The following is a 56821-nucleotide window of genomic DNA, read 5'->3' on the forward strand; positions in this document are numbered from 1 at the left end:
TTCGAATCCTAGCGCCCCAGCCAGTTGATTTATCGATACTGCTGCCCCGCCTCAGATCTGCGCCGGCGGGAGCGGCAAGATGGTGCCCGTTGTCTTGGGCTCCCTGGCGTGGCTCTCATCCGATAGCAGCTTGACGGCGGCATGCCAGTAGTCATCGGCCTTGCCTTCAGGGCAGCCGTCGCGCTCCCACAGCTGATAGGCGACAATGCGGATCTCGTTCTGGTCGAGTTCGGCCATGATATCTCTCCTTGGGCGATAGCGTTGACGGATCACTGGACGGCTGCAAGCTGGCCATTCAGCGCGTTGGCTGCTGCCTGTAGCCGCGTGAAAGTAGTGGCCCGGCATAGCGCTCAACGACAGGGCAGGGCGATTGTTCCATCCCCCGTCGTGGCGCAGTCGCTGCGGAGGGGCTTCAGAACGGGCTGGCGGGGGGAACCATCGCGTGGCTATGGCGTTCGCCAATGATAGTCCCCACCCCAGGAGCGTCAGCATGCCATCATCAAACCATCCATTCGGCTATTGGGGAACAATAGCGCTGGCTGTGGTGATGGTGCTGTTCGGCGTGCCGATTCTGCTTGGCGGCCTCTATCTCATTACCCTGGGCGGCTCCTGGTACTATGCGCTGGCCGGCCTCGGCCTGCTCGCTTCGGCCTGGTTCCTGTTCCGTCATGAGATGATGGGCGTATGGATCTACCTCGCCACCTATCTCGGCACATTGGTCTGGGCGCTGTGGGAAGCCGGGCTCGACGGCTGGGCCCAGGTGCCGCGCCTTGTCGCGCCCACCATCATCCTGGCCCTCGTGCTGCTGACCATTCCGGCCCTGAAAGGTCGCACCGCTGCACCGCGTCGCGCCATGGCCGCCGCGGCCGCCGCCATTGTGGCCGTGGGCGCCTCCCTGCTGGGTTTGAGCACTGTGCGCGACGGCAATCTGGTGGCGCAGGAAACCACAACGCCACCGGCTACCGAAACGCCAGCACCCGACGAAGTGGTTCCCGCGACGCCAGTACCAGCGCCGACCGAGCCAGCTGAATCCGCCACTCCCGCGCCCGCCACGCCGGCTGTGCCTGCCGCTACCGATGCAGGCCCCGCCGGCGAACCGCTCGAGGCCGCGCCCGCTGCCTATACGACGCTGGAAACCGGCGCCGACTGGCCCGCCTATGGCGGCAATCACCGCGCCACCCGCTATTCCCCGCTCGACCAGATCACCCGCGACAATGTCGACCAGCTCGAGCAGATCTGGGAATTCCGCACCGGCGACCTGCCGGAAAACGACGAGCCCTTCGGCAACCAGAATACCCCCGTCAAGGTCGGCGATCGCCTCTATCTGTGCTCGGCGCTCAACAAGATCAGCGCGCTCGATGCCGCTACCGGCGCCGAGTTCTGGACTTTTGATCCGCAGACCCCGGTCGATGCCATCGGCTACAATGCCTCCTGCCGCGGCCTGATCTACTTTGCCGATCCGACCGCTGCGGCGACCGATCTCTGCGCCACCCGTGTCGTCAACCTCACCCATGATGCGCGCATGATCGCGCTCGACACGGAAACCGGCCAGCTCTGCCCTGACTTCGGCAATGCCGGCGTGGTCAACCTGCTTGAAGGCATTGGCGACACTGCCCCCGGCTTTTATGCCCCTACGTCGCCGCCAACCCTGGTGCGCGACGTGCTGGTCGTCGGCAGCCAGGTCAGCGATGGCCAGACGCGCGAAGCACCCTCCGGCGTTATCCGCGGCTTCAACGCGGTGACCGGTGAACTGGATTGGGCCTGGGATATGGGTCGCCCCGGCGAAACCGGCCTGCCGCCGGAAGGCGAGATCTATACGCCCGGCACCCCCAATATGTGGACCATCGCCTCGGGCGATGACGAACTGGGCCTGGTCTATATGCCCATGGGCAATTCGGCCGTCGACTATTGGGGCGGCGACCGCTCCGAGGCCGAGAATACCTATTCCACTGCCATCGTGGCGCTCGACGTCGAAACCGGCGAGGTCGCCTGGAGCTACCAGACCGTGCATTACGACGTCTGGGATTATGATCTGGGCGGGCAGGGCACGCTGGTGGATTTCCCCACCGCCGACGGTCCGGTACCGGCCATCATCATGCCCTCCAAGCAGGCGCAGTTCTATGTTCTGAACCGCGAAACCGGCGAGCCGCTGGTCAATATCGAGGAGCGTCCCGCTCCCCAGGGCGGTGTCGAGCCCGAGCGCCTGTCGCCGACCCAGCCCTACGTCACCGACTTCCCCAATCTGCTCAAGCCCGACCTGACCGAGGCAGACATGTGGGGCACGACGCCGCTCGACCAGCTGTGGTGCCGCATCCAGTTCCGCCAGGCCAGCTATAACGGCGTCTACACCCCGCCGACCGTCGACCAGCCCTGGATCCAGTTCCCCGGCTACAATGGCGGCTCCGACTGGGGCGGCGTGGCTGTGGATCCGGAAAAGGGCATCATGATCGCCAACTACAACAACATGCCCAACTACAATCAGCTGATCCCGCGCGAGGAAGTCGATGCCATGGGCGTTCTGCCCATCACCGACCCCAATTACGATCCCGATGTCGGCGGCGGTTCGCATGGCAGTGTCAGCCCGCAGGCGCAGTCGCCCTATGGCATCGGGGTCAATGCCGGCTGGCGCGTGCCCTTCACCGGCATGCTGTGCAAGCAGCCACCCTATGGTGGCATCGCCGCCATCGATCTGGAAACCCGCGAAGTGCTGTGGGATCGCCCCTTCGGCTCGGCCCGCAAGAATGGTCCCTTCGGCATTCCGTCCATGCTGCCCATCGATATCGGCACGCCCAATAATGGCGGCGGCGTCATTACCGCCTCGGGCCTGTTCTTCATTGCCGCAGCGACCGATGATATCCTGCGCGCGATTGATATCGAAACCGGCGAGGAAGTCTGGCAGGTGGTCTTGCCGGCCGGCGGTCAGGCCACGCCCATGACCTATGAGGCAGGTGGTCGCCAGATCGTCGTCATCAATGCCGGTGGCCACGACTTCATGGAAACCCCCATCGGCGATTATTTCATCGCCTATGCCCTGCCGGCGACGGCCACGCCATAAACCGCTCGAGGAGGGGTGGCGTCGCCTCTCCTCAAGCCTACAGATTTGAGTTTCCGGTTCCAGCGTCAGGACCCCCATGCCAGCCCCGCTCATTGACACCAGCTATTGCGGACCGCCACCGCTCCCGGAAGATCTCTGGGGGCGGTGGAATTTTGACCCGGTTCTGCTGACCGTCATGCTTGCCGCTGCGGCGCTATTCTGGTTCGGCCAGCCGCTGCGCAGCCGCGCCAGCGCCAGCTTTGTTACCGGCATGACCGTGCTGGCGGTGATCTTCGTCAGCCCGCTCTGCGCGCTCACGGTCGCGCTGTTCTCGGCCCGCGTGGTCCACCACGTCCTGCTGGTCGCCGTGGCCGCGCCGCTGCTGGCTTGGGCACTGATCCAGCAAGGTCGCACCGGCCTGGCAAACCTGACCTCAGCCCTGCCGCGCCTGGCGACCCCGCTTCTGGTGCTGCATACCCTCATCTTCTGGCTCTGGCACACGCCCGACGCCTATCAACTGGCGCTGACCAATATCCCGGGCTACTGGCTGATGCAGACGACGCTGCTGGGCAGCGCCATGCTGTTCTGGGGCGCAGTCCTCTTGGCCTCACCTGGCCGGGCTATCGTGGCGCTCGTTGCCGTTACCATCCAGATGGGCCTGCTCGGGGCGCTGCTGGTGTTTTCCGGCCAGCCGCTTTACATGCCCCATTTCGCCACCACACAGGCCTTCGGTCTGGGGCCCCTTGAGGACCAGCAACTGTCCGGCCTCATCATGTGGGTCCCGGCCAGCCTGCCTTACCTGCTGGTCGCCGTCTGGCGCCTCGCAGCCTGGCTGCAGCAGAGCGAGGCGCGACAGGCGTGACCGAGGTTCTCCTCAAATTCGTGCATGTCCTGGCCATCGCCCTATGGTCGGTCGGGCTGCTGTGCCTGCCCTTCCTCTACAACCAGCGGCGCCAGCTCACGGACAAGGCGCTCCACCGCCTGCACAATTTTGTCCGGTTCTTCTACATCAAGCTGGTATCGCCCGCCGCTTTCGTCGCCGTGGTGTCGGGCACGTTCCTGATCTTTGTCGAGTCCACTTTCGTGCCGTGGTTCTCGGTCAAGCTGGCTTTGGTCGGGGTCATGGTTTTCATCCATGTCCTGAGCGGCCTGGTCATCCTGCGCCTGTTCGAGCCTGGCCAGACCTATCCTACTATCCGCGTCGTCACCGTCATCACGCTGACGACCATGGTCATTGCCGCAATTCTGGTGACGGTGCTGGGCAAGCCGCAATGGGTGACTGCCGACTGGATCACCAGCTTCTTTGCCCCTGGCGCCCTGGGCGAGATGTTTCCCTTTCTTACTGCTTGGTTGAGATGATGAGACCGACACCATGATCAAAGACCAGCTTGCCCCCATGCCAACCCGCCAGCGCCGTCAGCACGGCCGAGAGCAGGGACAACATCAGCCCATGCGGCAGGATAGCCTCGGGCACGGTCAGGCGCAGGCCGAAATTGGCGCCGATCATGGCGATCAGGGTGATCGCGGCGATGGCATGGTTCCAGCTGGCCACCCGCACACGGATGCCGGGTACTGCCAGAAGTTCGACCGTGCCGGCCGCCGACGCCAGAATCCCGAAGGCAAATGCCGCCCCGGCGCCCCACAGCCCGACTTGCACCCAGAACGGGTCGGCCGTGATCCAGTACATCCCGTCGGCGCCAAGGGTACAGATCACCAGAGCGATGGGAAAATGCACCAGCATGGCATGAATGGGGTGACCAGCCACGGCGACGGCCGAGCCGACATCCTGCTCGGCAATGGCCCTGATGCCCGGATTGGCGTGCGAGGCGTCGGCCTCCCCCGTCGATTCTTCGGACTGCATTTCGGCTATGTCGGCTTTTTTGGCGTCTTGTTCGGACAAGCTGGCCCCCTGGTTTTGCGGTTTGCTGCTCTGGCAGCAACGCCTCTGGCGCTTGCAGGTTGCGCCACGCCGCTATCAACGCTTTATCCGGCCGGTCCCGCCGCCGCCAATATCGCCACCCTGTGGTGGGTCATGTTCTGGGGAGCCACCGTCCTCTTTGCCCTGGTGCTGGCCCTGCTGGCGCTCAGTTTCATCCGTCCCGCCTTCATCGCCGCCATCAAGCCGGCCCACTGGATCATCGGCGGCGGCCTCCTCATGCCCATCCCCATTCTCGTCGGCCTGCTGATCGCCGCGCTGGTCCTGGGTGAACAATTGCTGCCGAAGCCGGGTGGCGTGGCCACGACGCGGGTCGAGGCCCATGCGCAGCAATGGCAATGGCGCTTCAGCTATCCCGACATGCCAGGCGCTGCCGCGACCGAGGTCCTCCATCTGCCCGCCGGCGAGCCGGTCGATATCGTCGTCACCGCCGCCGACGTCATCCACGCCTTCTGGGTGCCGCGCCTGGGCGGCAAGATCGACGCCATTCCCGGCCACACCAATGTCATCCGCCTGCAGGCCGACGAGCCGGGCATCTATCGCGGCATCTGCGCCGAATATTGCGGGCAGGGGCATGAGAGCATGGGCTTTGTTGTCGAAGCGCATGCCCCGGCCGATTACGCCACTGTCATTGGAGGCGCACCATGAGCCGCAACACGCGTAGCGCCCAGACAGGCGGCGAGCCGCTCTCGCCCATCGCCTTGCACAAGGCACTCTCGGCCATCTGGGATACCCCGCCCGGCTGGGGTCGCCTGTCATCGGTCAACCACACCATTCTGGGCAAGCGCTTCATGGTGCTGGCGCTGATCTTCTTCACCATTGGTGGCCTGCTGGCCATGCTGATCCGGGCCCAGCTGGCCACGCCCAACAGCGCCTTTATCGGCCCCGAGCTCTACAACCAGCTCTTCACCATGCATGGCACGGTGATGATGTTCCTGTTTGCCATTCCCATGTTCGAGGGCCTGGCCATCTATATGCTGCCCAAGCTGCTGGGCGCCCGCGATCTGGCATTCCCGCGCATGACCGCCTATGGCTTCTGGTGTTATCTGTTTGGCGGCCTGATCCTGATCGTCGCCATGGTCACCGGCTATGCGCCCAATGCCGGCTGGTTCATGTATACGCCCCTGTCCTCGGGCACCTATACGCCGGGCATTAATGCCGATGTCTGGCTGCTCGGCATCACCTTTGTTGAAATCTCGGCCATCACCGCGGCCGTCGAGATCATGGTCACCATCCTCAAGATGCGCGCACCGGGCATGTCGCTGACCCGCATGCCCATCTTCGGCTGGTACATGCTGGTCACCGCCGGCATGATGCTGATCGGCTTTCCGCCGCTGATCCTGGGCTCCATCCTGCTCGAAATGGAACGGGCCTTCGACCTGCCCTTTTTCGATCCCACCCGCGGCGGCGATCCGCTGCTCTGGCAGCACCTGTTCTGGCTGTTCGGCCACCCGGAGGTCTATATCATCTTCCTGCCGGCCGCCGGTGTGCTCTCCACCATCATCCCCACTTTCGCCCAGCGCACTTTGGTGGCCTATAACGCCATCATCGTCGCCATCGTCGCCATGGCCTTTTTGAGCTTCGGCCTCTGGGTACACCACATGTTCACCGTGGGCATTCCCCATCTGGCTCTGGCCTTTTTCTCGGCGGCCAGTGCCCTGGTGGCTATCCCAACAGCGGTGCAGATCTTTGCCTGGATCGGTACGCTGGCCTCGGGTAAGCCCAAATTCGACATTCCCATGCTCTATGTCGTGGGCTTCTTCGTCGTCTTTGTCTGTGGCGGGCTGACCGGCGTCATGCTGGCCATGGTGCCCTTCAACAGCCAGGCGCATGACAGCTATTTCGTCGTCGCCCATCTGCATTATGTGCTGGTCGGCGGCTTTGTCTTCCCCATGCTGGCGGCGCTCTATTACTGGCTGCCGCACTTCACCGGCCGCTCCAGCATCTATCGGCTCTCCGTGCCCGCCTTTTGGCTGATCATCGTCGGCTTCAACCTCACCTTCTTCCTCATGCACGTCACCGGGCTGATGGGCATGCCGCGCCGCATCTCGACCTATCCTTCCAACTGGGGCTGGGACTGGCTCAACCTGCTGTCCTCCTTTGGCGGCTTCATCATGACCATGGGCTTTGCCCTGGTGCTGATCGACATCATCATGCAGTTCCGCTTCGGCGTACCATCGCCGCGCAACCCCTGGGGCGCGCGGACGCTCGAATGGGCAACGCCCACGCCGCCGCCCTCCTACAATTTTGCTGCCCTGCCATCGATCACCAAACGGGCCGACGATCTCGATCCCAATAGCCTTGGCGCCACTTTGGCGGGCGGCGACGGCTATCTCGGCTTCCCGCGCGACAACCGTCAGGAAACCCTGGGCGTCGACATGATGACCGGCCTGCCCGATCAGGTCATCATCCTGCCGCGCTCAAGCTTCATGCCGCTCTGGACGGCTTTGGCCACCGGCGTGTTCTTTCTCGGCCTGCTGTTCAAGGTCTATTGGCTCGTGCCGATCGGCGCTGCCCTGGTGGTGGTCCTGTTCCTGCTCTGGCCGCGTGACCTCGGCGCCAGGCGCGATATGGGCCCGATCGATATCGGCCAGGACAGTGCCGTCCCTGCCGATGTCGAGGTTAAGGACAATGTCACCTGGTGGGCCTCGCTGTTCGCCGTCGCCGTTGACACCACGCTCTATGCCTCGCTGCTGTTCGGCGGGCTTTATCTCGCCGTCGTCGCCCCGGGCTGGGACGGCGCCGCGCCCGCCACCAACTGGTTGCCGGCCATAGGCCTTGTCACGGCCTTTGCCGCGTCATTCCTCGTGCATCGGGCCCGGGCGCGAAACGCTTCAGGCCAGTCGCCCTTCGCCTTTCTGGTCGGCGCTGCCGGCCTTTCGGGAGCCACGGCGCTCCTCTGCATTCTGGGCATGGTGCTGCTGGGTGACTCCACGGTTCATGCGAACCTGGCCTTGCGCTTCGCCCTTTATCTCTACTGCGCCGTCCACGCCACGGTGGCCATGCTGATCGCCGGCCACGCCGCTTGGCGCTGGCACGGGGGCTATGTCTCGGTTGTTCGCGCCACCGATCTGCGCCTGTCGGTACTATGGACGGATTATGCCGGCCTGGCGCTGCTGCCGGCCTGGGCACTGATCCTGCTGCTGGCCAATGCGGGGGGACCGGCATGAGCAGAACCCTCTGGCCCATCCTGCCCGGCTTCACCCTCTGGGCGCTGGCCTTCATCGTGCTCTATGCCCTGCAATATCTCGGCTGCTATTTTGCCTGGGATCCGGCCCTGCACCGGACACTGCTGATCGCCGCGGCCATCGTCTCGCTCGCCCTGCTGGCTTTCTGCCTCGTGCTACAGCTCCGGGCGCTGCGCGGGCCGCGGGCAGCGCCCACCGCGATCGACCGCATCGGCGTTGGGGCCACTATGGCGGCCCTGGGGGCGACAGTGGTGACGTTGGCGCCGGTGACCTTCGTTTCCATGTGCCTTTGATGACCAGTCGGGTGCCGGCTGGCCGATAGAGGTGTCAGGCGCGGCCTAGTGCCAGCCGATCGCCAGCCGGCGCCCCGCATAGTCGCTCTGCCACACGGTCTCGCCGAGCGACGCATGCGCCCCCGTCGTCTGCGTGCAGACCAGGCGTCGCCCCTCCAGGGTCCGCTCCATGGTGACCGCGCCAGCAGTGAGCGTCATCCTGACATCGGCAGCATCGAAAAATGCCCGCTCGCCTGCCCGCAGGGCGAGCAGGGTTCGGGTTAGCCGCGCCTTGTCGCCGGCAAAGCCCTCCGCCTCGGCAGCACCCGCCAGGGCACCCCAGTCGATGGGCAGCCGGCTGTCCGGGTCAGTCAGCGTATGATAGGCGCTTTCGCAGCCGCGATAGATGTCGGGAAAGCCCGGCATCAGGCATTTGAGCGCCACCTGAGTCAGGCTGAGCGCATCGCCGATTTCCAGCAATTGCGTCAGGGCCGCCGGCTGCGTGTCAGTCCAATGGGCGCAGAGCGCTTCGGCAAAGCCGATAGCCGGATCCTCCACCGCCGCCACCGGCCGCGCCCAATAGGTCGCGTCCTTGGCTTCCCGCATCGCCTTTTGCATATGCGCGGCCAGCCGCTCCTGCAGCGCCTCGGGCTCGGCGCCCCAGATGGCCAAAGCCGACTGCGCGATATACCACCGCCAGCGCGGCGCCACATCTCCTGCTTCCGGCAGCATGCCGGCAGCCTCCACCAGTCCGGCAAAATCCTCCGGCAGATGGCTGATCGCCGCCAGCCGCATCCGCGCATCTTCCGAGCGCTTGGTGTCGTGGCTGGTGCTCAGTGTCATGTCCGAGGCCTGGCGCAGCGCCAGGAACGCATTGGCCTCAGCCACGTCGATCGTCGCCTCGGCCGGCTCGGCGCCAACGTCATTGCCCGCCAGATAGGGCGTCCAGCGGAACCCGGCAGTATCCTCCTGCGCCTTGGCCAGCAGCGCGCCCGACACCTGCTGCAACCGCACGACAAAGGCCAAAGCTGCCGGTGTTTCCGGCGCCATCAGCGCTGCCGCCAGATGCTCGAGCACCCGCGCCGACCGCAGCTTTGGCCGCGCCGCCTCGACAATGGCGTCTATCAGCGCGCGATCCTGCGTATCGGCACCATCCACATCCACATAGGTGCGGTAGCGCGTCATCCCGGTCAGCAGCACCGTCACCGCCTCGCGCAGGCTTTCCGGCCCCGGCTCGACCTCGGCATCATTGGCCAGAGCCGCCGCGCCCAGCCGGACCAGCTGGTGCAACTCGGCCGCCAGCTCATTGTGCATTACGTCGCGCTTGGACTGCGCCAGCACATCGGCGAAGTCACCGTCCTGGTCGGTATACTCCCGCCAGCTTTGCTCCAGCCGCGCCAGCCCGTCGGCATCGGTCAGCCCCCGCGCCAGCAGCCGCCCGGCCTCATAGCCGGTCGTCCCCGCCGTCTGCCAGCCCTCAGGCAGGGTCTCGCGCCCGACCAGAATCTTCTCGACCCAGACCGGCGTCCCCGGCAGGGCCTCGGCGAGCCGTTCAAGATAGGTCCTTGGGTCGGCAAGTCCGTCAATATGATCTACCCGCAGCCCATCGACGTGACCGGCACGCACCAGGTCGAGGATCAGCGCATGGCTATCGGCGAACACATCGGCATCTTCCACCCGCATGCCGATCAGCCCGGTGACGTTGAAGAACCGGCGATGGGTAATGCTGTCGCGCTCGGTTTCCCAGTGCCGCAGCCGCCAGTGCTGGCGTTCGTGCAGCGCCAGCAGATCTTCCGGCGTACTGGCGCCGTCTGGCCCATCGGCCGCCAGCGGGATATCCATCTCGCCCACCCGCCAAACTCCATCCGACGCGGAAAAGTCGCCTGCCGCCAGCATCGCCGCAAAGGGCTCCGGCAGGAAGGGCAGGGCCAGCGGCCCCGCCGCCCAATCGATATCGAAATGCCGGCCATAGCGGCTCGCCTCTCCATGCGCCAGCACATCGACTAGCCAGGGATTATCCAGCGTGAACGCGGTATGGTTGGGCACGATGTCGAGGATCACGCCAAGCCCCTTGGCATGCGCTGCCGCCGACAGCGCCTCGAACCCGGCGCGGCCGCCCAGGCTTGGCTCGATGGCCGTCGGATCGATCACGTCATAGCCATGCGTCGAGCCAGCCGCTGCGGCAAAAACCGGCGACAGATAGAGGTGGGAAATGCCCAGCGCGGCAAAATAGTCGAGCTGGCGCTGCACTTCGGCAAAGCCGACGCCCTCGCGCAGCTGGATGCGGTAGGTGGCGGTGGGAATCGGATCAATCATTGAACTGGCCTTGCACACAGAGCGCGTATTTATCGCGCCGGACATCATTGCGGCTGAACTGCGGATTGGCCAGCGCCGCCAGACCCACCCCCACCGCACCGAAATTGAGCTCCAGTCGCAGCGAGCCGGCGGCAAAGCTCCAGCGCGCCTCGATTGAGGCCGGACCGATGCGCCGCACCTGCGCCGCGCTGATCCGCCCCGATTTGAGCAGCGGCACCACATAGTCGCGGCGAAACGCCAGGGCCTGCCGCGTCAGCTCCAGCCAGCCTTGCGCCGTCGCATCACTCTTCCAGGTCAACTTGGAGGCGGCAAACGTGTCCACGGCCAGCGGATCGGGCGGCGCCGCCGCGGCATCGGCGGGCGCGCCGATCTCCTCGGCTCGCCCCTCGCGGATGCTGTCGGCCAGCTCGCCCTCGAAATCGGCGAAGAACAGGAAGGGTGCCTGCTCGCCCCGCTCCTCGCCCATCACAATCATCGGCACATAGGGCGATACCAGCAGCAGCGCATAGGCGATCTCCACCGCGTCGGGCGCCGCCAGCGTGATCAGCCGTTCGCCATGCGGCCGGTTGCCGATCTGGTCATGCGTCTGGATGGCGTTGATGAAGGCGGTCGGGGGCAGGTGCCCGCTCTTCTGTCCGCGCGGCGCGGCACGGCCCTCGCGCTCCTGGCCTTCCTCGACCTGGCCATGCGCCAGCGCCCGGCACAGATCGGCGATCGGGTCGACCGCATAGCTGGCGTAATAGTCTTGGTCCTCGCCGGTCAGCGCCGTATGCACGGCATGGTGAAAATCATCGTTCCAGCTGGCGTCATAGAGCCCGCTTTCACGCCAGTCGGGCAGGTTGCGGTCGTCCTCGGTGATCAGGTGGATCCGGCGCGTCGGGTCCAGCGCCCGCAGCGTCGTGGCCATTTCGGCAAGGAATTCGTCCGCCCCCGGGCCGGTAATCTCATGCACCGCGTCAAAGCGCAGGCCATCGAGCCGGTAATCGGCCATCCACATGCTGGCGCAGTCGATCCAGAAGGCGCGCACCGCCGGCAGGTCGAAATGGATCGCCGCGCCCCAGGGCGTATGGCGCTCCGGGGCGAAGAATTCCGGCGCCAGCGCGTGCAGATGCGCGCCCTCGGCCCCGAAATGGTTCATCACGATATCGAGCAGCACCATCATCCCCAGGCTTTGGGCATGCTCGACAAAGGTCCTGAATTCGTCCGGCGTGCCATATTCCGGGTGCGGCGCAAAGGGCAGCACGCCGTCATAGCCCCAGCCGCGCGCGCCCGACCACTGGCCGATCGGCATCACCTCGATGGCAGTGATCCCCAGTTCGGCCAGTTCGGCCAGCCTGTCGCGCGCTGCGGCAAAGGTCCCCGCCGGGGTAAAGGTGCCCACATGCAGTTCGTAGATTACCGCCTCTTCCCAGGCCCGGCCCTGCCAGGGCGTGTCCCACCGATAGGCCTGGTGATCGACCAGCACGGAATGGTCATGCACCCCCCCCGCCTGCAAGCGGCTGGCCGGATCGGGCATGGCTCTGCCATCGACGCGGAAGCGATAGGCTGTGCCGGCGGTAGCGGTGACGCTGGCTTGCCACCAGCCGTCGGCGTCCCGGGCCATGGCAACGCAGCGCCCGTCGAACTCGACGGCGATAGTTTTGGCTGAAGGGGCCCAGGTGGCGATCGACCAGGTGCCGTTCTGTTGGGCGCGGGCGCCCCAGTGCTGTGTCATGTTGCCCTCATCTTCGAGCGGCCTAAACGTGGCACTCTGGGCGGGCGTTCCGTGCCGAAGGCAAAGCTTTTGTCAGGGTGCGTTATGGCACAGCGGGTCAGCGTACTGGTGGCAGCAAAAGGCCGGGCCCTCCACAGCGGAGGGGCCCGGCCGACATGCTCGACGTCGTTTCGGATCAGGCGGCGGCGTCGGCCAGCTGGCCCAGCTTGATCTGGACGAGCAGGCTCAGCTCGTCATAGACATTCCACTCATCGACGATCTTGCCGTCCTTCCAGTGGTAATGGCTCATGCCCATTACCTGCACGCGCTTGCCGGTCGGGTCGCCCAGCTCGCCCAGAATGCCATAGCCCAGGTGATGGCCTTCCATGATCCAGCGCACGGCAACCTTGGTGCCGCCCTCTTCGCAGGGGTTGGACGCGACATGCTGGATTTCGTAGCTGGCATCGGGCAGCGAGCCGATCAGCCCCAGATGCTGGTGGATGATGGCGGCGACGCCATAGAGCTCCTTCATCAGCGGGCCGTGATACTGCGCATTGGGCGCGTAGCATTCGGCAATCTTGCCAAACATGCGCTTGACGAAAATCTCGTGCAGCATCTCGATGGTCTGCACTTCGATGTCGTTGTGCGCCAGGCTGACATCGGCCTTCTCGTTCGGCCGTGTCTGGCCGAGGAAGCGGCGGTTCTCGCCGATATCGAGCGAGGTCAGGCCGGCATCGAACTTGGCCTTGGCGGTGCGCATGGCAAAGTGGTTGGGGTCGAGCCCGAGCTGCTTGATGATGGCCATCTGGTCCGACACCACCCACTCGCGATAGATCATGTTGCGGTGGATCATGCAGTCGGCAATCGTGCGGCTGACAAAGGGCTTGCCGGTCGGCTGACCGAGATGGCCATATTGGGTGTGGCGGCCCGACCCGGTCACCAGATGGCTGGTATAGAAGCCGTCCTGGTCATTGCCGTTCCAGATCACCTGGGTGCCCATGCCGCGCCGCTCGGGAAAGCTCACCAGCCGCTGGATGGTGTCGCGCACCACGTCCTCGCGGTTGTAGATCGTGCCGGTGGTGCCGTAGAGCACGCAGTTATGGGTGTAATGGGTATAGATCAGCCCGATATCGCGCTCGTCCCAGATCTTGTGGGTGCAGCGGATGATGTAGTCGACGATGTCGGTATAGATGTCGTCAAAGCCTTCCAGCGACTGGCTGCGCGGCCGGTCAGTCGGCGCCAGATCCTTGTAGTCACGGCGTTCGACCTGCAGCACGGATTCCTCGGCCGCCATGGCGGGACTGCCCTTGCTCTTGGTGGGGGTGGGGGCGTCGTTCATGATGGCTCCTTGGGGTTCTGCCGGAATGGCTGGATCGGTGGTGCACAGGGCCAGCCAGTCGCGCACATGACGCGCCACGCTGGCAGGATTTTCAAGCGGCGCAAAGTGACCTGCTTGCGGAATGTTAAAGTAGCGGGCGCCCGCAATGCCGTCGGCCAGTTCGTGATGCGCCGCCAGCGGACACACCGCCTCGTCGGCCCCGGCCAGGATCAGGGTCGGCACGGCGATGGCGCCCAGCCGCTGCCGGCTGTCGACCCTGTGGATCGCCACCTCCATCTGCGCCGCCAGCAGGTCGGTGCCGCTATCGTGGGCCATGGCCGTGATCAGCCTGCGCAGGTCGGCATTGTCGGCATGGGCGGGGGACACCAGGTCGCCCCAGGCATCGGCAATGTAATTCTCCATGCCCTCGGCCCGCGCTTTCTCCACCGTCTGGCGGCGCTGCAGGGCATTTTCGGCCGGGTCGGGCCGCGCCGTGGTGTCGATCAGCGCCAGCCCGGCAACCCGTTCGGGCGCCTGCGCCATCATTTCCAGCGCCACGATCCCGCCCAGCGAGAAGCCGAGCAGGGCGAAGCGACCCGGCGCCTGCGCCAGAAGGTGCGCCGCCAGGGCCGGCGTCGTCTCCGCGCCCTCGAGCGCCACCACCTGCGTCAGCGGCCATTCCAGCCGCTCTAGCAGCGGCGCAAACAGCCGTGCGTCGCAGGCCGTACCGCCCAGCAGCAGCAGCGGCAGTGGCGCCGTTATGGTGCCCACCGTTTCGGCCGGAGCGAAAATAATCTGGTTCATCACGATCCACATGTCTCGACGAAAGGCCAAGACCAATTTGCCAAAAAACTCTGGCAAATTTTGAATACGTATGCAAGATCAAAACGACACCTTCACGTGACGCTCGATGCGAGCAGTCTGCTCACGCATTGCCGTCGTCTGCTACGCTTTCCGGAGTGACCTGCGCATGACTACCAGCACGCCTCAAAATTCCGCTTCGCCCTTTCCCGGCGTCACCTATGTCAAGGCGCCCGAGCGCTCCTCGCTCGGCGACAATGCGCCGGTCGAAACCCTGGTCAGCGAAATCATCGCCAATGTCCGCAAGAACGGCGACGCCGCCGTGCGCGAATACTCGGCGCGCTTCGACAAGTCCGACCTGGCCGTTTTCGAGGTCACCCAGGCCGAGCGGGAGCAGGCCGTGGCCGAGCTCGATCCGCAGACCCGCAAGGACACTGAATTCGCCATCGACAATGTGCGCAAGTTCGCCCAGGCCCAGCTCGCCACCATCCTGCCGCTCGAGGTCGAAACCCTGACCGGCGTGCATATGGGCCACCGCGTCATCCCCATCCAGCGCGTCGGCTGCTACGTGCCCGGCGGCCGCTATCCGCTGCTCAGCGCCCCCATCATGACCATTGTCCCGGCCAAGGTGGCCGGCGTCGACGAGGTCATTGCCTGCCTGCCGCCCAATGCCCACAAGGCCATGATCGCCGGCTGCCACCTCTCCGGCGCCGATCGCATCTTCCGCATCGGCGGCGCCCAGGCCATCGCCGCCATGGCCTATGGCACCGAGAGTGTTCCGGCCGTCAACAAGATCGTCGGCCCCGGCAATGCCTTCGTCAACGAGGCCAAGCGCCAGGTCTTCGGGCCCGTCGGCATCGACCAGCTGGCCGGCCCCTCCGAGATCTTCATCGTCGCCGATGCCACCGGCGATGCCGAAATGATCGCCACCGACATGCTGGCCCAGGCCGAGCACGACATCCGCACCCGCGTCGGCCTGATCACCACCGACCGCGCGCTAGCCGAGGCCACCCTGCTACAGATCGAGGCCCAGCTGGCCACGCTTTCCACGGCCAATACCGCCCGCGAAGCCTGGATCAACTATGGCGAAATCACCGTCTGCGACAGCGAAGCGGCCATGATCGCCTATTCCGACCTGATCGCCGCCGAGCATCTGCAGGTCCACACCGCCGACGCCAAGGCCTTCGCGCTCAAGCTGCGCAACTATGGCAGCCTGTTCATCGGCGAGCTGGCCAGCGTGGTCTATTCCGACAAGTGCTCCGGCACCAACCACACCCTGCCCACCATGGGCGCGGGCGCCTATACCGGCGGCCTCTGGGTCGGCGCCTATGTCAAGATCGCCACCCATCAGTGGCTGAGCGAAGAGGGCGTCAAGCAGGTCGCCCCACCCGCCGCCCGCCAATCCGCCAGCGAAGGCCTCGAAGGCCACCGCCGCGCGGCACAATTGCGGCTGGATCGCATGCAGATGAAGATCTAGCAGTCGTCTTTCCTCCCCCGCTTGCGGGGGAGGATGTCGACTGAGCGCTACGAGATCTTGTCGGCCTCGAGCCAAGCCGCCTTGAGCTTTTCCACCGTGAAGCCCGGGGCTCGGGCTGCGGTCAGCACCGGCACTTCCTTGCGCATCACTACGTCGATGGCCCATTCCATCCGCGCGATATGCTCGGCCGGGATCACCACGCCGCCATGGCGGTCGGCATGCACCAGGTCGCCCGGGCGCACAGTCATGCCAAAGACATTGACCGGGCAGTCGAGCTCGGTGACATGTACAAAGGCGTGGCTGGGGCCGACAGACCCGGCGATGACCTGATAGCCTTCGTCGAGCATGCCCAGGTCGCGCAGCACGCCATTGGTCAGCGTGCCGGCAATGCCCAGACCCTTGTGCTGTGCCACCTGCATCTCGCCCCAGAAGCCGCCAATGGCATGGGGAAAGTCAGTGTCCTCGATCACCACCAGATTGGGGCCGTCGCCGGCGGCCACATATTCATAATATTGCATGCGCAGCGCCCGCACCTCGGCAGCCGGCTTCTGCGCCGGCGAGGAGGCGCGGATTTTTGCCGTGCGGGCAAAGCCCACGATCGGCGGGAGAGCCTGGTCGGCGCAGACCACTGGCGTCTTGGTAAAGCCCTCCGCGGTGCGCCCGCCCATGACATGCTCGAGCGCGTTGCAGACGGTGGGCGTATCGGCCTTGCGCAGGGCGGCAAGGACGTCGGGATCGATCATGGGCATAGGCTTCTCCTCAAGCACTAGATTACCTCTCCCTGAGGGAGAGGCCGGCGCAGGGCCGAAATTACGCCGCCTTGCTGGCGATCTCGGCACCCTCGGTAAGCGCCTTGAGCTTGGCCCAGACGATTTCGCTATCCACCGCGCCAAAACCGGCAAAGGTGGAGAAGCCGCAATCAGTGCCGGCGATGACGCGCTCGGCGCCGACGATGTCGGTGAAATTCTTGAGCCGCTGCGCGATCAGTTCGGGGTGCTCGACAAAGTTGGAGGTCGAGTCGATCACGCCGGGGATCAGCACATAGTCGTCCGGCAGATTGACGCTTTTCCAGTCGATCCATTCATGCGCATGCCGCGGATTGGCGCCCTCGAACAGCAGGGCGCGCGGCTTGGCCTTGAGCAGGCTGGGCAGGATCTTCTTGAGCGCAATGTCACAGACATGCGGGCCCTCATAATTGCCCCAGCAGACATGCATGCGCACATCAGTGCCGGCTATATTGCGCAGAGCGTGGTTCATCACCTCGATATGCCTTCCGGCGGCGACGACGAAGCCGTCATCGTCGAGGTCCTTGTACATCATGTGCCGGCCCAGGCCGAGATCGGGCGCGTCGAGCTGCAGCACGAAGCCGGCTTCGACAATGCCCTCATATTCCACCCGCATGCCCTCGGCCACGGCCTCGAGATAGTCGTCCTGGCTGGCATAGAATTCATTGGGCTGGAACAGGGCAATGACGCCCGGCGTCGCCGAATTCATGAAGCCCCTGGCATAGCCATGGGCGCTGAGTGCCGCCTGGAAATTGTCGACGTCATCACGTAGCGGCTCGAGGCTCTTGACCGTGATCTCGCCCACGCATTTGGGCCGGCGATAGCTCGGCGTGCCGCCGCTATTGGCCTGGCGCTTGAGAAAGCTCGGGAACAGCTCCAGATCGGCCGGCGGCTGGCGCGAACTGTCGCCGTCAAAGCCGGTCAGCCGGTCCTTGATATAGGTGGCGTAGCTTATCTTGCTCATCTCGCCATCGGACGGCAGGTCAATGCCTGCCGCCTTCTGCTTGGCGACGATATCGTCGACTGCCGCGGCAATGATCTGGCTGAAGCCGGCCTCCTCGATGGGGACGCCGGCCTCACGCGCGAACACAAGGTCCGTCACCTGCTTGGAGCGCGGCAGCGAGCCGACATGGGTGGTGAGGATCTTGTGGGTCATGGTCGGTTACTCTGCGGCCTGGGCGGTGGCGAACTGTGGTGCGGCGGGGGCTGCCGACCCCCGGATGACAAAGGCGATGGCATCGGCCGAGGCCGGGTTGCGGAAGCCATGCACCAGGCCCACCGGCACGGTCAGCGTATCGCCGGCGCCCAGGATCAGCTTGCCGTCGGCCCAGTTGAATTCGAGCGTCCCGCACTGCACGAAGATCACTTCCTGCTCGCTGCGGCTATGGGGCGCAATGCTGGCCCCGGTCTCGAGCTTGAGCCGGCGCAGCGCAAAGCCATGCTGCCAATGGCCCACGATCGGGCCGGCCGCAAAGCCATCCGCTGCATCGACATCGCCGATCAGCGCGGCTTCCTCGACGCCTTCGCCGGCCAGCGGCGAGTTCGGATTGCCTTCCATCTTGGCATGCGGCAGGTAATACTTGGCCAGTTCCTCCATCGGCGGGGTCGCCAGTTCAGCCATCTTGGCCGCGTCCGGCGGTAGTTCCAGCTCGGCGCCCTCGGGCACGGTCTCACCCAGCGTGGTATCGATCAGCTTGCCGCCCTTGAGCAGCTTGAGGCCGAAATCCTCGGCCATCTTGAAGACGCTCGGCGCCCAGACCACCTTGCCCGGATCGTCATGGCCCAGCACCACGGCGAGGAAGCCGGTGCCTTCGTCGCGCTTCTCGAAGCCGCGGAACATATGCGTCGGCACCGTGGCGACATCGCCCGGCTCGACGTCGAGATAGCCCTCGTCCTTGTTGGCGCCGAACACGAAGCGCCACTTGCCGGTATGCACCAGGAAGGTCTCGGCCGTCAGGTGGCTGTGCTGGCTGTTGGTGCAGCCGAAGGGCTGGCGGGCGGCGCCGAAATTGAAGCCATGCGCCTCGGGGATGTGCACCACCTGCGCCTTGTTCTCGGACACGCCGGGTCCGATGATGGTGAAGTTTTCCTTGCGGTCTGAGCCGGGCGTGCGCGCGTCGATAAACGCATTGCGCAACCCCTTGAGGTCCGCATAGCGCACCAGGCGCTTTTCCATTTCAGTCTGGGTCCACTTGGTCATGGGGTCGTCCTTTCAGGCGCAAACGGGGATAGATTTTGCATTCGTATGCACAGCGCGCGCTAAACACGCGGCTGCATTGATGGTTCCGCGCCGGCCGGGAAGGGATGGGCAGGGGACCGTCATCACGCCTCCTTGGGCCGGTAGATCTGCTGGTCGTCGCGGGCGACAATGCCGCTGTCCGGCAGCCGGGCCGAGGTCCGCACGATCAGCTCGCCATTGAGGATGCGGTGCTCGGCCTCGATCTCGCCGCTGGCGATCTGGTCCATCAGGATATCGACCGTGGCTTCGACCATGCGCTTGACCGGCTGGCTCATCGAGGTAATGCCATACGAGGTCCAGCGCGCCGGTCCGACATCGTCATAGCCCACGATCGACAGGTCCTCGGGAATCTTGAGGCCGAATTCGTAGCGCGCCACATCCATCACGGCGACGGCCATATGGTCATTGGCGACAAACAGCGCTTCCGGTCGATTGGGGCGCGATAGCATGGCCCGTGCCGCCTCTTGGGCGTCGTCGCGCGAATAATTGCCGGTCTCGATGATGACATCGACAAAACCATGCGCCGCCAAAGCCTCGACATAGCCCTGCTGGCGGTCGCGATTGGTCGAGGAATTCTCCAGCCCGGCAATATAGCCAAAGCTTTTATGCCCGCCGGACACGAGGAATTCGGCAATCCGCTTGCCGCCCTCCTTGTTGCGGGTGGTGACGCTCGAGACGGCGTCGCGCTCGGTGGTGCGGTTGAACAGCACAACGGGAATGCCGGCCGTGGCACATTCTTCCGACAGTTCGGAGGACAGCGAGGTCGAGGCCAGGATAATGCCGTCCACGCGATACTGCATTAACTGGTCAAAAACCGGGTCGCTGTCGCGATCCATGAAGCCGGTAAATAGCAGCAGGTGGTAGTTCTCCGCCGCCAGCGCCCGGCCGAGCTCTTCGAGCACATCGGGGTAGAACAGGTTTTCCAGATACGCCATCACCACGGCGATGATGCGCGAGCGGCTGGTGATCAGCGAGCGGGCAATGGCATTGGGCCGATAACCCAGCACCTTGGCCGAGGCCAGTACCTTCTGCCGCGTCTTAGGGGAGATCGACGCGCCAGGCGTGAAGGTGCGTGACACGGCCGATTGCGACACGCCGGCATGTTCGGCCACCTGGGAGGAGGTGACGCCCGGTTTTTTTACGCCGATGTCCATCCGCCATCCACCAGAAGAGAAGATCCCGTCATCAATGCCGACGCGTCGGAGGCCAGGAACACGATCGGCCCCATAAGGTCCTCGATGCGGCCCAGCCGCCCCAGCACGATCTTGGACAGCACCCAGGCGCGGAAGTCGGGATTGCTGAGATTTTTGGCCGTCAGGTCGGTCTCGATAAAGGTCGGGCACACCGTATTGACCCGAATATTGTCCGGCCCCAGTTCGATCGCCATGGCCTTGCTGAGGCCTTCAACGGCAAATTTGCTGGCCGCATAGACGGCCCGGTCGGGCCCGGCCACGTGGCCCATCTGCGAGGAGATGTGAATGATCGAGCCGGGCAGGCCAGCTTCGCGCAACCGCCCCACTACCGCCTGCGACACGAACAGCGTCGCCGCGACATTGAGGTTCATCACCGCCTGGTAACTGCCCGGCGTGATCTCGGCAAAGCTTGAATGCCGCCCGGTCCCCGCGGAATTGACCAGCACCTGGAACGGCTCGACCTCGGCCACAAAGGCGCGGACGGCATCGGTATCGGTAATGTCGATGGCCACGCCCTCGGCCGTGAGACCCGCTTCGGCGAACTGGTCCACCACCAGCGTCACATCACCCGCCGTGCGGGCGGCAATGGTGACCGCCGCGCCGGCCTCGGCCAGCGCTACCGCCGCCCCCAGCCCGATGCCGCGCGTGCCGCCGGTCACCAAAGCGCGCCGTCCGTCAAGCCGGAAGCTGGGGGTGCGGGGCAGGGTCATCTATTCTGCGGCCTCGGTGCGGGGTGTGGCCCCGGTGCCATAGGGCACGTTGCGGCCGCCATAGCGGCGCACCCGCACATTGGCCTGCTCGGCATGGCCGACAAAGCCTTCCAGCATGGAAAGGCGCGAACCATACTCGCCGATCATGGCCGAAGCCGCGTCGGTCGTGACGGTCTGCCAGGTACAGGTCTTCATGAACTTCCCCACCCACAAGCCACCGGTATAACGCGCTGCCTTCATGGTGGGCAGTGTGTGGTTGGTCCCGATGACCTTGTCACCATAGGCGACATTGGTGCGCGGGCCCAGAAACAATGCGCCGTAATTGCTCATCTTGTCGCGGAACCACATGTCCCGGTCGGTCATCACCTGCACATGTTCCGACGCGATGTGATCGGCGATGGCCAGCATCTCCTCATAGCTGTCGCAGACGATGATCTCGCCGAAATCGTCCCAGGATTTGCGGGCGATATCGGCGGTTGGCAGGATGGTCAGCAGCCGCTCGATTTCGGCCATGGTGTCGCGCGCCAGCTTTTCCGAATTGGTCAGCAGGATGGCCGGCGAGGTCGGGCCATGCTCGGCCTGGCCGAGCAGGTCGGTGGCGCAGATTTCCCCGTCCACCGTCTCGTCGGCAATCACCAGCGTCTCGGTCGGTCCGGCAAAGAGATCAATGCCGACCCGGCCGAACAGCTGCCGCTTGGCCTCGGCGACAAAGGCATTGCCCGGGCCCACCAGCATGTCGACGCGCTCGATGCTCTCGGTGCCGATGGCCATGGCGCCGATCGCCTGGATGCCGCCCAGCACATAGATTTCGTCGGCGCCGGCCATGGCCTGGGCCGCAACGACAGCCGGGGCCGGCTTGCCGTGAAAGGGCGGCGCACAGGTGATGACGCGCGCGCAGCCGGCCACCTTGGCGGTGATGACAGACATATGCGCTGATGCCAGCAGCGGATATTTGCCGCCGGGCACGTAGCAGCCGACATTGGTGATCGGCACATGCTTGTGGCCCAGCGTCACGCCGGGCAGGGTCTCAACTGTCAGGTCGGTCATGGTAGCGCGCTGCGCCTGGGCGAAATTGCGCACCTGGGTCTGGGCGAACTCGATATCGATCAGGTCCTGGTCCGTGAGCTGGTTGAGACAGTCATCGATTTCGGCCTGGCTGAGGCGGAAGTCGGTGCGGTCCCATTTGTCGAACTTCTGCGACAGTTCGCGCACGGCGGCGTCGCCGCGCTTTTCGATGTCACCCAGAATGGTCTCGACGGTGATGCGAACCTGGCGGTCCGCCTCGGCGCGTGCCTCGACATCCTTGCCGCGTTTGAGCCAAATCGCCATGAAGCGCTCCCTTTTCGTCCGTTATAGCATTCTTGCATACGTATGCAAATGGAAAACCGCCAAACGGGCGGCGATAGTGTCAGGTGAGTGTGGGTGGCCGCTGCACGGCGTGATCACTGGCCCGCTCGAAGGCGTGGCCGATCTGCACGATGCGCGCCTCGTCATGATGCCTGCCGATCAACTGCAGGCCGATGGGCAAGCCATCGGCAAAGCCGACAGGCATGGCCAGCACCGGATGGCCGCTGACATTGAAGCCTATGGTGCGCATCGGCGTCCACACGGCCTCTTCCTCGAACGGCGCCGCGAGCAGGGCCGTGGTCAGAGCGCCGACCGTGAGCAGGGCGTCGTGCTGGTCCAGCAGTTGATCCACTGCCGCCGTGAAGCGCTGCCCGGCCTGGCGCGACGCCTCGAGCTCGGCATCACTGATGGCCACGCCGGTCACGAGGCTGAGATAAGCGCGCCGCCCATAGGCCTCGGGATGATCGCGCAGTTCGGCAGCGTGATAGTCAAAGCTTTCCTTGTGCAGGATTGCCGCCGCCGCCACTTCGATGGCCGCATAGTCGGGCAGCTCGACCTCCTGGATCACCGCGCCCAGCCGCGACAGCGTGGATGCAGCCTCGTCCATGGCGGCCAACACGGCGGGCATGATCTGTGAGTCATGGGCAAACCAGTTGCGGGCATAGCCGATACGCAGCCCGGTGATCGGTCGCCCCAGCCAGGCGGTAGCCGGTTGCGCAGCGCCCGTGTCGGCAATGGCGTCAAGCATTATTGCGGCCTCGGCGACGCTGGCCCCCATAGGGCCGACATGGTCCATGCTCGGCGACATGGTCAGCGCCCCTTCGACGGGCACGCGGCCAAAAGTCGGTTTGAAGCCGACAACGCCGCAATAGAAGGCCGGGCCGCGCAGCGAGCCGCCAGTATCCCCGCCCAGCGCCACGCGCAGCAGGCCGCCGGCAATCGCCGCGCCATTGCCCGAGGACGAGCCGCCGGTAATATGCGCCAGGCTCCAGGGATTGCGGGCAGGGGGAAATAGTCCGCGGCTGTCGGGGCCAACCGTGCCCCATTCATAGGTGGCGGTCTTGCCGATCAGCACGGCACCGGCCTCGGCCAGCCGCGCCACGGCAACCGCGTCGCGCTCGGCAATGGCATTGGCCCGTCCGGGCGCATTGGCTGTGGTGGCAAGCCCCGCGACGTCGATCATGTCCTTGATGCCGACCGGAATGCCCTGCAGCGGGCCGCGATCCACGCCCGCGACAAACTCGGCATCGGCACGCGCTGCATCGGCCAGCGCCCGCGTCTCGCTGATGGCATAGAAGGCCCGATAGGCCGGGTCGCGTGCGGCAATGCGCGCCAAATAGGCCTTGGTCAGCGCCATGGCCGTGATGGCACCATCGCGCAGCGCCTGGCCCTGGGCGAAGAGATCGCGGTCCAGCAGGGCGTCGGCGTCCATGGCCAGCGCGACGCTATTGGGCGCCGATACGGCAGCATCGCCATCAAGCCTGGCAAGCCCGTCATGCAGCCAGTCGGCCAGCGCGGCGACGCTGTCGGTTTCGGTCGCCGATAGCGTGATGCCGGCCGCAGCCAGCTGCGCGCCTAGGTCCGGCACGCCGTCCTTCGGCAGGGGGCTCACGGCCGGCGCTCCGGACAAGGCATTATTGGGCATGCTCAAGCCGCACGCCGCTGGCCTGGTCGAACAGGTGGCAGGCGCTGGCGGCGATATTGACCCGGGCCAGCTCGCCGATCTCGGCGCGATAGTCCTTGCTCACCTTGATCGAAATCAGCTCACCCGCCACCCGCATGGACAGCATGGTGGCTTCACCCAAGAGCTCGACCGTATAGATCGGCGCCTCGATCTGGCCATTGGCCTCGGCCAGGCTGGCATCTTCGGCGCGGAAGCCCAGCGTCACCGGGCCATTGACGGCCTTGGACAGCCCCTCGATGCGGATCCGCTCTGCCGTGAACACGCCATCGCTGATCGTGCCCTTGATCAGGTTCATCGCCGGCGAGCCGATAAAGCTGGCCACGAAGGTATTGGCCGGGCGGTCATAGATATCCATCGGCGTGCCGACCTGCTGGATCAGCCCCTTGCTCATCACCACCACGCGGTCGGCCAGCGTCATGGCCTCGATCTGGTCATGCGTGACATAGATGGTGGTGCGCTTGAGGGTGTGGTGCAGGTTCTTGATCTGGGCCCGGGTCGAGACGCGCAGCTTGGCGTCGAGATTGCTCAGCGGCTCGTCCATCAGAAAGGCATTGGGCTCGCGCACGATGGCCCGGGCCAGGGCGACGCGCTGGCGCTGCCCGCCCGACAGGGCGGCCGGCCGGCGCTGCAGGAAATCGTCGAGCTCGACCATCTTGCTGGCTGCCATGACCCGTTCATGATGCTGCTCCTGCGGAACCTTGCGCACCTTGAGGGGGAAGCGGATATTCTCGTAGACCGTCATGTTCGGATAGAGCCCGTAGCTCTGGAACACCATGGAGATGTCGCGATCCTTGGGCTCGAGCTTGTTGACCAGCCGGTCGCCGATCCAGATCTCGCCCTCGGTAATGTCCTCGAGGCCGGCGATCATGCGCATGGTGGTGGTCTTGCCGCAGCCCGAGGGCCCCAGCAGCACGAGGAATTCCTGGTCGGCAATGTCGAGGTTGAAGTCCTTGACGCCGACAAAGCTGTTCCAGCGCTTGGAGACGTTCTTGAGACGGATCTGAGCCATGGGATTATTCCTTAATTTGTCGCGCTCGCGAACCGCAAAACCGGAAGACCACTTTTGCTGCTCACGCGACTAGCCTTTCACTGCGCCGGCGGTCAGTCCGCTGACGATCTGGCGTTGGAAGAAGAGGACGAGGATGAACAGCGGCACCGTCGCCGAGACCACGGCGGCCACGGCATACATGACATTGCCCTGTTCCTGCACCGAGCCGAGGAAACTGGAAATCTTGGGCACCATGGTCTGGTTGTCGGCGCTGAGCAGCATCGAGGTGACGGCAAAGTCATTATAGGCGAGCAGGAAGCTGAACAGCCCCGTCGTCACCACGCCGGGCCACATCACCGGAATGATGACCATCCGGAAGGCCTGGAAGCGCGTGCAGCCGTCCACCATGGCGCTCTCGTCGAGATCCTTGGGGATGGACAGGAAGAACGAGTGCAGCATCCACAGCGTGAACGGCTGGTTGATCGCCACCAGCACGATGATCGAAGTGGGCAGCACGCCCCAGATATTGAGCTGGAAGAAGGGCAGCAGATAGCCCGAGACCAGGGTGATATGCGGCATGGCGCGGAACACCAAGGCCGCGATCAGGATCCAGAAGGCATAGCGGTGCCCCGACCGCGCCAGGGCATAGCCGCCCAGCGTGCCCAGCGTCAGCGAGATCACCGTGACCGAGACGGTGACGATGGCGGTGTTCATCACGGCGCGCCAGAATTCGCGCGTTACCCAGGCGCCGTGATAGCCGTCGCCCGTAAAGGCGCTGCCGGTCTGGCTTTGCGTATAGGTGCCGAAAATGGCGTGCCACCAGCTTTCGCGCGAGAAGAAGTCCGGCTCGACCTTGAACGATCCCCAGACCGTCCAGATGAAGGGGAAGGCGGCCAGGATCACCCAGATGACGAGGAAGGCGCTGATGATCAGCAGCAGCGGCAGCGGGCGGCGTTGGGCCTGTACAGCGTCGGACATGGTCACACCACCTTGTGGTTGAAGTCGCGCCAGGTGCGGATCAGCACCGGCATGAGAAGCACGATGACGCCGGCAATGGTCAGCACCGAGGTGGCGCCGGCCGAGCCGAACAGCTGCGCATCGCCGCTGAGGTCGTTGAAGATCAGCCAGCTCAGCGAGGTCGCGCTGGCCTCGGCGGAAAAGCCGACAATGGGTTCAAAGACGCGGAAATTGTCCATCAGCTGCACCAGCGCCACGAAGGTCGCCAGCGGCATCAGATGCGGAATGATGACATAGCGGATGCGCTCCCAGCGGCTGGCCCCGTCGATCATCGCCGATTCCACCGTGTCATGCGGCACGGTCTGCAGCCCGGCATAGAACACCACGAAGCTGAACGGCGCATTGGTCCACACGCCATAAAACAGCAGCGACGCCCAGGTCAGCGCCGGCGACTGGCGCAGCGACAGGGTCGGGTCGTCGAACAGGTGCTGCAGGCTGGCCCCGATAATGCCGTTGGACTGGATCATCCAGTAGAGGATGAGCGAACCCACCAGCGGGGTAATGATCATCGGCAGCAGCGAGAAGAAGATTACCGGGCCCTTGATGGCCTTGGGAATGGCATTGACCGCCAGCGCGATGAGAAAGCCCAGGCCCATGGCGAGCGGCGTCACCACGAAACAGAACACCAGGGTGAACGATAGCGCCTTGTAGAAGGGCAGGTTGTAGATGCGGTTCACCACATCGCCGAAACCGCTATTGCTCGTGAGGATCGCGCCGATTTCCGCCACCGCCAGGTGGCCGCGATTGAGATAGGTGCCAAAGCCGTTGAACTGGCCCAGCGGCTGTTCGGCGCGCAGTTCCGCCATCGCGGCGGTATCGACCCGCACATCGGTGGTGCAGCCGCCGAACGGCTGGCAGTTCTGCACTTCCACCAGCACGCGCGGATGCTCGACATGCAGGCTCTGGATCACCACCGAGACGATCGGCAGGGCGATGAACAGCACCATCGCGATCAGCGAGGGGAGGATGAAGGCGAAGAATGTCTTGTGTGGCATCAGGGCCTCTCCGAGGTCGCGAATGTCGATGAAGCGCAGGACGATCCGCCGGGAACAACGTGTTGTGTGCGGGGTACCACCCACCCTCAGTCCCTCCCCATCGAGGGGAGGGAGGCGCCAGCTCATACGCCCGTGTTCATCGTCTCCCTCCCCCTGTGGGGAGGGATCAAGGGTGGGGGTGGGCCACCCGGGCTGAGCCCGCGTCGCCCACCCGGTATACCTAGAGGTAGCCGCCTTCACGGGCTGCCGTATCATAGGCTGCCTTGACGTCGGCCAGGGCCTGGGCCGCGTCTTCCGTGCCGGCCATGAATTCGGCCAGTTCGCTCGACAGTGCCGTGTGCAGCAGGCCCATATAGGGCTGCATCGGATAGGCACGGGCGCCAGCATTGGCGGTGGCAATCACGCCCACGGCAGCCGGGCCGGGCTCGTAGCCGGCGACCAGCCAGGTGGCGACGCCAGGATTGGCAGCGACCATTTCCGGGCTGATGCCATGCACCATGGCCTGGAACGAGGCCGCAGCGTCTTCGTCCGAGATATTCTTGGCAATGGTGAAGCCGTCCCACCAGAGCGCGACGGCCGGGATTGTGCCGCCACCAATGGTCGGCGCGGCGGCTAGCACGGTGTTTTCCACCACGCCTTCGGCGGCACCTTCCTCATCGATGGTCGCGCCGGCCAGCGAGCCCCATTCCACCATCATGGCGGTGTTGCCGGCTTCGTATTCGGCCTTGATCGAGTTCGCGTCAAAGGTCAGGTAATCGGGGTCCATATAGGCCGTCATGGCCCGCAGGGTCTCGAGAACCTTGAGGCCATTCTCGTTGTCGATGGCCAGGTCCGCCGTGCCGGGCGCGAAGAACTCGGCGCCGGTGCCCAGATAGGCATTGACGAATTCAGCCCCCAGATCCCAGCCTGGCTTGACCGAAGCGGCCAGCGGATAGTCCATGGCGCCCGAGGCCTTGATCTTTTCGGCAGCCGCCAGCATGTCCTCGTATGAGGTCGGTGCGGCAACGCCGGCAGCGTCGAGGATATCCTTGCGGTAGAACAGGTGCTGGGCATTGCCCATGAAGGCCACGGCCATCACCTTGCCGTCGATGGTGATCAACTGGTTGGGCTGCAGGTCCTGGCCATACTGGGCCACCAGATCGTCCAGCGGACGGATCAGGTCGTCGTTCAGCAGCGGCACGATGGAATTGTTGGCAACCACCGCAACGCTGTATTCGGCCGGGTTGATCGAGAGCGCGGGAACCTGCAGGTTCTTGTGCTCGGCATTGGCATTGGCGGTCACGGTGATGCCGTCGGCAGCACATTCCCCGGCCGTGGTATTGATCAGGCGCAGCGCTTCAAAGTCGTTGGACAGGATCCGCACCGAACCGGTGCCTTCGATCCCGCAGTCTGCAAAGGCAGCGCCGGCGCTGAGGCACATGGCAGCCAGGCACACAGTCGTCTTCAACATAAGCTTCATTTGGTTCTCCTGATGAGCGGTCTGCACTGTCCAACGGCCAGATGCGCCCGCCATCCCCTGTTTGATGATCTACGCTCCCGCGGCCGACACAAGGTCAATCGGTCCCTGCACCGGCCCTTTGTCTTCCGCACGTCATAATTGGTAAGGGAGCCTGCATACGAATGCAATTGCTTTTTGCATTCGTATGCAAAACGCCTCCGGATGTCGTCACGCGCCAGTCAGCACAGCGTCATCGCCCGCTCATTGTCGAGCACGATCACCGCATCGCCGGCAAGAGCGGCCGGCGCTGCCGTCCCCGCTTCGATGGCGCCGACCAGCGCCGTATGCGCCGCCAGCGCGGCCGCGCAATAGGGCGCCGTGCTGGTCCCATCCAGCGATTTGAGCGCCAGCGCCAGCGTCAGCTCGACAATCCCGGTCACCGAGCGGAGCAGGGCATTGCCCGAGGCCTCGGCAATGGTGCGGTGGATTTCCAGGGCCGACAGGCCATGCGCCTCGAGGTTCCCCTCGGCCAGGTCCATCTGGTGCAGCCAGTATTTCATCAGCCGCACATGCTCGGCGGTGCGCCGCACACTGGCCAGGGCGATGGCCCGGCTTTCCAGCGCCCCGCGCACGTCGAACAGGCTCTCGAAAAAGCGCTGGTCCGGCTTGGCATAGAAGTGCCAGCTCAGCACCTGCGGATCAAAAAAGCTCCAGCGGCTGGCGGGGGTGACGCGGGTGCCCACCTTGGGCCGCGCCTCCACCATGCCCTTGGCCTCGAGTGTCTTGAGCGCCTCGCGCAGCACCGTGCGCGAGACACCATAGGTTTCCATCATCACCGCATCATTGGCCAGGATCGAGCCGACCGGAAACTGGCCGGTAACGATGCCCAGCCCGATTTCATTGATGACGAAGGTGTGGAAGTTCCGTGCAGCGGGTCGCCCGGATAGGGAGCGAATAAGGCTGCCTGCTTCGATCATGCTACGCTTTCTCGGGCGACTTCTCTCCGGGGGTGGAGGCCGCGAATATGACACGCTGCAGCACGATGAACAGGAACAGCAGCACGCCGATGACGATCTTGGTCCACCAGCTCGACAGCGTGCCGTCAAAGATGATGTAGGTCTGCACTAGGCCCAGCAGCATCACGCCCACGAAGGTGCCCAGCACGAAACCATAGCCACCGGTCAGCAGCGTGCCCCCGATCACCACCGCACTGATCGCGTCCAGCTCCACGCCCACCGCCGCCAGCGGATATCCTGCCGAGGTGTAGAGCGAAAAGACGATTCCTGCCAAGGCCGCCAGCATGCTCGACAGCATATAGATCTGCACCGTGGTCTGCGCCACCGGCACGCCCATTAGCGAGGCCGATACGGCATTGCCGCCCAGCGCATAGACATAGGAGCCGAACTTGGTGCGATGCGCCAATAGCGCCCCGCCCAGGAATACCGCAATCATCAGCAGGCCGATAAAGCTCAACCGGCCGCCGCCGGGCAGGCGGATCATCAGGTCGCCCAGCGTGGCGTAGAATTCATGCCGGATCGGCACCGAATCCTGGGTGATGATCGAGGCGCCGCCGCGCGCCAGGAACATGCCCGCCAGCGTCACGATGAAGGGCGGTACCTGCAGATAGTGGATGGTAAAACCCATGGCCGCGCCGAACAGCCCGGCTACCCCCAGCGCGATGACGAAGGCCACCAGCGGGTGAAAGCCCAGCCAGCTGACCAGCACGGCGATCAGCACGCCGGTAAAGCCGATCACGGCGCCTACCGACAGGTCGATACCGCCCGAAATGATGACAAAGGTCATGCCCACCGCGGCAATGCCCAAAAAAGCATTGTCGGTGAGGAAATTGCCCAGCACGCGGGTCGACAGCATGTTGGGAAACTGCAGCACGCTCATGGCATAGGCGATCACGAAGATCACCGCCGTGGCGGCAAGGGGGCGCAGGCTGCGTTTCATTTGGACACTGCCTTGCTCGAAAGGGCGGACCGGCGCTGGAAGGGCAGGGCGGCATAGGGCGACTGGATGAGCAGGATCAGGATGATCATCCCCGCCTTGACCACCAGGTTGAACTCGGGCGGAAAGCCCGACACCAGAATGCCGGTATTCATCGCCTGGATGATCAGCGCGCCGACCACCGCCATGGGAATCGAGAACTTGCCGCCCAGCAGCGAGGTGCCGCCGATGACCACGGCCAGGATGGCGTCGAGTTCGAGCCAGAGCCCCGAATTGTTGGCATCGGCGCCGCGGATATCGGCCGCCACCACGACGCCGGCAATCGCCGCGCACAACCCGGACAGGGCATAGACCAGCATCAGCAGCATGCGGCTGCGGATGCCGGCCAGCGAGGCGGCGGCGCGGTTGACGCCGATCGCCTGGACGAAGAGGCCAATCGCAGTGCGCCGCACCAGCAGCGTCACCAGGACCATCAGCACCACGGCGATGACGGCCGCCATGGGAAAGCCGAGGAAGGAGCCGGTACCGATGAAGATCAGCGTCGGGTCATTGAAGGTGACGATCGAGCCTTCGGTGATCAGTTGCGCAATGCCGCGCCCGGCCACCATCAGCACCAGCGTGGCGACGATGGGCTGGATATCCAGAATGGCCACCAGAAAACCGTTCCACAGCCCACAGAGCAGGCCAACCGACAGGGCGGCCGCCACGGCCAGCGGTGCCGGATAGCCGGCCACCACCGTGGTGGCGGCGACCGCGCCGCACACCGCCATGATGGCGCCGACGGAGAGATCCACGCCCTTGGTCGCGATCACCCCGGTCATGCCGACGGCGAGGATGGCCACCGGCGCGCCGCGATTGAGCACGTCGATAAAGCTGCCGAAAAAGCGCCCGTCCTGCCAGGTGACGTTGAAGAAATTGGGGAACAGCAGCCAGTTCAGCAGCAGCACGCTGACCAGCGCGATCAACTGCGGATTGGCCAGGCGCTCGAGGCGGAGACGCTTCATGACACGGCCTCGTCGGGGTGATTGGCGATGGCTTGCACGATGACTCCGGGATTGATGTTCTTGCCGCGCAGTTCGGCGACCATTTGCCGGTCGCGCATCACCACGATGCGCGAGCTGTAGGCAACGACCTCGTCCAGCTCGGACGAGATCACCAGCATGGCCATGCCATCGTCGCGCAGCCTGTTGATGGTGCGGACGATCTCGGCATGGGCGCCCACATCAATGCCCCGTGTCGGTTCGTCGAGGATCAAAAAGGCCGGGTCGGTGGCCAGCCAGCGCGACAGGATCACCTTCTGCTGGTTGCCGCCCGACAGCAGCTTGACCGGCATGTCCAGCGAGGCGGCGCGGATATCCATGGATTCGGCAAAGTCTCCGGCGATTTCGAGCTGTTCGTCGCGATTGAGCGCGCGGAACCAGCCCAGCTTGCCCTGCAGCGCGATGACGATATTCTCGCGCACCGACAGGTCGCCGAAAATGCCCTCGGCCTTGCGGTCCTCCGGACAGAAGCCGAAGCGGTGGCCGATGGCGTCGCTGGTATGGCGGATGGCGGCAGCTTTACCCCCGACGCGGACGCTGCCCTGGTCGGCCGGATCGGCGCCGAACATGATGCGCGCCAGCTCGGTCCGTCCCGATCCCAGAAGTCCGGCGACCCCGATCACCTCGCCCTTGTGGATCGTCAGGTCGAACGGATGCACGCTGCCCTTGCGGCCAAAGCCGGCAAACTCGAGCAGAACCTCGTGGTTGGCCGTCTCCGGCTCCAGGTCCGTCGCGCCATTGAAGGCAATGTCCTTGCCTAGCATCAGCCGCACGACGTCGGTGCGGTTGAGCGTATCGAGCATGCGCGTCTCGACCAGCCTGCCATTGCGCAGCACCGTCACGCGGTCGGCAATGGCAAACACCTGATCGAGGAAATGAGTGATGAAAATGATGGCGAGGCCGCTGCGCTTGAGCTCGCCAATGACCTCGAACAGGCGTTCGACCTCGTGGCGGTCCAGGCTGGCCGTGGGTTCGTCCAGGATCAGCACCTTGCCCGACAGCGCCACGGCGCGGGCAATGGCCACGATCTGCTGCACCGCCACCGAATGGCTGCCCAGTTCGCTGCCGGGGTCGAGCTTGAGCCCGTAGCGCGTCAGCAGCACCCGGGCGTCGGCTTCCATCTTGCGATAGTCGACCAGGCCGAAACGAGTCGGCTGGTGCCCGAGATAGAGGTTCTCCGCCACCGAGCGGTTGGGCAGCAGGTTGACCTCCTGATAGACCGTGCCGATGCCATGAGTCTGGGCATGCAGCGGATTGTCCAGCGTCACCACGTCGCCATCGACGAGTACCGTGCCGCCGTCGGGCTGATAGGCACCCGTGAGGATTTTGATCAGGGTGGATTTGCCGGCCCCGTTCTCGCCCAGCAGCGCATGCACCTCGCCGCCGCGCAGGCCGAAGTCGATATTGTCGAGCGCCATGTGGCCGCCGAAAATCTTGCTGATGCCGCGCGCTTCGAGCACGTATTGGCTGTCGGCCATGCCGCTATCCTTTTTGGTACCACCAAATTCTCAGTCGTCTCCCTCCCCCTTGTGGGGAGGGATCAAGGGTGGGGGTGCCGCTGGCGCCGCACGCCCTATGGACGTGATCATATGCTGGCAGAACCAAACCCCCACCCTCACTCCCTCCCCACAAGGGGGAGGGAGGCAGATCGGGGCATGCTACCAGCGGTTGGCCGCTGCTGTCTTGGGTTAGTAGCCCAGACCCTTGCGGGTGTCGTATTCGCCCTGCGGATTGTCAGCCGGCGTATAGAGCTTGGACTCGGTGATGATGAACTTGGCGGGCATGGTGCCGTCGGCCAGATAAGCGGACAGCGCATCGAAGGCCGGGCCGGCCATGTTCGGGGTCAGCTCGACCGTGGCATTTGCTTCGCCGGCAACCATGGCGGCAAAGATGTCCGGCACGGCGTCGATGGAGACCACCTTAATGTCGGTGCCGGGCTTGAGGCCGGCATCCTTGATCGCCTGGATGGCGCCAACGGCCATGTCGTCATTATGGGCATAGACCGCGCAGATATCGGCGCCGCCATTTTCCGCCTTGATGAAGCCTTCCATGACTTCCTTGCCCTTGGAGCGGGTAAAGTCGCCGGTCTGGCTGCGGGCAATGGTCAGGTTGGCATGGCCGGCAATCGCCTCTTCAAAGCCCTGCTTGCGGTTGATCGCCGGGGTCGAGCCGACGGTGCCCTGCAGCTCGACGATCTTGCAGTCGGCATCGCCAACTTCGGCCACCAGCCACTCGCCGGCAACGCGGCCTTCCTTGACCTGATCGGAGGCCACGGAAGTCAGGTACAGGTCTTCCGGCGCATCGACGCCGCGATCGAGCAGGATCACCGGAATTTCGGCTTCCTTGGCTTCGGTCAGCACATCGTCCCAGCCGGTGGCGACGACAGGCGCCACCATGATGGCGTCAACGCCCTGGGCGATGAAGCCGCGAATGGCCTTGATCTGGTTTTCCTGCTTCTGCTGCGCATCGGCAAACTTGAGGTCGACGCCGCGGGCTTCGGCTTCCTGCTTGGTCACCGAGGTCTCGGCGGCGCGCCAGCCCGATTCCGAACCGATCTGGCTGAAACCGACGACGAGGCCCTTGAGGTTTTCCTGAGCGATGCTGACAGAAGTCAAAGCGGTAGCGAGGCTTGCCGCGATGGCAAGCTTGGTGATGATGGTCACGATGTCCTCCCAAAAAATGGTCGCTGCGGTGTGTTCACCTGCGGCGATGAGGGGACGCTATATAAAGTACTATTATATGTAAAGATGGATTTTGGCGGTGCCGGGAGAATGGTTTTCCTCCGGTTTTCCGGCCTTCTCGGGCGGATCAGGCTGTCCAGCCACCATCGATGATGTGGATCTGGCCCGTCGTATAGGTGGCGCCTGCCAGGTACACGGCCAGGTCCGCCACCTCTTCGGGCCGGGCAATGCGGCCGATCGGTTGGCGGGCGATAAAGGCCGCCTTGGCCGCCTCGAAATCGCCGGTGGCGTGCCAGCGCTCATGCAGCGACGGGCTGTCCACGGTACCTGGGCAGATGGCGTTGACGCGGATGCCCTGGGTGGTGAAATCGGCGGCGATCGACTTGGTCAGCCCGATCACCGCCGCCTTGGAAATCGTATAGGCGGCGCGGTTGGGCACGCCTTTGACCGAACTGGCTACTGTTGCCATGTTGATGATCGCCCCATCGCGCCGCGCCAGCATCTGCGGCAGCACGGCCTGCACGGTGCGGATCTGCGCCTTGATGTTGAGGTTGAACGCGAAGTCGAGATCGGCGTCGCTCATCTCCAGCACCGTGCCCGAATGCACCACCCCGGCGCAGTTGAACAGCACGTCGATCTGCCCGATCTCGGCCACCGCCTGCTGCACCGCCTCGGTCGACAGCACATCGAGCACCCGCGTCGTCACATGGTCCATGCCCGCAAGCTCGGCCAGCCTGGCTTCGTTCACATCGGTGGCGATCACCTGCGCGCCGGCCGCGACGAAGGCTTCCACGGACGCCCGGCCGATGCCCTGCGCGGCGGCAGTGATGAGAACGATTTTACCGGTCAGGTCGGCCATGCTGGTTTCCTCTTGTCGGGCTGCGCGTCGGTTGGACGCGACTGTAGCACTATGCGCGATAGGTCATGCTCAATGCTCACTATGTGCTAACACTTAACAGCAAAAGGGTGTGAGAGATCGAATGTCCGGCGCCCCGGGAGTGAGGAAAAAGACCATGCGCATTATCGATACGCACCTGCACCTGATCTATCCGGGTCGCTTCAGTTATCCCTGGTTGAGCAACCGGCCAAGCATCGATAAGCCATGGAATATAAACGACTATTTCGCCGAAGCGCTGCCGCTGGGCATTCAATCCGCGCTGCATATGGAGGTGGATGTCGCTGAAGCCGACATGCTGGCCGAGACCGAATTCGTCCTCACGCTGCCCCGCATCGCCGGCGCCGTCGCCGCCTGCCGCCCCGAACACATGAATTTTGTCGATCAGATTGAACGACTTAGCGACCACGCTCACGTCAAGGGCGTGCGCCGTATCCTGCATGAATCGCCCGACGACCTCAGCCAGTCTGACCTGTTCGTCGAGAACATCCGCCATCTGCCCGATTACGACCTGAGCTTCGACCTCTGCGTCCGCGCCGACCAGCTGCCCGTCGGCCAGATGCTGGCCGAACGTGCGCCTGACGTGACCTTTATCCTCGACCATTGCGGCGTGCCTGATATCACCGGCGCCGGGCTTGATCCATGGCGTGAAGATATCAGCAAAATCGCCAGGCTTCCCAATGTGATGGCCAAGATTTCTGGTGTAGTGGCCTATGCCGGCGCCGACTGGACCGTCGACACCATCCGCCCCTATGTCGAACACATTATCCACGCCTTTGGCTGGGATCGCGTGGTCTGGGGGAGTGACCATCCGGTGGTCTGCCTGACCGGCTCGCTGACCCGCTGGGTCGAGGCCACCAACACCATTATTGCCGGCGCCAGCGACGACGAAAAGGCCAGATTGCTGCACGCCAATGCCGAGCGCATCTACAAGCTCTAGACCCGTTTTGCCGCCATTTGGTCACCACTATGAACGCATGATGACTGAAAAACCCTAGCGCGCCAGCGCCTCGCGCAGCGGCAGGCCGGTGGTGCTGCGCAGGTCGAGATCGGCCTCGATATGGTCGATATGGCTGACCAGCAGTGATGCGGCGCGTTCGCCATCGCCGGCTTCGAGCGCGGCGAGGATTTCGGCATGCTCGCCATGGCCGCAGCTCGAGACGCCCGAATTGCCATAAAGCGCGATCACCAGCGACGAGCGGGCCACCAGCTCTTCCATAAAGCGCAGCAGGATGACATTGCCTGCAACGCTGGCCAGCAGCAGGTGAAAGTCGCCGGAGGCACGGATCTCGGCTCGCCGCGCTACCGGCCCGCGCTCGTCGAGCAGGCGGGTTTCCTCGGCCAGCAGGGTGGTGAAGAGGTCGCGATCCGCCGGTGTCAGGCCGGCCGCGGCCGCGGCACGGGCAATGCCCGGCTCGATCAGCCGGCGCGAGTCGAACACCTGGCGGGCCTCTTCGGGCGAGGGATTGGCGACAAAGGCGCCGCGATTGCGCTCGGTCTTGACCAGGCCCTCAAAGGCCAAAGCCTGCAGGGCGGCGCGCACTACGGTGCGGCTGACATCGAACAGCACGCCCACCTCGGCTTCCGACAGTTTTGTCCCCGGCGCCAGCCGCCGGTCCACAATGGCGTCGCGCAGATGATCGCGGATGGTGGCAGCGCGGTCTTCGCCGGCAAAGGGAGAGGCAATAGGGGAGTCGTCGAGCGTCATGAAATCACCTGTTGGCTCCTTCATAGAAACAATCGCGCCCATGTAAAAGAAAATTGTCGCACACGATCCGCCCGTGGATTGCATACAATTTCAGCGCGCCTTGCGTCCAATTGAGCAAAATATGGGCGGTTAGCAGAAATGCGCAATCTGGCGGCATTTATCGACGTAAGAATTAGCATTCAAAGTCAATAGCTTACCGCGTCGCCCACGGATTGGCATGACAGATGCATGGTAGTCCCCGCAACCCGGGGAGTGCTGCATGACCAAAGCCGCCGAGATCGAAATGGCGCTGGTATCCAAGATCTACGGCAAGACCACGGCCGTCGACGCCATCTCGCTGCGCATCCCTGCGGGCAGCTATTGCTGCCTGCTCGGGCCCTCCGGCTGCGGCAAATCCTCGACCCTGCGCATGATCGCCGGGCACGAAAGCGTCTCCATCGGCGATATCCGCCTGGGCAATAATGTGGTGACGGACGTGCCGCCGGCCAGCCGCGGCACGGCCATGATGTTCCAGTCCTATGCCCTGTTTCCCCATCTCGACCTGGTCGACAATGTCGCCTTCAGCCTCAAGATGGCTGGCGTCGACAAGGATACCCGCCGGGCAAGGGCGCTCGACATGCTCAAGCTGATGCAGATGGAGGCCTATGCCGATCGCCGGCCGGCCCAGCTCTCGGGCGGTCAGCAGCAGCGCGTGGCTCTGGCCAGGGCGCTGATCACCGACCCCGAGGCCCTGCTGCTCGACGAGCCGCTTTCGGCGCTCGATCCCTTCCTCAAGATCCGCATGCGCGCCGAACTCAAGAAACTGCAGAAGCAGCTCGGCATCACCTTTGTCCACGTCACCCATAGCCAGGAAGAGGCCATGGCTCTGGCCGACCTCGTCGTGGTGATGAATGACGGCCGCATCGAGCAGGCCGCCAGCCCGCGCGAGGTGTTCGAACGCCCGGCCACCGCCTTCGTCGCCCGCTTCATGGGCGACCACAATGTCATTGCCGGCAAGGCGGTGAGCGCCAGTAATGGCCTCGTCAGTTTCGAGGTATCCGGCGGCGGCACCTTCACGGCCTCCGGTGATCCCGTGCCGGCCGGCAGCAATGTCGATGCCGCCATCCGCACCGATCACGTCCGCATCGGCGAAAGCCCCGTCAAAGGGCTCGGCTTTACCGGCCTTGTCACCAATCTCGAATATCGCGGCGCCACGATCAAACTGACCATCGAAGGCGCCGGCATCGCCGAATTCACCGCCATCATCACCGACCGCGCCTTTTACGCGACGCCCGTCGCGGTGGGCGATGCGGTGCCCCTCCATTGGGATGCCGAGGACACCATCGTCCTGGGCACGCTCAATTCCTAGATCTCAGCAAAGCAAACAGGGACGTTTAGGCCATGACAGAGACCACCAAGACGACCGGCATCACCCGCCGCAACCTGCTCAAGACCGGCGCTGCCGCCGTGGCCGGCACGGCCCTGGGCACGGGCGCCATCACCGGCTTCCCCACCATCTGGGCGCAGAACCCGATCACCCTGCGCCAGTTCGGCACCGGCGTGTCCAACCTCAATGCCATTGCCGAAAAGTGCAAGGAAGACCTCGGCATCACGCTGGAAATGACGGCCACCGATTCCGACGCCGCCGCCCAGCGCGCCGTGACCCAGCCCGACAGCTATGACATTGCCGATATCGAATACTGGATCCTCAAGAAGGTCTTCCCCAGCGGCGTCATCCAGCCCATGGATACCAGCCGGCTGACCTATTACGACAAGATCGTGCCGCTGTTCAAAACCGGCAAGCTGCTGCCCGACAGCGTCATCGCCCAGGGCACAGCGCCGCACACCGTGGGCTTCGTCGACGGTCCGGACAGCACCACCTTCGCCGCCGGCGAAACCGGCTGGTTCACCATGGTCCCCACCATCTACAATGCCGATACGCTGGGCATTCGTCCTGACCTGGTCGGCCGCGACATCACCACCTGGGCCGACATCATGGACCCCGCCTTCAAGGGCAAGACCGCCATCATCAACGTGCCCTCGATCGGCATCATGGATGCGGCCATGATCATGGAAGCCATGGGCAATATCACCTATGGCGACAAGGGCAACATGACCACCGCCGAGATCGATGCCACCATCGATTTCCTGATCAAGGCCAAGCAGGACGGCCAGTTCCGCGCCTTCTGGAAGAGCTTTGACGAGAGCGTCAACCTGATGAGCTCGGGCGAAGTGGTGATCCAGTCCATGTGGTCGCCGGCCGTCGCCGCCGTGCGCTCCAAGGGCATTGCATGCAAATACCAGCCGCTCAAGGAAGGCTATCGCTCCTGGGGCGGTGGCCTCGGCCTGGCCGCTCATCTCGAGGGCGCTCAGCTCGACGCGGCTTACGAATATATCAACTGGTACACGTCCGGCTGGGTCGGCGGCTATCTCAACCGCCAGGGCTATTACTCGGCAGCCATGGATACGGCCAAGGAACACATGTCGGCCGACGAATGGGGCTACTGGATCGAAGGCAAGCCCGCCCAGGGCGATATCCTGGCGCCCGATGGCACGGTGATGGAAAAGGCCGGCGCCGTGCGTGACGGCGGCTCGTTCGAGGAACGCATGGGCAAGGTCGCCTGCTGGAACTCGGTCATGGACGAAGACCGCTACATGGTCCGCCGCTGGAACGAGTTCATCGCGGCCTAAACGCAGTATCGACACTCGGCTTCCCCCTCCGCCAGGGGAGGGGAGCCACAGAGTTATCCTCACCCAACGGCGAGGGTATAGCCTGCAGCAGGAGAAAGATCAGACATGAACACGCTGCTGAGCCGCGCCACGCCCTATCTGCAGGCCACGCCGCTGCTGCTGATCCTGGGGTTCTTTCTGGCGCTGCCTATCCTGCTGCTGCTGGTGGTCAGCTTCTGGGACTACGATTTTGCCGGCATGTATCCCGATTTCATGACCCTCAATTATGAGGAGAGCCTGGGCTCCTGGGTGACCTGGAAGACCTATCTCAACACGCTCAAATTCGCGGCCATTGTCTGGGCCATGACCGCCTTTGTCGGCTTCTGGGTCGCCTATTTCCTGGCTTTCCATGTCCGTTCGGCGACGACGCAAATGGTGCTGTTCCTCGTCTGCACCGTGCCCTTCCTCACCTCCAACATCATCCGCATGATCTCCTGGATCCCCGTGCTCGGCCGCAATGGCCTGATCAATTCGGGCCTGGTCGGCGCCGGCATTGTCGAGCAGCCGGTCGAGTGGCTGCTCTATTCGGACTTCGCGGTGATCCTGGCCATGGTCCACCTCTATACCCTCTTCATGGTGACGCCGATCTTCAACACCATGATGCGCATCGATCATTCCCTGGTCGAGGCGGCGCGCGATGCCGGCGCCCGCGACTGGCAAATCATTTGGAACGTCATTTTGCCGCTGGCCAAGCCGGGCATCGCCATCGGCTCGATCTTCGTGGTGACGCTGGTCATGGCCGATTTCTCCACCGTGCAGGTGATGAGTGGCGGCCAGTCGGCCTCGGTGGCGCTGATGATGCGCAACCAGATGAGCCTGCTGCAATATCCCGCGGCGGCGGCCAATGCCATCGTGCTGCTGGTGCTGGTCCTGTTCATGGTGGCGGGCATTCTGCGCATCGTCGATATTCGCAAGGAGCTGTGAGATGGGCCACGAGAAACGCAGTTTCGGCTTTTACGTCCTCGCCGCCTTCTTTGGCCTCTTCGTGCTCTTTCTCTATGGGCCGCTTTCGGCCGTGTTCATCCTCTCCTTCCAGGGGCCGCAGGGCGGGCTGACCTTTCCGCTCAATGGAGTCTCTCTCCGTTGGTTTCAAAATCTGTTCGAGACCCAGGCCGTCGGCGATTTCGGCGCCAGCTTCACCCGCTCCTTCCTGCTCGGGCTGCTGGTCATGGCTTCCACGGTCCTCGTGTCGCTGCTGGCCGGGCTCGCCTTCCGCCGCAAGTTCGTTGGCGCGACGCCGCTGTTCTATCTGACGGTGGCGAGCCTGGTCGTCCCCTCCATCATCGTCTCGCTGGGCATTGGCGTGCTGTTCCAGCAGCTCGGCTTTCGGCCCGCCTGGTTCAGCTCCGCCTTTGGCGCCCATCTCACCTGGACGCTGCCCTTTGGCGTGCTGATCATGTTCGCCGTCTTCAACCGCTTCTCCCCCAGCTACGAGGAGGCGGCGCGCGACCTGGGCGCCAGTTCCTGGCAGACCTTTGCCCATGTCGTGCTGCCCATGATCGCCCCCAGCCTGATCGGCGTCGGCCTGTTCGGCTTCTCGTTGAGCTATGACGAATTCGCCCGCACGCTGATGACCTCGGGCAGTTCCAATACGCTGCCGCTCGAAATCTACGGCATGACCACCAATGTGACGACGCCAGTGCTCTATGCGCTGGGCACGGTGACGACCGTCTTCTCCTTCCTCGTCATTCTGGTGACCGTCGGCATTATCCTGCTGCTGGGCCGGCGCCGGGCCCGCGCATGACAAGCATCCTCGTCGTCAATCCCAACACGACCGCCAGCATGACGCTGACCATCGCCGCCGCCGCGCGGCTGGTGGCGGCGCCGGGGACGGAGATCGTGGCTGCCACCTCCAGCATGGGGCCGGCCTCCATCGAGGGCTATTATGACGAGGCCTTCGCTCTGCCCGGCTTGCTGAGGGAAGTCGCTGCCGCCGAACGGGCAGGGGCCCACGCCGCCGTGATTGCCTGCTTCGATGATACCGGGCTCGACGCGGCGCGGGCCATGGCGCAGATCCCGGTCATCGGCATCTGCGAGGCGGCGCTGACCGTGGCTGGCTTCATCGCCAAGCGCTTTACCGTGGTGACCACCATGGAGCGCTCGCGCGTGCCCATCGAGGAACTGGTGCAGCGCTATGGCATGAGCGGCCGTGCCCGGGTGCGCGCCGCCAACATCGCCGTGCTGGCGCTGGAGGACCCCAATTCGGGCGCCCGCGACAAGCTGCGCAACGAGATCGTACGCGCCATGGCCGAGGACAATGCCGAAGCCATCGTGCTGGGCTGCGCCGGCATGGCCGATCTGGCGCACACGCTGAGCGGCGAATTCGGCGTGCCGGTGATCGACGGGGTAGGGGCCGCGGTCAAGCAGGCCGAGGCGCTGGTGGCCCTGGGCCTGCGCACCAGTAAGCGCGGCGCCTATGCCGCGCCTCTGGCCAAGCCCTATGCCGGCGCGCTCAAGGAATTTGCCCCGTCATGAGCCGCACCATCCGTACCCTGACATTGACCGAGATCGGCACGCTGCTTGACTGGGCGGCGGCAGAAGGCTGGACCCCCGGGCTCGCGGATGCAGCCGCTTTCCACGCCGCTGATCCCCATGGTTTTCTCGGCGCCTTTGCCGGCGACACCATGGTCGCCGGCATTGCCGCCGTGGCCTATGACGAGAGCTTTGGGTTCATCGGGCTCTATATCTGCCACCCGCACTGGCGTGGGCAGGGGCATGGCAAGGCGGTCTGGGACGCCGGCATGGCCTATCTCGGAACCCGCACCATCGGCCTCGATGGCGTGCCCGAACAGCAGGCCAATTATGCCAGCATGGGTTTTGTGCCGGCCTATCAGAGTGTCCGCATGAGCGGGACGCTGGCGGGGGCAGGGGTAGTCGCAGCGAATCCTGACCTGTTCGCGGCCATCGGCGCCCTTGATGTGGCCTGCTTTCCGGCGGCGCGACCGGACTTCCTGCGCCTGTGGCTGGCGCCGCCGCACCGACTGCTGACGGCTACCCGCGACGGCGAACTGGCCGGCTATGCCGTGCTGCGACCATGTCGGTGGGGGCAAAAGCTCGGGCCGGTCTTCGCCCGCGATTCTGAAGCTGCCACGGCGCTGCTCGACCAGGTCGAGGGGCCAGTGCAGATCGACGTGCCACAGGCGCAGGCGGGCTGGATCGATCTGCTGGCGGCGCGCGGGTTTACCCCTGGCTTTGCCACGGCCCGCATGTATCGCGGTACGCCGCCGGTGCTGGCCATGCACCAGATATTCGGCGTCACCAGCCTCGAACTGGGCTGAGCGCGTCGCTGTCGACCGGCGCAAATGGCGGCTGGTGCCCGTCGGAACATTCACCATGCCATCAGCCGCATGCCGCGCATAGCTGTCCTACAACCACCCTCGATTGACTTAGAAAGTGCACTTACTATATGTGCCTATATAATAAGTACACTTACGGGTTGCGACGTATGGAAAACCAGTCCGACCGGGAGCGCATGCTGGGCAAATTGCTGCCCGAACAGGCCCGCACCATCGCCACCCTGTTGCACGACACGACGCGCCTGCTGCGCCGCCGCTTCGACATCGCCGCCAAGGAATATGGCCTGACGCTGCCGCAATGGAAGGCGCTTGGCGCCATCCACCGCCAGGACGGCATCACCCAGGTGGCACTGTCGGGCGCCCTCGACATCGACGCCATGACGCTCAGCGGCATCCTCGATCGCCTGGAAAAGCGCGGCCTGATCGAGCGCTTCGTGCATCCCGAGGACAGCCGCGCCAAGCTCAGCCGGCTGACTGCCGAGGGCATTGAGCTGGTAACCATTGCCCGCAATGTCGGGGCGCAGGTCTTCGGCGAAGCGATGGACGGCCTGACCCCGGCCGACCTGGCCCAGCTGATCGAGCACCTGACGCGCATCCGCACCAATCTGAGCAATTTTGACCAAGACAATGCCGAACCAGGGAAAGCCTCCTGAAATGAATGCTCGCGCCACCGAACCGGCCGCCGCCGGAAAGATCGCCGATACCAAGCCGCGCCCGGTGCCGCCCCCGGTGGCCGCCAACGCCCCCGAGCCCGAGGCCGCGGCGCCACGCAAAGGCGGCGCCGGCCGCATTCTGCTGATGGCCGGCGTGCCGCTGCTGCTGGTCGCCGGTGGCGGCTGGTTCTGGCTGACCGGCGGGCGCTATGAAGAGACCGACAATGCCTATGTGCAGCAGGCCAAGGTATCGATCAGCGCCGATGTCTCGGGCCGCGTCTCGGACGTGCGCGTGCATGACAACCAGGTCGTCGCCGCCGGCGACGTGCTGTTTGCCATCGACCCGCAGCCCTTCGAGATCGCCCTCAGCCAGGCCGATGCGGCTTTGGCCTCGGCCCGCGTCAATGTCGAGCAGCTCAAGGTGAGTCTCGGCACGGCACAGGCCCAGCTCAAGGCCAATGAACAGACCCTGGCCATCCGCCAGGCCGCCTATGACCGCAAGCAGGCGCTGGTGACCCAGGGCGTGTCGGCAGATGCCTCGCTCGACGAATCCAAGCTCACCCTGCAGCAGGCCCAGAGCGCGGTGGACCTGGCCCGCCAGCAGGTGGCAGCCGCCACCGCCGCCCTGGCCGGCGATCCGGCCATTGCCACCGACGCCCATCCCGCCGTGCTGGCGGCGCTGGCTGCCGTCGAGCAGGCCCAGCGCAACCTGACCCATGCCACGGTCACCGCCCCGGCCGGCGGCGTGGTCTCCAATGTGTCGAGTCTGAATGTCGGCCAGTTCATCGCCGCCGGCTCGATGATCGCCTCGCTGGTGGAAACCGACAACACCTGGATCCAGGCCAATTTCAAGGAAACCCAGCTGGCCGAGCTCAAGGTCGGTCAGCCGGTCGAGATCAAGGTCGATGCTTTTGGCGCGCCCCTGCATGGCACAGTGGAGAGCTTCGGCGCCGCCACCGGCTCCGAATTCGCCCTGATCCCGGCGCAGAACGCCACAGGCAACTGGGTCAAGGTGGTGCAGCGCCTGCCGGTGCGCATCGCCCTGTCTGAGGCCGCCGACGCCGTGCTCAAGACCGGCATGAGCGCCATGGTGACGGTCGATACCGGCCGCAGCACGCTCGACAAGCTCAGGGGCGAATGAGCCAGGGGCGCGGCTCCTGCCGCGCCTCGTCCACCCCGATACTTTTGGAAGCCGATCATGGCCAATGCAGCCGCGCCTGCTCTTTCTGCCCCCAGCATCATCGTCAGGAACAAGGGCATGCTGACCGCGGCGCTGATGCTGGCGACGATCATGCAGGTGCTCGACACCACCATCGCCAATGTCGCGCTGCCGCATATGGCCGCCTCGCTGGGCGCTGCGCAGAACGAGATCACCTGGGTGCTGACCTCCTATATCGTGGCGGCCGCCATCGCCACGCCGCTGACCGGCTGGCTGGCCGATCGGCTCGGGCAGAAGCGGCTGTTCCTGGTCGCCGTCATCGGCTTTACCGTCGCCTCGGCCCTGTGCGGCATTGCCAGCAGCCTGCCCGAAATGGTGGTCTTCCGGCTGATCCAGGGCCTGTTCGGCGCCGTCATCGCGCCGCTGGCCCAGACTGTGCTGCTCAACATCAATCCGCGCGAGAAGATCGGCCAGGCCATGGCCATCTACGGCATGGGCATCATGGTCGCGCCGATCATCGGGCCAACCCTGGGCGGCTGGCTGACCGAGAGCTTTGACTGGCGCTGGGTCTTCCTGATCAATCTGCCGGTCGGCATCGCCGCCGCCTTCATGCTCTGGGCCTTCATGCCGGCCACCGATATCAAGATAAGACGCTTCGACTTTTTCGGCTTTGCCATGCTGGCCATCAGCGTGGGGGCCCTGCAGCTCATGCTCGATCGCGGTGCCGACAATTTCTGGTTCGCCTCGGTCGAGACCTGGATCGAACTGGGCCTGGTCATCTCGGGCCTCTGGGTCTTCATCGTGCACTGCCTGACCGCCGAGAACCCCTTCATCGACATCCGCATCTTCAAGGACCGCAATTTCGTGCTGGCCTCGGTGATGATGTTCGTCGTCGGCATCACGCTGTTTTCCGGCCTGGCGCTGTTGCCGCCGCTGCTGCAGACGCTGATGGGCTATCCGGTGATCTTCTCGAGCGTCATCATGGCGCCGCGTGGCGTTGCCACGCTGCTCTCCATGGTCATCGTCGGTCGCCTCAGCGGCAGGGTCGATCCGCGCATCATGATGCTGTTCGGCACGCTGTGCATGGCCTATTCGCTCTATGGCATGACCAGCTTCAACCTGGAGATGGATTACTGGCCGGTGGTCACCACCGGCGTGATGCAGGGCTTCGGCATGGGCTTCCTCTTCGTGCCGCTCTCCACCATGGCCTTTGCCACCATCGCCCCGCGCTTCCGGGGTGACGCCACCTCCATGTTCGCTCTGGTGCGCAATATGGGGCAGGGCGTTGGCATCTCGCTGGTCACCGCCGTGCTCGCGGCCATGATGCAGGTCAACCATGCCGAACTGGCGATGCGCATCACCGCCACCTCCCAGGCCGTGATGAACCAGATGCCCAGCCTGCTCACCGGCAACCCGACGGTCATCGCCACCATCAATGGCCTGGTCACCCAGCAGTCCGCCATGCTTGCCTATCTCGACGATTTCTGGCTCATGCTGCTGCTCAGCCTGGCCGTGCTGCCGCTGATCCTGCTCATGCGTGGCCCCAAAAAGGCGGTGCGCGAAATGACCGCCGAAGAGAAGGCCCTCGAGCGCGCCCACGCCATGGCGGATTAGCAGGGCCGGCAGGCGCAATCCTGCCGACGTCTTCCGCTCAGTCCGGGGCGTTGCCGGGGTCGCGCCAGGCCATGGCGATCAGTTCCTGCTCGCTCTGCACATGGCGCCGCATGCTGTCGAAGAACGAGCGCAGCAGATAGCCCATGGCGTCGGGCGACAGGGCCGAGCGGCCGCTGCCCAGATCGTGCAGGGCTTCGCTGACCTCTGCCGTGGCGCTCTGATCGGCCAGATGTTCGGCCCGCAGCCGCGCCAGCGTGGGGCCCCATTGCCGGCCCTGACTGGCCTCGAGCAGGGGAAACAGGGTTTCCTCCTCCAGCCGGTGGGTTCGCGCCACCATCGGTTCCAGGCTGGCCGCCAGCGTCAGGCACATCCGCGGCGTAACCGCATGAGGCAGGCTGTCAGCCACGGTTTCCAGGCCGTCGCATAGCGCCAGCAGCTCTCCATAAGTCTGTTCCAGCGCCTCTAGGCGGTGGTGGGGTTCGCTCATCGCGGAATCCGGTTTCCTGGGTGAACCACCATTATAGCATCGCCGCGCCGGGGCTTTTTGACCCCGATCAACTGCGCTCGGATTGATCCGCCCTGGATCGGGCGGACGCGCCACCCTGCTGGTGAGGAATCTGCCCACCAATCGCCCCGCGACCGTCAAAGTGATCACCGCGCTCGGAACTCTTGGGGCGCTCAGTGGTTTACCGTGCACAAACATTCTGGTGAGCACGATGACCCTGTCCTGGACCCAACTGACTTTTTCGCAGCAGCAGGCGCTCAGTGCCCTGTGCGCTGGCCAGAGCGGCATTGACCTCGAGCTCGTCGAGCAATTGCGCAATCTGGGGCTGGCCGAAATCAGGAATGCCAGCGTGGCTGTAAGCCCGCTGGGCGCCATCATCATCCCGACCGCCCTACACTGAACTGCCGACCTCCAAACCGTGCAGTGCTCGGCCCGGCGCAACAGATTTCGATCTGCGGTGTCGGGCCGATTGCCTTTCCACGGGTCGGCCACGCGATCCGCCGTCCCTGGATAATCCTTTGACCATGCTGGAGTTCGACCATGACCGAGAAATCACCGTTCCGGCCCAATAGCCTGCCCACCGGCGCCGATACGACGGCCGGCAAGGACGTCGCCGATCCGCATCCCGAAGTGCATGAGGAGCGTGACAAGGTGCCCAATCCCGGCGGCACGCCGCAGCGCCCCGGTCCCGATATCGGCCCCAACAGCTATGTCCATGATGGTACGCCGCCGCCAAAGCCCGACTACCGGCGCTAGGCGGCCAAGCCGCGCCAGCGCACTGTGACGCTTCAGGCGGAGGCCTGGCAGCCCAGCTTTGACAGCATGCAGGCCAAGGCGAGGCTCTGGCTGGCGACATCGCCCGGCGCAGCGCCGGCAAGAATCGCCTCTTCCAGCTCTGCGGCCCGGCTGGACACCTGGGGCATGCCAAAAATCGCCCCGGCGCCAGCCAGGCCATGGGCAATATGGCCGATGCGCCTGCGGGCTTCGTCGTCAGCGGTCATCTGTGCCGCCAGTTGCTTGAGTTCATCACCTTCCCGGCGAGCACGCGTGGTGAAATGGGCGCGCAGCGCCGCCATTCTGACGTCGAACGGTATTGGCTCAGTCATGCTCGATCCATACAGACGTTGATGCAGGGCGCCCTTCACAAAGCAGATCATGCCTCAAACATCGCCGAGCGCGGCGTCAGGTTTTTCCTGACGCCCGTGCTCAGTGGGCCGGTTAGCTGTTGTCCAGCCAGCCCTCGCTCTGGGCGAACTGAAAGATGTCGGAGCGACTGAACAGGCCAAGCTTGGCCAGACCGCGCGCCTTGTGGGTTTCGGCAGTCTTGGCGGCTATGCCCAGCTGGGCGCCGATCTGCTTGCCCGAAAGGCCGCGCGCCACCATCTGTAGCACTTCGAGCTCCCGCTTGCTCAGCGTCTCGACGCTGGCGCTGGCCGGCGTCGCCTCATTGGCATTGTGCTCGATTTCGAGAAATACCTCGCCCGCCGCGACGGTGCGGATGCAGTTCAGCAGTTCGACGCCCACCGCCGTCTTGCCGATAATGCCCAGCACCCCGTCATCAACCAGCGGGCGCAGGGCCCCCAGGTTGCGCCGCGCGGTGAGCACGATGATAGCAATGTCGGGGTGGTTGGCGCGCAGCCAGCGGATCACCTCCTCCCCCGGCACATCCGGCATGCCGAGGTCGGCCACCACGATGTCGGGAAGCAGCAGGGGAATTTCACACATGGCATGCCGCCCGGACGTGGTGGCGCCGAGGACTGCCAGGTCGTCGGCCTGACCGATCAGCGCGCGCAACGCTTCAATCACCAGCGGATGGTCATCCACCAGATAGATTGTCGTCGGGGAGCCGTCGTCAGCATGCATGGTGTTCTCGGCAGTTAGTCCAAGCAACAGGACGAGTCCTGCAACCGCCAGTTTGACCACTTCGTGGCCGACGGCAAGGGTTTAAATCGTCTCTTGGATTTGCCGTACGTGTCTCATGCCACGCTGGGATCAGCCGATCTGGTAGGGCACAATGCTGCGCCGATCGGCATCGATGACGATGTCGACCGCCAGCGGCGGCACCGACCGCTGCGGGCAACTGCGCCGCTCGCAGATGCGGCAGGCAACGCCGATGGGGTCAAATCGGGCCCGGGCCAGGTCGATATCGCTGCCATAGACCAGCCGGCTGGCATGGCTGATTTCGCAGCCCAAAGCATAGGCATAGCGTCGGGTGATGCCATTATAACCGCCGCTGCGCTTCTCGCTCGACCAGGCCAGGCAAAGATAGCGGTTGCCGTCCGGCGTCTCGGCCAGTTGCCTTATGATCTGGCCCTGCGCCTCGAAGGCCCGGTGCACGTTCCACAGCGGGCAGGCGCCGCCAAAGCGGGCGAATTGCAGCGCAGTGGCCGAATGGCGCTTGGTAATGGTGCCCGCAGCATCGACCCTGGCAAAAAAGAACGGCACGCCCTTTTCGCGCGGGCGCTGCATGCTTGAGAGGCGATGCGCTACCTGTTCGAGGCTGGCGCCGAACAGGTGCGCCAGTTCCTCGATATCGTAGCGATGCGCTTCGGCCGCCTTGAGAAAAGCGCCATAGGGCATGTGCAGCGCCCCGGCGAAATAGTTGGCCAGGCCCATGCGGGCAATCGAGCGCGCCTCGCTGGTCTTGAAGCTGGCCGCATCGAGCAGCTGCGCCAGCAGGGTCGTCTGCTCGATACCGCCCAGATGCGCGGCGATCTGGAAGAACTGCGTCGCCGGCTCGAGCCGTGCATTGATGGCCAGCGTCCGCGTCGAGCGATCATATTCCTTGATGAGGTCGTCTCGGGCAGGGGCGCTCAGCACGACCCGCAGGTCATGCGCTTCGCCGCAATAGGCGATCAGCCGGTTGAGCCGGTCGGGCGCAAAAATGCCCAGCTCGGCCGCCAAAGCCTCGGCTGCGCGGTCGAGCGCATCGAAATAGTTGTCGGCATAGTGGAAGAAGTCGCGCACTTCCTCATAGGCGGTCTGCAGGCCCGCCTGCGGGTTGCGCGTCAGCTCGGCATCGACACTGGCCAGCCGCTCATTGGTTTTGCGATAGGTTTCGTACAGCGAGAGCATAGCCCGGGCCACGTCGGGCGCATTGGCCGTGACCGTTTTGAGCTCCTGCAGATTGGGCATGGTGTCGCCGAACACCGGATCGGCCAAAGCCTCGCGCAGGTCGGCCAGCAGTCGGTCCGAGCCATCGGTCATCAGGCTGGTGAGATCGAGATTGAAGCCATCAGCCAAAGCCAGCATCACCGAGGCGGTGAGCGGCCGCTGGTTGGATTCGATCTGGTTGACATAGGAGGCCGAGATATCGAGCCGCGCCGCCAGCTCGCTCTGGGTCAGCTTGTGCTGGGCGCGCAGCGCCCGCAGCCGGGCGCCGGCAAAGACTTTGCGGTTGGCCATTCACACAACTCCACAACATTGCAACGTTCGGCTTGTGTGATTGTAACAGCCGCGCGCTTTGCTGTCTTGGGAGAAGCGACGCGACGCGCTAGGGTAGTGCCAATAGGGAGAGGCGCATGCAGGAAATCATTGCCCAACTGGAAGCCAAGCGTGGCGAAGCGCGGCTGGGCGGCGGCCAGCGCCGCATCGATACCCAGCACGGCAAGGGCAAGCTGACGGCGCGTGAGCGGCTGAGCGTCTTGCTCGATCCGGGGTCTTTCGAAGAATACGATATGTTCGTCACCCATCGGGCCACCGATTTCGACATGGCCGATACCATCATTCCCGGCGATGGCGTGGTGACCGGTTGGGGTAATATCGACGGGCGACTGGTCTATGTGTTCAGCCAGGATTTCACCGTCTTCGGCGGCTCGCTGAGCGAAACCCATGCCAAGAAGATCTGCAAGATCATGGACCTGGCCATGCAGAACGGCGCGCCGGTGATCGGGCTCAACGACAGTGGTGGCGCCCGCATCCAGGAGGGGGTGGCCAGTCTGGGCGGCTATGCCGACGTGTTCTGGCGCAATGTCCAGGCCTCGGGCGCGGTGCCGCAGATCTCGGTGATCATGGGCCCCTGCGCCGGCGGCGCCGTCTATTCGCCCGCCATGACCGACTTTATCTACATGGTCAAAGACACCAGCTATATGTTCGTCACCGGCCCCGATGTGGTCAAGACGGTGACCAATGAGAGCGTCACCCAGGAAGAGCTGGGCGGCGCCTCGACCCATACCAGGATTTCCTCGGTGGCCGATGCGGCCTTCGAGAACGATATCGAGACCCTGGCCGAAGTGCGCCGGCTTTACGGCTTTCTGCCACTCATGGCGGGCCAGAAGCCGCCGCATCGGGTGACGGCTGACCCCGCCAATCGCGACGATATCAGCCTCGACACCATCATCCCCGCCAGCGCCAACCAGCCCTATGACATGCGCGAGGTGATCGAAAAGATCGCCGACGAGGGCGACTTTTTGGAACTCCAGAAGGACCATGCCGGCAATATCCTGATCGGCTTCATCCGCATGGACGGCCATCCCGTCGGCGTCGTGGCCAACCAGCCGCTGGTGCTGGCAGGATGCCTCGACATCAATGCCTCCAAGAAAGCCGCGCGCTTCATCCGCTTCTGCGACAGCTTTGAAATCCCCATCCTCACTTTGGTCGACGTGCCCGGCTTCCTGCCCGGCGTGGCCCAGGAATATGGCGGCATCATCAAGCATGGCGCCAAGCTCTTGTTCGCCTATGCCGAAGCCTCCGTGCCTTTGGTCACCGTCATCACGCGCAAGGCCTATGGCGGCGCCTATGACGTGATGGCGAGTAAGCACATCAAGGCCGACGTCAACTATGCCTGGCCCTCGGCCGAAATCGCCGTGATGGGCGCCAAGGGCGCCACGGAGATCCTTTATCGCTCTGAACTCGGCGACAAGGAAAAGATCGCCCAGCGCACGGCGGACTATGAAGCGCGTTTCGCCAACCCCTTCGTCGCGGCCGAACGCGGCTTCATCGACGATGTGATCATGCCGCATGGGACAAGACGGCGGGTGATCCGGGCGCTGTCGACCCTGCGCAACAAGAATGTGCAGGGTCCGAAGAAGAAGCACGGGAATATTCCGTTGTGAGGGCCTATGGATATGGAATCGTGGCTGCATCGAAAAGCACAACTGTTCCCCAAGCCAGAGTGCCCAAGCCATAAACTACGAGCAGAGCGGAGACGGTCTGCATGTAGTTTGATTTGGAGTGGGGATGGCCAGTTTCTGGTGTGTCAGGGTGGTCAGCAACCTCCGTTGCCAGGTAGCACAGGAAGCCGCCTATAGCCGCCTGAAGAAGCCAACCAAGCGAGCTGGAAACATCAGACGCAAAGGCCAAATTACTGGCTGATATGCCAGATCCAATTAGCCCAAATGCGGAGAAAATAAGGGCGCCAGATACGGCAATGAGACCGCCGCTAATTCGACGCCCCGCAGAAATACTTAATGTGGGTGGAAATGACATGGCAAGCTCCCTGAAGTCGATTTTTTAGATGTTCTAGGATTCTTCGGATCGAAGATAGAGCACGCCGCAGAAGGATTGGATCACTGGAGTTGCTTGCAAAAATGACGGCCTACGAGGTCCAGTTAGTACAGATAGGCTTCACGCTAGCCGTCTCCCTTCAAGACGGTGGGGGACAATTCGAGCCGGCAGGTTCAGAGGACAAGATATGACCATCACCAAACTCCTCATCGCCAATCGCGGCGAGATTGCCTGTCGGGTCATCAAGACGGCCAAACGCATGGGCATTGCCACCGTCGCGGTCTATTCGGACGCTGACAGGGAGGCGCTGCATGTGCGCATGGCTGACGAGGCCGTGCATATCGGCCCGTCGCCGGCCAAGGATTCTTACCTCCAGATCGACAAGATCATTGCCGCCTGCAAGCAGACGGGCACGCAGGCCGTGCATCCGGGCTATGGCTTTCTGAGCGAGAACCCGAAGTTTGCCCAGGCGCTGGAAGCGGCGGGGATCATCTTTGTCGGTCCCCCGGTTGGGGCCATCGAGGCCATGGGTGACAAGATCACCAGTAAGAAGCTCGCCGCGGCGGCGGGGGTCTCGACCGTGCCCGGCCATATGGGGCTGATCGACGACGCCGAGCATGCCGTTACCATCTCCCGCTCCATCGGCTATCCGGTGATGATCAAGGCTTCGGCCGGCGGTGGTGGCAAGGGCATGCGCATTGCCTGGAACGACGAAGAGGCGCGCGAGGGCTTCGCGCGCTCCAAGTCGGAAGCCGCATCCAGCTTTGGCGATGACCGCATCTTTATCGAGAAATTCGTCACCGAGCCGCGCCATATCGAGATCCAGCTGATCGGCGATAGCCACGGCAACGTGCTCTATCTCAACGAGCGCGAATGCTCGATCCAGCGGCGCAACCAGAAGGTCATCGAGGAGGCGCCATCGCCTTTCCTTGATGAGGCCACGCGCAAGGCCATGGGCGAGCAGTCGGTGGCCCTGGCCAAGGCCGTCGGCTACCAGAGCGCCGGCACGGTGGAGTTCATCGTCGACAAGGATAGGAAATTCTATTTCCTTGAGATGAATACCCGCCTGCAGGTCGAGCATCCGGTCACCGAACTGATCACCGGGCTCGACCTGGTGGAACTGATGCTGCGCGCCGCCAATGGCGAAAAGCTACCGCTGACCCAGGACCAGGTGCAGCGCAATGGCTGGGCGATCGAAAGCCGGCTCTATGCCGAAGATCCCTATCGCAACTTCCTGCCCTCCACCGGCCGCCTCACGAAATATCGGCCACCGGCCGAAAGCGCGTCAGAGACGCTGCATGTCCGCAATGATACCGGGGTTTTCGAGGGCGGGGATATCTCGACCTTTTACGATCCGATGATCGCCAAGCTCTGCACCTGGGCGCCGACGCGGATCGAGGCGATCGACGCCATGGCGGTGGCGCTCGACAGTTTCGAGGTCGAGGGGGTGGGCAATAATCTGCCCTTCCTCGCCACGGTGATGGAGCAGGAGCGCTTTCGCGAAGGCCGGCTGACCACCGGCTATATTGCCGAGGAGTTCCCCGAGGGCTTTACCGGCGCCACGCTGAGCGAACAGCACCAGCTCGACGTTGCTGCCGCCGCGGCCCTGCTGATGAGCCGGCGCGAGGCGCGGCATGGCTTTGCAGCGAGCGAGTGGCACTGGCATGTGCAGATCGGCGAGCAGGCGCTGCCGGTCACGGTGGGCGAGACGGAAGATGGCTATACGGTGGGCGCCGACTGGCGCAGCGTGGCGGCGCGGCTCGACTGGGTGCCCGGCGCCGGACTGGCCCGGATCGACTGGTCCGATGGACGGCAGTCGGTGTTCAAGGTCAGGGCGACCACGACGGGGTTCCGCATCCGCTATCGCGGCGCCGACCTCAAGGTGCAGGTGCTGCCGCCCCATGTCGCGAGCCTGCTCAAATATATGCCGGTCAAGGTTCCGCCCGACATGAGCAAGTTCCTGCTCTGCCCCATGCCGGGGCAGGTGGTGCGCATCGACGTGGTGGTGGGCGAGATCGTCGAGGACGGGCAAACCCTGGCGGTCGTCGAGGCCATGAAGATGGAAAACGTGCTCAAGGCGGAAAAACGGGCGCGTGTCAGCAAGGTCCATGCGGTGGCCGGCTCGGTGTTGGCGGTCGATCAGGTGATCCTCGAATTTGAGGCGGTGGCATGAGCGACAAGACCAATTTCGTCCGCTGGGCCGAGCTTGCCCAGAAGGAATTGCGGGACACCCCGCTGGCTTCGCTCGACCGCGATTATGGCGGCATTGAAGTCAAGCCGGTCTATTTCGGCGAGGATTCAGAGGTCCCCGGCGCCGAGCCGTTTACCCGCGGCGTGCGCGCGACCATGTATGCCAACCGGCCCTGGACCATAAGGCAATATGCCGGCTTTTCGACGGCCAAGGAGAGCAATGCCTTTTACCGCCAGGCGCTGGAAAAGGGGCAGAAGGGGCTTTCGGTCGCCTTCGACCTGGCCACCCATCGCGGCTATGACAGCGACCATCCGCGCGTGGTCGGCGATGTCGGCAAGGCCGGCGTCGCCATCGATAGCGTCGAGGACATGAAGATCCTCTTTGACGGCATTCCGCTCGACCAGATGAGCGTGTCGATGACCATGAATGGCGCCGTTATCCCGGTTCTGGCCATGTTCATTGTCGCGGCCGAAGAGCAGGGCGTGGCCCAGGCCAAGCTCGAGGGCACCATCCAGAACGATGTGCTCAAGGAGTTCATGGTCCGCAATACCTATATCTACCCGCCTGAACCGAGCATGCGCATTGTCGGCGATATTATCGCCTATACCGCCGAGCACATGCCCAAGTTCAATTCGATCTCGATTTCTGGCTATCACATGCACGAGGCCGGGGCGACGGCGGTGCAGGAGCTGGCCTTCACCCTGGCCGACGGCATGGAATATGTCCGCGCCGCGCAGGCCCGCGGGCTCGATATCGATGCCTTTGCCGGCAGGCTGAGCTTCTTTTTCGGCATCGGCATGAACTTCTTCCTCGAAGTCAGCAAGCTGCGCGCTGCCCGCCAGCTCTGGAGCGAGATCATGACCGGGCTGGGCGCCAAGGACCCGCGCTCCAAGATGCTGCGCACCCACTGCCAGACCTCGGGCGTGTCGCTGACCGAGCAGGACCCGCACAACAATATCGTGCGCACCACCATCGAGGCTTTGGCCGCCACTTTGGGCGGCACGCAGAGCCTCCACACCAACAGCTTTGACGAAGCCATTGCGCTGCCGACGGAATTTTCCAGCCGCATCGCCCGCAATACCCAGCTGATCCTGCAGCATGAAAGCCGCATCACCGACGTCGTCGATCCGCTGGGCGGCTCCTACTATGTCGAGGCGCTGACCGCCGACCTGGTGGCGGGCGTCAAGGCGCTGATCGGCGAGGCCGAGGCGCAGGGCGGTATGACCAAGGCCGTGCAGAGCGGGGAGCCCAAGCTGGCGATCGAAAAGGCCGCGGCTTTGCGCCAGGCTCGGGTCGACCGCGGCGAGGATGTCATTGTCGGCGTCAACCGCTACCGGCTCGATGTTGAGGACGCCCTTGAGGTGCGCGACATCGACAATGCCAAGGTGCGCCTCGAACAGATCGCGCTGCTCGGCCGCGTCAGGGCCGGCCGCGACGAGGAGAAATGCCAGTCCATGCTCGATGCACTGCGCGAATATGCGGCCAAGGACGAGGGCAACCTGCTCGACGCCGCTGTGGCCGCTGCACGGGCTCGGGCGACTTTGGGCGAGATCAGCCTGGCGCTGGAAGACGTGTTCGGCCGCCACCACGCCGTCACCCGGGTCATTTCCGGCGTCTATGCCCAGGGCTATGGCGACGATCCCGAATTTGCCGCCATTGCTGGTCGCATCGCCGCCTTCAAGGCGAGCCGGGGCAGGGCACCCTCGATCTTCATCGCCAAGATGGGCCAGGACGGCCATGATCGCGGCGCCAAGGTGATCGCCAGCGCCTTTGCCGATCTGGGGTTCCTCGTCCATATGGGCGACCTGTTCGAAACCGCCGGCGAAGTGGCGGCCCATGCCGACGAGCTCAAGGTCGATGCCGTCGGCGTCTCCTCGCTGGCGGCCGGGCACAAGACGCTGGTGCCCGAACTGATCGCGGCGCTCAAGGATCGCGAGCTGGAGGACGTCACCGTCATTGTCGGCGGCGTCATCCCTGAGCAGGATTATGATTTCCTGCTCGATAGCGGCGTCGCAGCGATCTTCGGCCCGGGGACGAACGTGCTGAGCGCCGCCTTTTCGGTGCTCAGCCAGATCGAGGGAAGGCTCTCCAACCGATGATCGGCCGGCTCAACCATATCGCCCTCGCCGTGCCGGATCTGGCAGCCGCCTCGGCCAGATATCGCGACCTGCTCGGCGCCCATATCGGCCAGCCGCAGGCGCTGCCCGAGCATGGGGTGACGGTGGTGTTCATCGATACCGGCAATACCAAGGTGGAACTGCTCGAGCCGCTGGGTGCGACCTCACCGATTGCCGCCTTCCTGGCCAAGAACCCGAGTGGCGGCATGCACCATATCTGCTTTGAGGTGCCCGATATCGCTGCAGCGGCGGCGGCGCTGACGACGGGCGGGGCGCGGGTGCTGGGCGATGGCAGGCCCAAGACCGGCGCCCATGGCAATCCGGTGCTGTTCCTGCATCCCAAGGATTTCGACGGCACGCTGATCGAGCTGGAAGAGGTTCGGCCCGAAAGCCATTGAGGGCACCCGCTGCGCGGATGCCCTCA

Annotated in this window: 51 protein-coding genes; 23 read left to right on the plus strand and 28 right to left on the minus strand. The window is 64.3% G+C overall.

The window, feature by feature from the left end; genetic code table 11:
- Positions 1–51: 51 nt before the first annotated feature.
- Positions 52–237, minus strand: coding sequence for a DUF2934 domain-containing protein (locus AC4NN3_RS00560; protein ID WP_491925198.1), 186 nt, complete (start codon positions 235–237; stop codon positions 52–54).
- A 253-nt stretch (positions 238–490) separates the two neighbouring features.
- Between AC4NN3_RS00560 and AC4NN3_RS00565 the strand changes: the two genes are divergently transcribed.
- From AC4NN3_RS00565 to AC4NN3_RS00575, 3 genes are all read left to right on the plus strand, one after another.
- Positions 491–3055 (plus strand): membrane-bound PQQ-dependent dehydrogenase, glucose/quinate/shikimate family, encoded by a 2565-nt coding sequence (locus tag AC4NN3_RS00565; RefSeq protein ID WP_491925199.1) that lies wholly within the window; start codon positions 491–493, stop codon positions 3053–3055.
- Positions 3056–3131: 76 nt separating this feature from the next.
- Positions 3132–3896, plus strand: a complete 765-nt coding sequence (locus tag AC4NN3_RS00570) for a cytochrome c oxidase assembly protein (RefSeq protein ID WP_491925200.1) — start codon at positions 3132–3134, stop codon at positions 3894–3896.
- A complete protein-coding gene (locus AC4NN3_RS00575) occupies positions 3893–4393 on the plus strand; it encodes a CopD family protein (protein ID WP_491925201.1) in 501 nt (166 codons plus the stop codon). The genes AC4NN3_RS00570 and AC4NN3_RS00575 overlap by 4 nt, the downstream gene beginning before the upstream one ends.
- Here AC4NN3_RS00575 and AC4NN3_RS00580 read toward each other — a convergent pair.
- The gene (locus AC4NN3_RS00580) at positions 4374–4895 is read right to left on the minus strand and encodes a DUF2231 domain-containing protein (RefSeq protein WP_491925267.1); all 522 of its coding nucleotides are present in this window, start codon (positions 4893–4895) and stop codon (positions 4374–4376) included. The genes AC4NN3_RS00575 and AC4NN3_RS00580 overlap by 20 nt on opposite strands.
- Positions 4896–4949: 54 nt before the next feature.
- On the opposite strand from AC4NN3_RS00580, the gene coxB reads away from it, so the two are divergent.
- Genes coxB through AC4NN3_RS00595 form a run of 3 tightly spaced genes read left to right on the plus strand, consistent with a single transcriptional unit; the run spans position 4950 to position 8451 of the window.
- The gene (gene coxB, locus AC4NN3_RS00585) at positions 4950–5618 is read left to right on the plus strand and encodes a cytochrome c oxidase subunit II (RefSeq protein ID WP_491925202.1); all 669 of its coding nucleotides are present in this window, start codon (positions 4950–4952) and stop codon (positions 5616–5618) included.
- On the plus strand, positions 5615–8140 hold the full coding sequence (ctaD, locus tag AC4NN3_RS00590) for a cytochrome c oxidase subunit I (protein ID WP_491925203.1): 2526 nt from the start codon (positions 5615–5617) through the stop codon (positions 8138–8140). Before coxB ends, ctaD begins: the two co-directional genes overlap by 4 nt.
- Positions 8137–8451 (plus strand): hypothetical protein, encoded by a 315-nt coding sequence (locus AC4NN3_RS00595; RefSeq protein WP_491925204.1) that lies wholly within the window; start codon positions 8137–8139, stop codon positions 8449–8451. The genes ctaD and AC4NN3_RS00595 overlap by 4 nt, the downstream gene beginning before the upstream one ends.
- 45 nt (positions 8452–8496) lie before the next feature.
- Here the strand turns inward: AC4NN3_RS00595 and treY are convergent, their stop codons facing one another.
- The 3 genes from treY to AC4NN3_RS00610 form a co-directional block, all read right to left on the minus strand.
- Positions 8497–10746: a malto-oligosyltrehalose synthase gene (treY, locus tag AC4NN3_RS00600; protein ID WP_491925205.1), complete on the minus strand. Its 2250-nt coding sequence runs from the start codon at positions 10744–10746 to the stop codon at positions 8497–8499.
- Complete coding sequence (gene treZ, locus AC4NN3_RS00605; protein ID WP_491925206.1) at positions 10739–12460, minus strand: malto-oligosyltrehalose trehalohydrolase; 1722 nt, start codon at positions 12458–12460, stop codon at positions 10739–10741. The genes treY and treZ overlap by 8 nt, the downstream gene beginning before the upstream one ends.
- Before the next feature lie 175 nt (positions 12461–12635).
- Positions 12636–14561, minus strand: coding sequence for an alpha/beta fold hydrolase (locus AC4NN3_RS00610; protein ID WP_491925207.1), 1926 nt, complete (start codon positions 14559–14561; stop codon positions 12636–12638).
- 166 nt (positions 14562–14727) lie between these two features.
- Between AC4NN3_RS00610 and hisD (AC4NN3_RS00615) the strand changes: the two genes are divergently transcribed.
- On the plus strand, positions 14728–16035 hold the full coding sequence (gene hisD, locus AC4NN3_RS00615) for a histidinol dehydrogenase (RefSeq protein WP_491925208.1): 1308 nt from the start codon (positions 14728–14730) through the stop codon (positions 16033–16035).
- A gap of 47 nt (positions 16036–16082) precedes the next feature.
- On the opposite strand, the gene AC4NN3_RS00620 is transcribed toward hisD (AC4NN3_RS00615), so the two are convergent.
- The 17 genes from AC4NN3_RS00620 to AC4NN3_RS00700 form a co-directional block, all read right to left on the minus strand.
- Positions 16083–16784 carry an RraA family protein gene (locus AC4NN3_RS00620; RefSeq protein ID WP_491925209.1) on the minus strand — a complete coding sequence of 234 codons (702 nt, stop codon included), beginning with the start codon at positions 16782–16784 and terminating at the stop codon, positions 16083–16085.
- A gap of 61 nt (positions 16785–16845) precedes the next feature.
- Positions 16846–17976, minus strand: a complete 1131-nt coding sequence (locus AC4NN3_RS00625; RefSeq protein WP_491925210.1) for a cobalamin-independent methionine synthase II family protein — start codon at positions 17974–17976, stop codon at positions 16846–16848.
- A gap of 6 nt (positions 17977–17982) precedes the next feature.
- Positions 17983–19020 carry a cupin domain-containing protein gene (locus tag AC4NN3_RS00630; protein WP_491925211.1) on the minus strand — a complete coding sequence of 346 codons (1038 nt, stop codon included), beginning with the start codon at positions 19018–19020 and terminating at the stop codon, positions 17983–17985.
- Positions 19021–19142: 122 nt separating this feature from the next.
- Complete coding sequence (locus tag AC4NN3_RS00635) at positions 19143–20213, minus strand: LacI family DNA-binding transcriptional regulator (RefSeq protein ID WP_491925212.1); 1071 nt, start codon at positions 20211–20213, stop codon at positions 19143–19145.
- Positions 20198–20962: an SDR family NAD(P)-dependent oxidoreductase gene (locus tag AC4NN3_RS00640; protein ID WP_491925213.1), complete on the minus strand. Its 765-nt coding sequence runs from the start codon at positions 20960–20962 to the stop codon at positions 20198–20200. The genes AC4NN3_RS00635 and AC4NN3_RS00640 overlap by 16 nt, the downstream gene beginning before the upstream one ends.
- Positions 20963–22291 (minus strand): histidinol dehydrogenase, encoded by a 1329-nt coding sequence (gene hisD / locus AC4NN3_RS00645; protein WP_491925214.1) that lies wholly within the window; start codon positions 22289–22291, stop codon positions 20963–20965. It lies immediately after the preceding gene.
- A 79-nt stretch (positions 22292–22370) separates the two neighbouring features.
- Complete coding sequence (locus AC4NN3_RS00650; protein ID WP_491925215.1) at positions 22371–23921, minus strand: amidase; 1551 nt, start codon at positions 23919–23921, stop codon at positions 22371–22373.
- A gap of 22 nt (positions 23922–23943) precedes the next feature.
- Positions 23944–25002, minus strand: a complete 1059-nt coding sequence (locus tag AC4NN3_RS00655; protein ID WP_491925216.1) for an ABC transporter ATP-binding protein — start codon at positions 25000–25002, stop codon at positions 23944–23946.
- A gap of 69 nt (positions 25003–25071) precedes the next feature.
- Complete coding sequence (locus tag AC4NN3_RS00660) at positions 25072–25959, minus strand: carbohydrate ABC transporter permease (protein WP_491925217.1); 888 nt, start codon at positions 25957–25959, stop codon at positions 25072–25074.
- 2 nt (positions 25960–25961) lie between these two features.
- A complete protein-coding gene (locus AC4NN3_RS00665; protein ID WP_491925218.1) occupies positions 25962–26993 on the minus strand; it encodes a carbohydrate ABC transporter permease in 1032 nt (343 codons plus the stop codon).
- Positions 26994–27213: 220 nt separating this feature from the next.
- Positions 27214–28452: an ABC transporter substrate-binding protein gene (locus tag AC4NN3_RS00670; RefSeq protein WP_491925219.1), complete on the minus strand. Its 1239-nt coding sequence runs from the start codon at positions 28450–28452 to the stop codon at positions 27214–27216.
- A gap of 218 nt (positions 28453–28670) precedes the next feature.
- Positions 28671–29408: a FadR/GntR family transcriptional regulator gene (locus AC4NN3_RS00675; RefSeq protein WP_491925220.1), complete on the minus strand. Its 738-nt coding sequence runs from the start codon at positions 29406–29408 to the stop codon at positions 28671–28673.
- Between the two features lies 1 nt (position 29409).
- Positions 29410–30387 carry a galactofuranose ABC transporter, permease protein YjfF gene (yjfF, locus tag AC4NN3_RS00680; RefSeq protein ID WP_491925221.1) on the minus strand — a complete coding sequence of 326 codons (978 nt, stop codon included), beginning with the start codon at positions 30385–30387 and terminating at the stop codon, positions 29410–29412.
- Entirely contained in the window at positions 30384–31388 is a 1005-nt protein-coding gene (locus AC4NN3_RS00685) for an ABC transporter permease (protein WP_491925222.1), read from the minus strand. The genes yjfF and AC4NN3_RS00685 overlap by 4 nt, the downstream gene beginning before the upstream one ends.
- A complete protein-coding gene (locus tag AC4NN3_RS00690; protein ID WP_491925223.1) occupies positions 31385–32902 on the minus strand; it encodes a sugar ABC transporter ATP-binding protein in 1518 nt (505 codons plus the stop codon). The genes AC4NN3_RS00685 and AC4NN3_RS00690 overlap by 4 nt, the downstream gene beginning before the upstream one ends.
- Positions 32903–33112: 210 nt before the next feature.
- Positions 33113–34087 (minus strand): galactofuranose ABC transporter, galactofuranose-binding protein YtfQ, encoded by a 975-nt coding sequence (ytfQ, locus tag AC4NN3_RS00695; protein ID WP_491925224.1) that lies wholly within the window; start codon positions 34085–34087, stop codon positions 33113–33115.
- 145 nt (positions 34088–34232) lie between these two features.
- Entirely contained in the window at positions 34233–34964 is a 732-nt protein-coding gene (locus tag AC4NN3_RS00700) for an SDR family oxidoreductase (RefSeq protein ID WP_491925225.1), read from the minus strand.
- A 154-nt stretch (positions 34965–35118) separates the two neighbouring features.
- Here AC4NN3_RS00700 and AC4NN3_RS00705 point away from each other — a divergent pair, with 154 nt between their 5' ends.
- Positions 35119–35940: an amidohydrolase family protein gene (locus tag AC4NN3_RS00705; protein WP_491925226.1), complete on the plus strand. Its 822-nt coding sequence runs from the start codon at positions 35119–35121 to the stop codon at positions 35938–35940.
- 54 nt (positions 35941–35994) lie between these two features.
- Here AC4NN3_RS00705 and AC4NN3_RS00710 read toward each other — a convergent pair whose 3' ends face one another.
- Complete coding sequence (locus AC4NN3_RS00710; protein WP_491925227.1) at positions 35995–36708, minus strand: GntR family transcriptional regulator; 714 nt, start codon at positions 36706–36708, stop codon at positions 35995–35997.
- A 259-nt stretch (positions 36709–36967) separates the two neighbouring features.
- On the opposite strand from AC4NN3_RS00710, the gene AC4NN3_RS00715 reads away from it, so the two are divergent.
- The 9 genes from AC4NN3_RS00715 (at position 36968) to AC4NN3_RS00755 (ending at position 46139) form a co-directional block, all read left to right on the plus strand.
- Entirely contained in the window at positions 36968–38056 is a 1089-nt protein-coding gene (locus AC4NN3_RS00715; protein WP_491925228.1) for an ABC transporter ATP-binding protein, read from the plus strand.
- 32 nt (positions 38057–38088) lie between these two features.
- Positions 38089–39378, plus strand: a complete 1290-nt coding sequence (locus AC4NN3_RS00720) for an ABC transporter substrate-binding protein (protein WP_491925229.1) — start codon at positions 38089–38091, stop codon at positions 39376–39378.
- A gap of 105 nt (positions 39379–39483) precedes the next feature.
- A complete protein-coding gene (locus AC4NN3_RS00725) occupies positions 39484–40341 on the plus strand; it encodes an ABC transporter permease (RefSeq protein ID WP_491925230.1) in 858 nt (285 codons plus the stop codon).
- A gap of 1 nt (position 40342) precedes the next feature.
- On the plus strand, positions 40343–41161 hold the full coding sequence (locus AC4NN3_RS00730) for an ABC transporter permease (RefSeq protein ID WP_491925231.1): 819 nt from the start codon (positions 40343–40345) through the stop codon (positions 41159–41161).
- Positions 41158–41892, plus strand: a complete 735-nt coding sequence (locus tag AC4NN3_RS00735; protein ID WP_491925232.1) for an aspartate/glutamate racemase family protein — start codon at positions 41158–41160, stop codon at positions 41890–41892. The genes AC4NN3_RS00730 and AC4NN3_RS00735 overlap by 4 nt, the downstream gene beginning before the upstream one ends.
- On the plus strand, positions 41889–42695 hold the full coding sequence (locus tag AC4NN3_RS00740) for a GNAT family N-acetyltransferase (protein ID WP_491925233.1): 807 nt from the start codon (positions 41889–41891) through the stop codon (positions 42693–42695). The genes AC4NN3_RS00735 and AC4NN3_RS00740 overlap by 4 nt, the downstream gene beginning before the upstream one ends.
- 167 nt (positions 42696–42862) lie before the next feature.
- A complete protein-coding gene (locus AC4NN3_RS00745) occupies positions 42863–43366 on the plus strand; it encodes a MarR family winged helix-turn-helix transcriptional regulator (RefSeq protein ID WP_491925234.1) in 504 nt (167 codons plus the stop codon).
- A gap of 1 nt (position 43367) precedes the next feature.
- Positions 43368–44507, plus strand: coding sequence for an HlyD family secretion protein (locus AC4NN3_RS00750; RefSeq protein ID WP_491925235.1), 1140 nt, complete (start codon positions 43368–43370; stop codon positions 44505–44507).
- A gap of 57 nt (positions 44508–44564) precedes the next feature.
- On the plus strand, positions 44565–46139 hold the full coding sequence (locus AC4NN3_RS00755; protein ID WP_491925236.1) for a DHA2 family efflux MFS transporter permease subunit: 1575 nt from the start codon (positions 44565–44567) through the stop codon (positions 46137–46139).
- A 37-nt stretch (positions 46140–46176) separates the two neighbouring features.
- Here the strand turns inward: AC4NN3_RS00755 and AC4NN3_RS00760 are convergent, their stop codons facing one another.
- The gene (locus AC4NN3_RS00760) at positions 46177–46626 is read right to left on the minus strand and encodes a hemerythrin domain-containing protein (RefSeq protein WP_491925237.1); all 450 of its coding nucleotides are present in this window, start codon (positions 46624–46626) and stop codon (positions 46177–46179) included.
- Positions 46627–46855: 229 nt separating this feature from the next.
- Here AC4NN3_RS00760 and AC4NN3_RS00765 point away from each other — a divergent pair, with 229 nt between their 5' ends.
- Positions 46856–47044 (plus strand): hypothetical protein, encoded by a 189-nt coding sequence (locus AC4NN3_RS00765; RefSeq protein WP_491925238.1) that lies wholly within the window; start codon positions 46856–46858, stop codon positions 47042–47044.
- 140 nt (positions 47045–47184) lie between these two features.
- Positions 47185–47400 carry a hypothetical protein gene (locus AC4NN3_RS00770; protein WP_491925239.1) on the plus strand — a complete coding sequence of 72 codons (216 nt, stop codon included), beginning with the start codon at positions 47185–47187 and terminating at the stop codon, positions 47398–47400.
- A gap of 32 nt (positions 47401–47432) precedes the next feature.
- On the opposite strand, the gene AC4NN3_RS00775 is transcribed toward AC4NN3_RS00770, so the two are convergent.
- From AC4NN3_RS00775 to AC4NN3_RS00785, 3 genes are all read right to left on the minus strand, one after another.
- Entirely contained in the window at positions 47433–47750 is a 318-nt protein-coding gene (locus AC4NN3_RS00775; protein ID WP_491925240.1) for an Hpt domain-containing protein, read from the minus strand.
- 112 nt (positions 47751–47862) lie between these two features.
- Entirely contained in the window at positions 47863–48507 is a 645-nt protein-coding gene (locus AC4NN3_RS00780) for a response regulator (protein ID WP_491925241.1), read from the minus strand.
- A gap of 129 nt (positions 48508–48636) precedes the next feature.
- Positions 48637–50049, minus strand: a complete 1413-nt coding sequence (locus tag AC4NN3_RS00785; RefSeq protein WP_491925242.1) for a helix-turn-helix domain-containing protein — start codon at positions 50047–50049, stop codon at positions 48637–48639.
- A 116-nt stretch (positions 50050–50165) separates the two neighbouring features.
- Here AC4NN3_RS00785 and AC4NN3_RS00790 point away from each other — a divergent pair, with 116 nt between their 5' ends.
- A complete protein-coding gene (locus AC4NN3_RS00790; RefSeq protein ID WP_491925243.1) occupies positions 50166–51698 on the plus strand; it encodes an acyl-CoA carboxylase subunit beta in 1533 nt (510 codons plus the stop codon).
- A 4-nt stretch (positions 51699–51702) separates the two neighbouring features.
- Here the strand turns inward: AC4NN3_RS00790 and AC4NN3_RS00795 are convergent, their stop codons facing one another.
- Positions 51703–52071: a hypothetical protein gene (locus tag AC4NN3_RS00795; RefSeq protein ID WP_491925244.1), complete on the minus strand. Its 369-nt coding sequence runs from the start codon at positions 52069–52071 to the stop codon at positions 51703–51705.
- 205 nt (positions 52072–52276) lie between these two features.
- Here AC4NN3_RS00795 and AC4NN3_RS00800 point away from each other — a divergent pair, with 205 nt between their 5' ends.
- The 3 genes from AC4NN3_RS00800 to mce are packed head-to-tail and all read left to right on the plus strand — an operon-like array spanning position 52277 to position 56795.
- Complete coding sequence (locus AC4NN3_RS00800) at positions 52277–54262, plus strand: acetyl-CoA carboxylase biotin carboxylase subunit (RefSeq protein ID WP_491925245.1); 1986 nt, start codon at positions 52277–52279, stop codon at positions 54260–54262.
- A complete protein-coding gene (scpA, locus tag AC4NN3_RS00805; protein WP_491925246.1) occupies positions 54259–56379 on the plus strand; it encodes a methylmalonyl-CoA mutase in 2121 nt (706 codons plus the stop codon). Before AC4NN3_RS00800 ends, scpA begins: the two co-directional genes overlap by 4 nt.
- A complete protein-coding gene (mce, locus tag AC4NN3_RS00810) occupies positions 56376–56795 on the plus strand; it encodes a methylmalonyl-CoA epimerase (protein ID WP_491925247.1) in 420 nt (139 codons plus the stop codon). The genes scpA and mce overlap by 4 nt, the downstream gene beginning before the upstream one ends.
- The last annotated feature ends 26 nt before the right edge of the window (positions 56796–56821 follow it).

It is taken from the genome of Devosia sp. MDV22-iso42 (assembly GCF_058629155.1).

Coding starts and splice junctions, on each gene's coding strand:
- AC4NN3_RS00560 (WP_491925198.1), bottom strand. CDS start 237: ATGGCCGAACTCGACCAGAACGAGATCCGCATTGTCGCCTATCAGCTG.
- AC4NN3_RS00565 (WP_491925199.1), top strand. CDS start 491: ATGCCATCATCAAACCATCCATTCGGCTATTGGGGAACAATAGCGCTG.
- AC4NN3_RS00570 (WP_491925200.1), top strand. CDS start 3,132: ATGCCAGCCCCGCTCATTGACACCAGCTATTGCGGACCGCCACCGCTC.
- AC4NN3_RS00580 (WP_491925267.1), bottom strand. CDS start 4,895: ATGCAGTCCGAAGAATCGACGGGGGAGGCCGACGCCTCGCACGCCAAT.
- ctaD (WP_491925203.1), top strand. CDS start 5,615: ATGAGCCGCAACACGCGTAGCGCCCAGACAGGCGGCGAGCCGCTCTCG.
- AC4NN3_RS00595 (WP_491925204.1), top strand. CDS start 8,137: ATGAGCAGAACCCTCTGGCCCATCCTGCCCGGCTTCACCCTCTGGGCG.
- treY (WP_491925205.1), bottom strand. CDS start 10,746: ATGATTGATCCGATTCCCACCGCCACCTACCGCATCCAGCTGCGCGAG.
- treZ (WP_491925206.1), bottom strand. CDS start 12,460: ATGACACAGCACTGGGGCGCCCGCGCCCAACAGAACGGCACCTGGTCG.
- AC4NN3_RS00610 (WP_491925207.1), bottom strand. CDS start 14,561: ATGAACCAGATTATTTTCGCTCCGGCCGAAACGGTGGGCACCATAACG.
- hisD (WP_491925208.1), top strand. CDS start 14,728: ATGACTACCAGCACGCCTCAAAATTCCGCTTCGCCCTTTCCCGGCGTC.
- AC4NN3_RS00620 (WP_491925209.1), bottom strand. CDS start 16,784: ATGCCCATGATCGATCCCGACGTCCTTGCCGCCCTGCGCAAGGCCGAT.
- AC4NN3_RS00625 (WP_491925210.1), bottom strand. CDS start 17,976: ATGACCCACAAGATCCTCACCACCCATGTCGGCTCGCTGCCGCGCTCC.
- AC4NN3_RS00630 (WP_491925211.1), bottom strand. CDS start 19,020: ATGACCAAGTGGACCCAGACTGAAATGGAAAAGCGCCTGGTGCGCTAT.
- AC4NN3_RS00635 (WP_491925212.1), bottom strand. CDS start 20,213: ATGGACATCGGCGTAAAAAAACCGGGCGTCACCTCCTCCCAGGTGGCC.
- AC4NN3_RS00640 (WP_491925213.1), bottom strand. CDS start 20,962: ATGACCCTGCCCCGCACCCCCAGCTTCCGGCTTGACGGACGGCGCGCT.
- hisD (WP_491925214.1), bottom strand. CDS start 22,291: ATGGCGATTTGGCTCAAACGCGGCAAGGATGTCGAGGCACGCGCCGAG.
- AC4NN3_RS00655 (WP_491925216.1), bottom strand. CDS start 25,002: ATGGCTCAGATCCGTCTCAAGAACGTCTCCAAGCGCTGGAACAGCTTT.
- AC4NN3_RS00660 (WP_491925217.1), bottom strand. CDS start 25,959: ATGTCCGACGCTGTACAGGCCCAACGCCGCCCGCTGCCGCTGCTGCTG.
- AC4NN3_RS00665 (WP_491925218.1), bottom strand. CDS start 26,993: ATGCCACACAAGACATTCTTCGCCTTCATCCTCCCCTCGCTGATCGCG.
- AC4NN3_RS00670 (WP_491925219.1), bottom strand. CDS start 28,452: ATGAAGCTTATGTTGAAGACGACTGTGTGCCTGGCTGCCATGTGCCTC.
- AC4NN3_RS00675 (WP_491925220.1), bottom strand. CDS start 29,408: ATGATCGAAGCAGGCAGCCTTATTCGCTCCCTATCCGGGCGACCCGCT.
- yjfF (WP_491925221.1), bottom strand. CDS start 30,387: ATGAAACGCAGCCTGCGCCCCCTTGCCGCCACGGCGGTGATCTTCGTG.
- AC4NN3_RS00685 (WP_491925222.1), bottom strand. CDS start 31,388: ATGAAGCGTCTCCGCCTCGAGCGCCTGGCCAATCCGCAGTTGATCGCG.
- AC4NN3_RS00690 (WP_491925223.1), bottom strand. CDS start 32,902: ATGGCCGACAGCCAATACGTGCTCGAAGCGCGCGGCATCAGCAAGATT.
- AC4NN3_RS00700 (WP_491925225.1), bottom strand. CDS start 34,964: ATGGCCGACCTGACCGGTAAAATCGTTCTCATCACTGCCGCCGCGCAG.
- AC4NN3_RS00705 (WP_491925226.1), top strand. CDS start 35,119: ATGCGCATTATCGATACGCACCTGCACCTGATCTATCCGGGTCGCTTC.
- AC4NN3_RS00710 (WP_491925227.1), bottom strand. CDS start 36,708: ATGACGCTCGACGACTCCCCTATTGCCTCTCCCTTTGCCGGCGAAGAC.
- AC4NN3_RS00715 (WP_491925228.1), top strand. CDS start 36,968: ATGACCAAAGCCGCCGAGATCGAAATGGCGCTGGTATCCAAGATCTAC.
- AC4NN3_RS00720 (WP_491925229.1), top strand. CDS start 38,089: ATGACAGAGACCACCAAGACGACCGGCATCACCCGCCGCAACCTGCTC.
- AC4NN3_RS00725 (WP_491925230.1), top strand. CDS start 39,484: ATGAACACGCTGCTGAGCCGCGCCACGCCCTATCTGCAGGCCACGCCG.
- AC4NN3_RS00730 (WP_491925231.1), top strand. CDS start 40,343: ATGGGCCACGAGAAACGCAGTTTCGGCTTTTACGTCCTCGCCGCCTTC.
- AC4NN3_RS00735 (WP_491925232.1), top strand. CDS start 41,158: ATGACAAGCATCCTCGTCGTCAATCCCAACACGACCGCCAGCATGACG.
- AC4NN3_RS00740 (WP_491925233.1), top strand. CDS start 41,889: ATGAGCCGCACCATCCGTACCCTGACATTGACCGAGATCGGCACGCTG.
- AC4NN3_RS00745 (WP_491925234.1), top strand. CDS start 42,863: ATGGAAAACCAGTCCGACCGGGAGCGCATGCTGGGCAAATTGCTGCCC.
- AC4NN3_RS00750 (WP_491925235.1), top strand. CDS start 43,368: ATGAATGCTCGCGCCACCGAACCGGCCGCCGCCGGAAAGATCGCCGAT.
- AC4NN3_RS00755 (WP_491925236.1), top strand. CDS start 44,565: ATGGCCAATGCAGCCGCGCCTGCTCTTTCTGCCCCCAGCATCATCGTC.
- AC4NN3_RS00760 (WP_491925237.1), bottom strand. CDS start 46,626: ATGAGCGAACCCCACCACCGCCTAGAGGCGCTGGAACAGACTTATGGA.
- AC4NN3_RS00765 (WP_491925238.1), top strand. CDS start 46,856: ATGACCCTGTCCTGGACCCAACTGACTTTTTCGCAGCAGCAGGCGCTC.
- AC4NN3_RS00770 (WP_491925239.1), top strand. CDS start 47,185: ATGACCGAGAAATCACCGTTCCGGCCCAATAGCCTGCCCACCGGCGCC.
- AC4NN3_RS00775 (WP_491925240.1), bottom strand. CDS start 47,750: ATGACTGAGCCAATACCGTTCGACGTCAGAATGGCGGCGCTGCGCGCC.
- AC4NN3_RS00780 (WP_491925241.1), bottom strand. CDS start 48,507: ATGCATGCTGACGACGGCTCCCCGACGACAATCTATCTGGTGGATGAC.
- AC4NN3_RS00785 (WP_491925242.1), bottom strand. CDS start 50,049: ATGGCCAACCGCAAAGTCTTTGCCGGCGCCCGGCTGCGGGCGCTGCGC.
- AC4NN3_RS00790 (WP_491925243.1), top strand. CDS start 50,166: ATGCAGGAAATCATTGCCCAACTGGAAGCCAAGCGTGGCGAAGCGCGG.
- AC4NN3_RS00795 (WP_491925244.1), bottom strand. CDS start 52,071: ATGTCATTTCCACCCACATTAAGTATTTCTGCGGGGCGTCGAATTAGC.
- AC4NN3_RS00800 (WP_491925245.1), top strand. CDS start 52,277: ATGACCATCACCAAACTCCTCATCGCCAATCGCGGCGAGATTGCCTGT.
- scpA (WP_491925246.1), top strand. CDS start 54,259: ATGAGCGACAAGACCAATTTCGTCCGCTGGGCCGAGCTTGCCCAGAAG.
- mce (WP_491925247.1), top strand. CDS start 56,376: ATGATCGGCCGGCTCAACCATATCGCCCTCGCCGTGCCGGATCTGGCA.